At 33.8% G+C, this 57,671-nt stretch carries 48 protein-coding genes, 9 tRNA genes, 2 rRNA genes, 1 pseudogene and 1 riboswitch (1 of these 61 running past the window's edge); of the genes and pseudogenes, 12 read left to right on the top strand and 48 right to left on the bottom strand.

Annotated features, from left to right (window positions below; genetic code table 11):
* The 9 genes from CAB05_RS20880 to msrB form a co-directional block, all read right to left on the bottom strand.
* On the bottom strand, positions 1 to 457 hold the start of the coding sequence (locus CAB05_RS20880; protein ID WP_088003978.1) for a LolA family protein. Its footprint begins 554 nt before the window's first position; 457 of the gene's 1,011 nt are visible here — the first part of the coding sequence; its start codon is at positions 455 to 457; the stop codon falls past the left edge of the window.
* A 254-nt stretch (positions 458 to 711) separates the two neighbouring features.
* On the bottom strand, positions 712 to 1,065 hold the full coding sequence (gene acpS, locus CAB05_RS20875) for a holo-ACP synthase (RefSeq protein WP_088003976.1): 354 nt from the start codon (positions 1,063 to 1,065) through the stop codon (positions 712 to 714).
* 23 nt (positions 1,066 to 1,088) lie between these two features.
* Positions 1,089 to 2,054 carry a UV DNA damage repair endonuclease UvsE gene (gene uvsE / locus CAB05_RS20870; RefSeq protein WP_088003974.1) on the bottom strand — a complete coding sequence of 322 codons (966 nt, stop codon included), beginning with the start codon at positions 2,052 to 2,054 and terminating at the stop codon, positions 1,089 to 1,091.
* Positions 2,055 to 2,167: 113 nt separating this feature from the next.
* On the bottom strand, positions 2,168 to 3,724 hold the full coding sequence (cshA, locus tag CAB05_RS20865; RefSeq protein WP_088003972.1) for a degradosome RNA helicase CshA: 1,557 nt from the start codon (positions 3,722 to 3,724) through the stop codon (positions 2,168 to 2,170).
* Positions 3,725 to 4,083: 359 nt separating this feature from the next.
* Positions 4,084 to 5,469, bottom strand: coding sequence for a UDP-N-acetylmuramoyl-tripeptide--D-alanyl-D-alanine ligase (locus tag CAB05_RS20860; protein ID WP_088003969.1), 1,386 nt, complete (start codon positions 5,467 to 5,469; stop codon positions 4,084 to 4,086).
* 78 nt (positions 5,470 to 5,547) lie between these two features.
* Positions 5,548 to 6,648 (bottom strand): D-alanine--D-alanine ligase, encoded by a 1,101-nt coding sequence (locus CAB05_RS20855; protein WP_142283145.1) that lies wholly within the window; start codon positions 6,646 to 6,648, stop codon positions 5,548 to 5,550.
* 206 nt (positions 6,649 to 6,854) lie between these two features.
* Positions 6,855 to 8,126 (bottom strand): MDR family MFS transporter, encoded by a 1,272-nt coding sequence (locus CAB05_RS20850; RefSeq protein WP_088003965.1) that lies wholly within the window; start codon positions 8,124 to 8,126, stop codon positions 6,855 to 6,857.
* A gap of 127 nt (positions 8,127 to 8,253) precedes the next feature.
* Positions 8,254 to 8,481, bottom strand: coding sequence for a hypothetical protein (locus CAB05_RS20845; protein ID WP_088003963.1), 228 nt, complete (start codon positions 8,479 to 8,481; stop codon positions 8,254 to 8,256).
* 161 nt (positions 8,482 to 8,642) lie between these two features.
* Positions 8,643 to 9,593: a peptide-methionine (R)-S-oxide reductase MsrB gene (gene msrB / locus CAB05_RS20840; protein WP_088003961.1), complete on the bottom strand. Its 951-nt coding sequence runs from the start codon at positions 9,591 to 9,593 to the stop codon at positions 8,643 to 8,645.
* Positions 9,594 to 9,741: 148 nt separating this feature from the next.
* Between msrB and mscL the strand changes: the two genes are divergently transcribed.
* Positions 9,742 to 10,134, top strand: coding sequence for a large conductance mechanosensitive channel protein MscL (gene mscL / locus CAB05_RS20835; RefSeq protein ID WP_088003959.1), 393 nt, complete (start codon positions 9,742 to 9,744; stop codon positions 10,132 to 10,134).
* Between the two features lie 82 nt (positions 10,135 to 10,216).
* Here mscL and CAB05_RS20830 read toward each other — a convergent pair whose 3' ends face one another.
* Both CAB05_RS20830 and lysA read right to left on the bottom strand, forming a co-directional pair.
* Complete coding sequence (locus CAB05_RS20830) at positions 10,217 to 11,347, bottom strand: C40 family peptidase (protein ID WP_088003957.1); 1,131 nt, start codon at positions 11,345 to 11,347, stop codon at positions 10,217 to 10,219.
* A gap of 159 nt (positions 11,348 to 11,506) precedes the next feature.
* Positions 11,507 to 12,829 (bottom strand): diaminopimelate decarboxylase, encoded by a 1,323-nt coding sequence (lysA, locus tag CAB05_RS20825; protein ID WP_088003955.1) that lies wholly within the window; start codon positions 12,827 to 12,829, stop codon positions 11,507 to 11,509.
* Between the two features lie 140 nt (positions 12,830 to 12,969).
* Positions 12,970 to 13,143: riboswitch (Lysine riboswitch) on the bottom strand.
* 314 nt (positions 13,144 to 13,457) lie between these two features.
* On the opposite strand from lysA, the gene CAB05_RS20820 reads away from it, so the two are divergent.
* Positions 13,458 to 14,333 (top strand): cation diffusion facilitator family transporter, encoded by an 876-nt coding sequence (locus CAB05_RS20820; protein WP_088003953.1) that lies wholly within the window; start codon positions 13,458 to 13,460, stop codon positions 14,331 to 14,333.
* Between the two features lie 45 nt (positions 14,334 to 14,378).
* On the opposite strand, the gene CAB05_RS20815 is transcribed toward CAB05_RS20820, so the two are convergent.
* Positions 14,379 to 15,029 (bottom strand): VC0807 family protein, encoded by a 651-nt coding sequence (locus tag CAB05_RS20815; RefSeq protein ID WP_088003951.1) that lies wholly within the window; start codon positions 15,027 to 15,029, stop codon positions 14,379 to 14,381.
* A 224-nt stretch (positions 15,030 to 15,253) separates the two neighbouring features.
* Positions 15,254 to 15,640, bottom strand: a complete 387-nt coding sequence (locus tag CAB05_RS20810; protein WP_088003949.1) for a DoxX family protein — start codon at positions 15,638 to 15,640, stop codon at positions 15,254 to 15,256.
* Between the two features lie 175 nt (positions 15,641 to 15,815).
* Between CAB05_RS20810 and CAB05_RS20805 the strand changes: the two genes are divergently transcribed.
* Positions 15,816 to 16,475, top strand: coding sequence for a TVP38/TMEM64 family protein (locus CAB05_RS20805; RefSeq protein ID WP_088003947.1), 660 nt, complete (start codon positions 15,816 to 15,818; stop codon positions 16,473 to 16,475).
* A gap of 123 nt (positions 16,476 to 16,598) precedes the next feature.
* The gene (locus CAB05_RS20800) at positions 16,599 to 16,907 is read left to right on the top strand and encodes a magnetosome magnetite crystal formation protein family (protein ID WP_088003945.1); all 309 of its coding nucleotides are present in this window, start codon (positions 16,599 to 16,601) and stop codon (positions 16,905 to 16,907) included.
* A gap of 286 nt (positions 16,908 to 17,193) precedes the next feature.
* On the opposite strand, the gene CAB05_RS20795 is transcribed toward CAB05_RS20800, so the two are convergent.
* The gene (locus CAB05_RS20795; RefSeq protein WP_235821576.1) at positions 17,194 to 18,051 is read right to left on the bottom strand and encodes a TVP38/TMEM64 family protein; all 858 of its coding nucleotides are present in this window, start codon (positions 18,049 to 18,051) and stop codon (positions 17,194 to 17,196) included.
* A 250-nt stretch (positions 18,052 to 18,301) separates the two neighbouring features.
* On the opposite strand from CAB05_RS20795, the gene CAB05_RS22315 reads away from it, so the two are divergent.
* Entirely contained in the window at positions 18,302 to 18,457 is a 156-nt protein-coding gene (locus CAB05_RS22315) for a glycine zipper domain-containing protein (protein ID WP_167374482.1), read from the top strand.
* Between the two features lie 234 nt (positions 18,458 to 18,691).
* On the opposite strand, the gene CAB05_RS20790 is transcribed toward CAB05_RS22315, so the two are convergent.
* From CAB05_RS20790 to CAB05_RS20775, 4 genes and pseudogenes are all read right to left on the bottom strand, one after another.
* Positions 18,692 to 19,447, bottom strand: a complete 756-nt coding sequence (locus CAB05_RS20790; protein ID WP_088003943.1) for an SDR family NAD(P)-dependent oxidoreductase — start codon at positions 19,445 to 19,447, stop codon at positions 18,692 to 18,694.
* Positions 19,448 to 19,727: 280 nt separating this feature from the next.
* A complete protein-coding gene (locus CAB05_RS20785) occupies positions 19,728 to 20,567 on the bottom strand; it encodes an aldo/keto reductase (RefSeq protein ID WP_088003940.1) in 840 nt (279 codons plus the stop codon).
* A gap of 15 nt (positions 20,568 to 20,582) precedes the next feature.
* A pseudogene (locus CAB05_RS20780) lies at positions 20,583 to 20,810 on the bottom strand (LLM class flavin-dependent oxidoreductase); the annotation flags it as partial.
* An 83-nt stretch (positions 20,811 to 20,893) separates the two neighbouring features.
* Positions 20,894 to 22,114 (bottom strand): MFS transporter, encoded by a 1,221-nt coding sequence (locus CAB05_RS20775; RefSeq protein ID WP_088003938.1) that lies wholly within the window; start codon positions 22,112 to 22,114, stop codon positions 20,894 to 20,896.
* A 449-nt stretch (positions 22,115 to 22,563) separates the two neighbouring features.
* On the opposite strand from CAB05_RS20775, the gene CAB05_RS20770 reads away from it, so the two are divergent.
* The gene (locus CAB05_RS20770) at positions 22,564 to 22,941 is read left to right on the top strand and encodes a winged helix-turn-helix transcriptional regulator (protein ID WP_088003936.1); all 378 of its coding nucleotides are present in this window, start codon (positions 22,564 to 22,566) and stop codon (positions 22,939 to 22,941) included.
* Positions 22,942 to 23,010: 69 nt separating this feature from the next.
* Here the strand turns inward: CAB05_RS20770 and CAB05_RS20765 are convergent, their stop codons facing one another.
* The 5 genes from CAB05_RS20765 to bcbE form a co-directional block, all read right to left on the bottom strand.
* Positions 23,011 to 23,307, bottom strand: a complete 297-nt coding sequence (locus CAB05_RS20765; RefSeq protein ID WP_088003934.1) for a cupin domain-containing protein — start codon at positions 23,305 to 23,307, stop codon at positions 23,011 to 23,013.
* Between the two features lie 122 nt (positions 23,308 to 23,429).
* Positions 23,430 to 24,113 carry a DUF4352 domain-containing protein gene (locus tag CAB05_RS20760; RefSeq protein WP_158093325.1) on the bottom strand — a complete coding sequence of 228 codons (684 nt, stop codon included), beginning with the start codon at positions 24,111 to 24,113 and terminating at the stop codon, positions 23,430 to 23,432.
* A 90-nt stretch (positions 24,114 to 24,203) separates the two neighbouring features.
* Complete coding sequence (locus CAB05_RS20755) at positions 24,204 to 25,571, bottom strand: alkaline phosphatase (protein WP_088003930.1); 1,368 nt, start codon at positions 25,569 to 25,571, stop codon at positions 24,204 to 24,206.
* A 376-nt stretch (positions 25,572 to 25,947) separates the two neighbouring features.
* A complete protein-coding gene (locus CAB05_RS20750; protein ID WP_088003928.1) occupies positions 25,948 to 27,300 on the bottom strand; it encodes an Nramp family divalent metal transporter in 1,353 nt (450 codons plus the stop codon).
* A gap of 228 nt (positions 27,301 to 27,528) precedes the next feature.
* Positions 27,529 to 28,764 (bottom strand): bacillibactin exporter BcbE, encoded by a 1,236-nt coding sequence (gene bcbE / locus CAB05_RS20745; protein ID WP_088003926.1) that lies wholly within the window; start codon positions 28,762 to 28,764, stop codon positions 27,529 to 27,531.
* 304 nt (positions 28,765 to 29,068) lie between these two features.
* Between bcbE and CAB05_RS20740 the strand changes: the two genes are divergently transcribed.
* The gene (locus CAB05_RS20740; RefSeq protein WP_088003923.1) at positions 29,069 to 29,242 is read left to right on the top strand and encodes an asparagine synthase; all 174 of its coding nucleotides are present in this window, start codon (positions 29,069 to 29,071) and stop codon (positions 29,240 to 29,242) included.
* A 215-nt stretch (positions 29,243 to 29,457) separates the two neighbouring features.
* Here CAB05_RS20740 and CAB05_RS20735 read toward each other — a convergent pair whose 3' ends face one another.
* Complete coding sequence (locus tag CAB05_RS20735) at positions 29,458 to 30,012, bottom strand: helix-turn-helix domain-containing protein (protein WP_088003921.1); 555 nt, start codon at positions 30,010 to 30,012, stop codon at positions 29,458 to 29,460.
* Between the two features lie 115 nt (positions 30,013 to 30,127).
* On the opposite strand from CAB05_RS20735, the gene CAB05_RS20730 reads away from it, so the two are divergent.
* Positions 30,128 to 30,709, top strand: coding sequence for a LysE family transporter (locus CAB05_RS20730; RefSeq protein ID WP_088003919.1), 582 nt, complete (start codon positions 30,128 to 30,130; stop codon positions 30,707 to 30,709).
* Positions 30,710 to 30,763: 54 nt separating this feature from the next.
* Here CAB05_RS20730 and CAB05_RS20725 read toward each other — a convergent pair whose 3' ends face one another.
* The 6 genes from CAB05_RS20725 to CAB05_RS20700 form a co-directional block, all read right to left on the bottom strand.
* Complete coding sequence (locus CAB05_RS20725) at positions 30,764 to 31,525, bottom strand: metallophosphoesterase (RefSeq protein WP_088003917.1); 762 nt, start codon at positions 31,523 to 31,525, stop codon at positions 30,764 to 30,766.
* A gap of 264 nt (positions 31,526 to 31,789) precedes the next feature.
* Entirely contained in the window at positions 31,790 to 35,317 is a 3,528-nt protein-coding gene (locus tag CAB05_RS20720) for a S8 family serine peptidase (RefSeq protein WP_088003915.1), read from the bottom strand.
* A gap of 496 nt (positions 35,318 to 35,813) precedes the next feature.
* Positions 35,814 to 36,932 carry a GerAB/ArcD/ProY family transporter gene (locus CAB05_RS20715; protein ID WP_088003913.1) on the bottom strand — a complete coding sequence of 373 codons (1,119 nt, stop codon included), beginning with the start codon at positions 36,930 to 36,932 and terminating at the stop codon, positions 35,814 to 35,816.
* Positions 36,933 to 37,048: 116 nt separating this feature from the next.
* Positions 37,049 to 38,101: a Ger(x)C family spore germination protein gene (locus tag CAB05_RS20710; RefSeq protein ID WP_088003911.1), complete on the bottom strand. Its 1,053-nt coding sequence runs from the start codon at positions 38,099 to 38,101 to the stop codon at positions 37,049 to 37,051.
* The gene (locus CAB05_RS20705; protein WP_158093324.1) at positions 38,091 to 39,170 is read right to left on the bottom strand and encodes a GerAB/ArcD/ProY family transporter; all 1,080 of its coding nucleotides are present in this window, start codon (positions 39,168 to 39,170) and stop codon (positions 38,091 to 38,093) included. The genes CAB05_RS20710 and CAB05_RS20705 overlap by 11 nt, the downstream gene beginning before the upstream one ends.
* Complete coding sequence (locus CAB05_RS20700; protein WP_088003907.1) at positions 39,167 to 40,483, bottom strand: spore germination protein; 1,317 nt, start codon at positions 40,481 to 40,483, stop codon at positions 39,167 to 39,169. Before CAB05_RS20700 ends, CAB05_RS20705 begins: the two co-directional genes overlap by 4 nt.
* Before the next feature lie 480 nt (positions 40,484 to 40,963).
* Between CAB05_RS20700 and CAB05_RS20695 the strand changes: the two genes are divergently transcribed.
* The 3 genes from CAB05_RS20695 to CAB05_RS20685 are packed head-to-tail and all read left to right on the top strand — an operon-like array spanning position 40,964 to position 44,627.
* A complete protein-coding gene (locus CAB05_RS20695) occupies positions 40,964 to 42,394 on the top strand; it encodes a spore germination protein (RefSeq protein WP_088003905.1) in 1,431 nt (476 codons plus the stop codon).
* A gap of 5 nt (positions 42,395 to 42,399) precedes the next feature.
* Positions 42,400 to 43,497 carry a GerAB/ArcD/ProY family transporter gene (locus CAB05_RS20690; RefSeq protein ID WP_088003903.1) on the top strand — a complete coding sequence of 366 codons (1,098 nt, stop codon included), beginning with the start codon at positions 42,400 to 42,402 and terminating at the stop codon, positions 43,495 to 43,497.
* On the top strand, positions 43,494 to 44,627 hold the full coding sequence (locus tag CAB05_RS20685) for a Ger(x)C family spore germination protein (RefSeq protein ID WP_088003901.1): 1,134 nt from the start codon (positions 43,494 to 43,496) through the stop codon (positions 44,625 to 44,627). Before CAB05_RS20690 ends, CAB05_RS20685 begins: the two co-directional genes overlap by 4 nt.
* Before the next feature lie 210 nt (positions 44,628 to 44,837).
* Here the strand turns inward: CAB05_RS20685 and CAB05_RS20680 are convergent, their stop codons facing one another.
* The gene (locus tag CAB05_RS20680) at positions 44,838 to 45,455 is read right to left on the bottom strand and encodes a TetR/AcrR family transcriptional regulator (RefSeq protein WP_088003899.1); all 618 of its coding nucleotides are present in this window, start codon (positions 45,453 to 45,455) and stop codon (positions 44,838 to 44,840) included.
* 124 nt (positions 45,456 to 45,579) lie between these two features.
* On the opposite strand from CAB05_RS20680, the gene CAB05_RS20675 reads away from it, so the two are divergent.
* Positions 45,580 to 47,808, top strand: coding sequence for an MMPL family transporter (locus tag CAB05_RS20675; RefSeq protein ID WP_088003896.1), 2,229 nt, complete (start codon positions 45,580 to 45,582; stop codon positions 47,806 to 47,808).
* 83 nt (positions 47,809 to 47,891) lie between these two features.
* On the opposite strand, the gene CAB05_RS20670 is transcribed toward CAB05_RS20675, so the two are convergent.
* The 17 genes from CAB05_RS20670 to CAB05_RS20590 form a co-directional block, all read right to left on the bottom strand.
* Positions 47,892 to 48,998 carry a beta-propeller fold lactonase family protein gene (locus CAB05_RS20670; protein ID WP_088003894.1) on the bottom strand — a complete coding sequence of 369 codons (1,107 nt, stop codon included), beginning with the start codon at positions 48,996 to 48,998 and terminating at the stop codon, positions 47,892 to 47,894.
* A gap of 385 nt (positions 48,999 to 49,383) precedes the next feature.
* On the bottom strand, positions 49,384 to 51,186 hold the full coding sequence (gene glmS / locus CAB05_RS20665) for a glutamine--fructose-6-phosphate transaminase (isomerizing) (protein WP_088003892.1): 1,803 nt from the start codon (positions 51,184 to 51,186) through the stop codon (positions 49,384 to 49,386).
* Between the two features lie 542 nt (positions 51,187 to 51,728).
* Positions 51,729 to 53,072 (bottom strand): phosphoglucosamine mutase, encoded by a 1,344-nt coding sequence (glmM, locus tag CAB05_RS20660; protein ID WP_088003890.1) that lies wholly within the window; start codon positions 53,070 to 53,072, stop codon positions 51,729 to 51,731.
* 13 nt (positions 53,073 to 53,085) lie between these two features.
* The gene (locus tag CAB05_RS20655) at positions 53,086 to 54,369 is read right to left on the bottom strand and encodes a CdaR family protein (protein ID WP_088003887.1); all 1,284 of its coding nucleotides are present in this window, start codon (positions 54,367 to 54,369) and stop codon (positions 53,086 to 53,088) included.
* A complete protein-coding gene (gene cdaA, locus CAB05_RS20650) occupies positions 54,362 to 55,180 on the bottom strand; it encodes a diadenylate cyclase CdaA (protein WP_088003885.1) in 819 nt (272 codons plus the stop codon). The genes CAB05_RS20655 and cdaA overlap by 8 nt, the downstream gene beginning before the upstream one ends.
* 193 nt (positions 55,181 to 55,373) lie before the next feature.
* Positions 55,374 to 56,273, bottom strand: coding sequence for an arginase (gene rocF / locus CAB05_RS20645; protein ID WP_088003883.1), 900 nt, complete (start codon positions 56,271 to 56,273; stop codon positions 55,374 to 55,376).
* Between the two features lie 232 nt (positions 56,274 to 56,505).
* Positions 56,506 to 56,581, bottom strand: a tRNA-Ala gene (locus CAB05_RS20640).
* A 20-nt stretch (positions 56,582 to 56,601) separates the two neighbouring features.
* Positions 56,602 to 56,676 (bottom strand) — tRNA-Gly (locus CAB05_RS20635).
* Positions 56,677 to 56,690: 14 nt separating this feature from the next.
* Positions 56,691 to 56,763 (bottom strand) — tRNA-Lys (locus CAB05_RS20630).
* A gap of 47 nt (positions 56,764 to 56,810) precedes the next feature.
* Positions 56,811 to 56,885 (bottom strand) — tRNA-Gln (locus CAB05_RS20625).
* Between the two features lie 8 nt (positions 56,886 to 56,893).
* A tRNA-Tyr gene (locus tag CAB05_RS20620) sits at positions 56,894 to 56,978 on the bottom strand.
* A gap of 17 nt (positions 56,979 to 56,995) precedes the next feature.
* A tRNA-Val gene (locus tag CAB05_RS20615) sits at positions 56,996 to 57,071 on the bottom strand.
* 10 nt (positions 57,072 to 57,081) lie between these two features.
* Positions 57,082 to 57,156 (bottom strand) — tRNA-Glu (locus CAB05_RS20610).
* A gap of 20 nt (positions 57,157 to 57,176) precedes the next feature.
* A tRNA-Thr gene (locus CAB05_RS20605) sits at positions 57,177 to 57,249 on the bottom strand.
* 8 nt (positions 57,250 to 57,257) lie between these two features.
* Positions 57,258 to 57,332 (bottom strand) — tRNA-Asn (locus CAB05_RS20600).
* 10 nt (positions 57,333 to 57,342) lie between these two features.
* Positions 57,343 to 57,458: ribosomal RNA gene (gene rrf / locus CAB05_RS20595) — 5S ribosomal RNA — on the bottom strand.
* A 125-nt stretch (positions 57,459 to 57,583) separates the two neighbouring features.
* Positions 57,584 to 57,671, bottom strand: a 23S ribosomal RNA gene (locus CAB05_RS20590); the annotation flags it as partial.

Genomic DNA, 57,671 nt, shown 5'->3' with positions numbered 1-57,671 from the left:
TTGTATAGTTCGTTTTCGTTTCAAATACATAACCTTTTTTAGTTGATTTGAAAGTAGCATCTTTATCTTGTACTAGATCATTTACTAATGATTCCGGTAAATATGGTTGGCTGCTGTTTGATGGCCAATCACTTTGGAAACGGTAACTTTTATTTAGTGCTGGTGTTAAAACAAATACGCCCTCTTTGTTTCGTAAAATGATTTGATTTTGGTCGCTTTTAGCATTTTTTAATTGTACTCGGTAATATGAAGGTTTTTTGTGCCAAATAACTACTTCATATTTTTGCGGATCATTTCCATTATTAATTGTTAACGTAGCGTCCGCCTGATAACCACTCATTTTTTCCATCTTATTACTTAATGAACCTACAACATCTTCCCTCGATTTCTTACCACATGCAGCCATTGATAAAACCAACGTAAAGGCCAAAAGCATCGCTACAAGCTTTTTCTTCATCTCCCCAGCTCCTTTGTTCCTCTTATATTGTAAAAAGAGAATCTCATGCAAAGGCAATAGAATAAATGTGCGCGAGTAGCTAAGAAGTTTAACCTAGATTTATTCATGCACGTTGCAACCTTGCTTCTCCTATCCTCATAGAACTATATGAGGTCAAGCTCTAAAATATGCAGACTAGCATGACAAGCTAAACTAAAAAAAATTACAAAATAAAAAACAGTCACTAAACTCGTAACTGTTCAATACTAAATTATCTATAATTGCTGTAAAACAACTTGCGCAGCGGCATAATGCTCAGTGTGAGTAATAGATAAGAAAGGAATAAAAGGTAAATCAACTGATAGTACCGGTTTCCCTTTTTCATCATTTAGTATTTCTATATCATGAAAGCCAAGTTCTTTTCCAATCCCTGTACCGAATGCCTTCGAACAAGCTTCCTTAGCCGCGAATCTCCCTGATAAAAACTCTAATTTTCTACGCTCAGAGAGATTTTTATAAATTTCATATTCAGCTTCAGTTAAAATCCTGTTTGCAAAACGTGGTTGCGATCCAATAATCTCTTTCATCCTTTCAATCTCTACTAAGTCCAATCCTATACCTACAATCATTTCCTCACCCTTACTTTCACTTACTACGGTTTAAAATTAAAACTAGAATCATTTACAACTTCAACAGAAGGATGACTTTTTAGATCCTCCATCAGTTTAAAAAGCGCATTATCTTTTTGTTTCGCTTCAATCATACAATCAATTTGCTTAACAGAGCCATATATTTCATTTAAAAAAGTAAGAAACATAGAAGGGTCTACATAATCTGCGTGTGCTCTTATGTCTTTATCGTCCCTTGGACTTGATATATGCATTTTCATTGGTAGCTCAGAAACTGTCCACGTATTTACTGCTCGCTCCCAATTTTCAGTCCACTGTTCGTTTACGTGATTCACCAAGTGATGGTGATAATCAAAAACAATCGGAACGCCTAGTTTTTCACATGCAAATAATGTTTCATCAAACGTAAACGTTGTATCATCATTTTCGAACATTAGCATCTTTTGGATTGGCGAAGGCACTGAACCAAAATTTTCCACCAACTGTTCTAACGACTTCTCTTTGTCATCATACCCACCACCAACATGTAATACACAACGATGCTCAGTATTTATTTTCATCGCCTTTAAAAGTTGGTAATGCATTTTTAATGTTTTAATTGATGACTTTAACAGTTCTTCATCAACCGAATTTAAAATAACGAAATGGTCAGGATGAAAATCTATTCTCATATTGTTTCTTAATGTAAATTCCCCAAGCTGATTTAGCTCCTCTTTTAAAGGCTTCATAAAATTCCAATCTTTCAACTCTTCATGATTAGCTAGAGGGATCAGCTTACTACTTAATCGAAAAAAAGATATATTATGTGCTTTATTGTGTTTAAGCAGTCGTAAACAATTATTGATGTTTGTTTTTGAAATAAGTTCTAATTTCCTAATCGCAGCTTCTTTGTCTTTTTGTTTTAAAAACTGTGCAAATGTCATCGTCTTTGATGGAGATGCATTTTGTAAATTCATACTCATTGCAACATAACCAAGTCTTACAAGCATATAAATCCAACTTTCTTACTTTTTCCTTAGTTTATGGAAAATACGTAAAATCACACTGTTTATTTTCAAAACAAAAAGGTACATGGAATAAACCATGTACCTTCATTTTAATATTATTTACTGCTATCTTGATGTCTACGTTGTCCGCCACGATTATTATCGCGAGAACCTGAAGCTGAACCTTCACTACGTTTGTTACGGAAGTTTCCACCACGGTTTCCGTCTCTATCGCCACGGCGACCATCTCCACGGCGGTCTCCACCACCACGACGATTATCTCCGCCACTACGTTTGTTTTCGCCACGACGGTATCCACCGCCACTGCCACCACGTCCACCGCGGTCACGTTTTACCATTGGTGGCTCATCAGTTAATCTGATTGGTGTCTCATTTGGTTCTTTAGTTAACATTTTTAACGCTGCTGCTACAACACTTACAGAATCATGCTCTTCAAGTAATTCTTCAGCAATACGTTTGTAGAATGCTAAGTTATCACTTTCCATTGTTGAAGTTAATTTTTCAGCAATAATACGTTGTTGACTTTCAATTGCTTCATCCAATGTAGGTGCGGTCATACGTTCCATACGACGTTTAGTAGTACGTTCAATATTTTTTAATTGGTTAAACTCACGAGGCGTAATAAATAGCATCGCAATACCTGATTTTCCAGCACGACCTGTACGTCCAATACGGTGAACATAGCTTTCAGGATCTTGAGGAATATCAAAGTTATAAACGTGTGTTACACCAGAAATGTCTAATCCACGAGCTGCTACATCAGTTGCAACTAATACATCAATTGAACCAGCTTTAAATTTACGAAGTACTTGCTCACGTTTTGCTTGTGATAAATCACCGTGAATACCTTCAGCTGCATAACCACGTAGGTTTAATGCTTCTGATAATTCATCAACACGACGTTTTGTACGACCAAAAATAATTGCTAATTCTGGTGTTTGAATATCTAATAAACGTGTAAGCACGTCAAATTTTTTCTTTTCTTGAACTTCAATAAAATGTTGTTCAATGTTTGGCATTGTAACTTCTTTAGCTTGAACTTTTACGATTTGAGGATTTGTCATAAAAGTTTCTGCAATGCGACGAATTGGGTCAGGCATTGTAGCTGAGAATAGAAGCGTTTGTTTATTTTCAGGAACTTCTTTTAAGATCGCTTCAATATCTTCAATGAATCCCATGTTTAGCATTTCATCTGCTTCATCTAAAACAACAGTATTTACGTTGTTAAGACGAATCGTACGACGGTTAATATGGTCTTGAATACGACCTGGAGTTCCTACAATGATATGTGGGAATTTCTTTAATGAACGCATTTGACGGTTAATATCTTGTCCACCGTATATCGGTAAGATTTTAACGCCTTTGTTCAGACCAATTTTGTGTAATTCTTCGCCAACTTGGATCGCTAACTCACGTGTAGGTGCAATAACAAGTCCTTGAACATGGTTATTATCTACATCAATTTTTTCTAGTAAAGGAATACCGAAAGCGGCTGTTTTACCAGTACCAGTTTGCGCTTGACCAATTACATCGTGGCCTTGTTTTGCTAATGGAATAGTCTGCGCTTGAATTGGAGTAGCTTCCTCGAAGCCTAATTTTTCAATCGCAAACAGGATTTTACTACTTAATCCTAATTCTTGAAATGTTGTCAATTTGGTTAATCTCCTTTGTATCTCAATTATATCTATAAAAATTATATGTTTCGTGACTGTTCACATTTGGAAGGTTCGTTTTTAGTGGAAAACAATGTCCGAAGTATCATGAAAAGGAAACAATATCTACTCATTATACGGACATTCCATCTAAAAAGCAAATGAAGTTATATTTTTTCAGTATGATTTTCATTCCTTCTTGTGTGGAAAACAATAGTCCAACTTCCTTAATTTTCCCATGTTTCCTCACTTTTAACATAGTAATCCAGCACATATATATTTTGCGCCTGAGCAATTCTTCCAATTAATTGTCACGTTAAAAATATAATTAGTAGCAATACTTTTGTTACGACTTCTCCCTACTCGTTTGTTTCTAATAATGCATTAACGACTTCTTCTAATTTCATTCCTCTTGAGGCTTTCACTAAAACAAGATCACCCGGTTTAACTTCTTGTTTTAATATATCAATTAAATTATTTTTGTCATCAAAACTTTTTACGTTCGAAGAGTCCATTTGTTCAAATGCAGAAACTGCTGCAAACTTACTTAATGAACCATAAGTGTATAAATAATTAAATTGAAGCCTTACAACCTCTTCACCAATTTCTTCGTGAAAAGCAATTTCTTGATCACCTAACTCTAACATATCTCCAAAGATTACAAACTTTCTTTTATAGCCAGTTAATTCCGCAGCAAATAAAAGAGCCGCTTTCATTGAAGTAACACTAGCGTTATAAGCATCATTTATAATTGTTAGCCCATTTTTAGTTTTTAATAACTCCATTCGCATTTTCGTCATTTCTAGATTTTGCATACCTAATAGTATTTCTTCCCAAGTTAAAGAGAATTTTCTAGCTACTGCTATTGCTGCCAAAGTATTACTAATATTATGTTTTCCTAGTACACTCAATTTGAAACGAACATTATTTGTTTTATTTATATCAAATTCACTACCTGATTCATTCATTTCAATAAAAGTTGGATAAAAATCATTCTGTTCATTAAAACCAAACGTTTCAATTGTATAAGAAGGCTGTTTATCTTTTGTACCATCTAATAATAATGGTTCATCTCCATTAATAACTAATAAGCCCTCTTTTGAAAGTCCACTTGCGATTTCTAGTTTAGCTTTTGCAATACCTGCTCTAGATCCTAATTCTTGCATATGGGACTCACCAATATTAGTGATAATTGCAGCATCTGGCTCCGCTAATTTTGATAAAAACTCAATTTCACCGAAATCACTCATACCCATTTCTAAAACAGCAACTTCTGTATCTTCATCCATTGAAAGAACTGTTAGTGGTAAACCGATATGATTGTTAAAATTCCCTTGTGTTTTATGTACTTTATATTTTGCTGAAAGGATGCTAGTCAAAATGTCTTTAGTAGAAGTTTTTCCATTACTGCCTGTAATACCAACTATTTTACCATTCCATTCTTTTAAATACGATTTTGCTAATGCTTGGAGCGCTTCTAACGTGTCATCAACTAAAATAACAGAAGTATTAGTTGGCGCTATTGTATATTTTTTTGAACATAAAATTGCACTTGCACCATTTTCTATAGCTTGAGGAAGAAATTCATGAGCATCAAATCTTTCCCCTATAATTGGTATAAATAATTTTCCATTTAAATCTCCACGTGAATCTGTTGAAACGCCATTAATTGATAGATCATTACCTACTAACTGACTTCCAGGTATCATCTTTACAATTTGTGATAAAGTACGCACGATTGCCATTGTCACCGACTCCTATCCGAAGTATTTCTATCTATTCATATGAAAACACTATTCAATCATGAATAGTGTTTTCAATTGTTAAATATTATATTTAATTTGTTGTTTTTGTTCGTGTCTTTCAATTCCTAAGTTAATTAATTTCTCAATTAAACTTGAATATGATAAACCTGAAGCTTGCCATAATTGTGGATACATACTAAATGGCGTGAAACCAGGCATAGTATTTACTTCATTCATTAATACTCCACCATCTTCAGTTACGAAGAAATCCGCACGAGTTAAACCAGAACCATCAATCGCTTTAAAAGCTACTTCTGCATAATGTTTAATCTTCTCATATGTTTCTTGTTCGATCGGTGCAGGAATGATTAATCCTGTTTCGCCACTTTCGTATTTAGCACTATAGTCATAAAACTCTACTGAAGGTTTAATTTCTCCTACAACAGAACATTCAACTTTATCATTTCCTAAAACTGCAATTTCAATTTCACGACCAACGATATTTTCTTCAATAATGACTTTACGGTCAAATTGGAAAGCTTCTTCAAATGCGGCAACTAAAGATTCACGATTTTTCGCTTTACTGATACCAACACTTGAACCTAGATTAGCTGGTTTAACAAAAACAGGATAACCTAATTCTTGTTCAACTTTTTCATAACAAGATTCAGCTGTTTCCTTCCATTCTGTTTTTAAGAAGTGAACATACTTCGCTTGTGGAATGCCAGCTTGAGCAAATAAATTTTTCATGATGACTTTATCCATACCTGCTGCAGATGCTAATACACCATTTCCAGCATAAGGGATATTTAATAATTCAAGTAATCCTTGAACTGTTCCGTCTTCACCATTTGGTCCATGTAATAATGGGAATATTACATCAACTGGTCCAGTAGATTCTTGATTTGATGCTGCAGGAATAATTGATGAAGTTAATGCAACAGGAGCAATTTCACTTACATGTTGATCTTCGTTTGAGAATTTTAAAGCAGCTACACTTTCTACTTTACCTTCTATTTGTTTACCTTGTAACCATTCGCCTTGTTCTGTTATATAAATTGGATACACATCAAATTTTGAGTGATCTAAAGCTGAAATAACGGCAAAAGCTGTTTGTAATGATACTTTATGTTCAGCAGACTTACCGCCATATAATAAACCTAACTTAATCTTCATGATGTTCCCCCTACTATTTTTTGCTCTTCCTATTGTACCACTTTCTCCCAAACTGTATAAGCTTTTATGGGTAGAAACCTATATTTCTTTACAACATATGCAAATAAATTGGAGTTGTGATAGAAATACGATCTGCTACAAATGCAGATAACCCAAAGAATCATTTCTATTGTTTTTCTCTGTTTAATCAATTAAAAAAAGGCTGCGCTTTATTGCGCTAGCCCTTGATTTTTTTCTCTAAATGCTACTTTCTCATCAAGTGAACGATACATTACACCTGAAACGACTACACCAGTACCTAATATGACAAATAGCCATAATCCAAGTTTCAGATCAAATAAGAATCCGCCTAACAATGGACCAAGGAAACCACCAATAGTCCATTTCATACTTCCAACTGCCATATATGTTGCTCTAAGTTCTTCTGGAGCAATGTTTGCAACGAAAGTCATTTGAACAGGTGACATAACCATCTCACCAAATGTGTAGTAAGCAAAAATGATTCCTAGAATGAATAAAATCACCCATTTCCCAAATCCAATTGAAAGTAAAATTGGTGGTGCAAATCCAATTGATAATATGCCTAAACCAAATAATAACGTTCCGTAAAACATCGTTTTTCCAATTGAACGATTCGCTAAATAACTTGAAATCGGAAACTGTAATAATACCACTAATAAACCATTAAGTGACATTAGAAATGGATACGGTGTCCACTCCCCAAAGTGAGATTGGAAACTTTGTTTAAAATAAAGTGGTAACATACCTTCGATTTGTGAGAACCCCATAGAAATAATAATACCTGTAGCAACATAAAAAAGAAGTAATTTATCAGTAAGAATAATATTTACAACCTGTTTAAATGGTATCTTTGCGCTTTCCTTTTCATTACTCTTCACATTTCCAGCTGGCAATGTTTCTTTTAATAAAATGAATTGAGCAATACTATAGATTCCCAATGCAGTTGCAGCGATATAAAACAAACTGTCTTTCGAAAAAAATACGATAGAACTTCCAAGTAAAGGCCCTATTACAGTACCAAAATTACTACCAACTCGAAGTAGTCCATACGCTTCCGTTCTTTCTTCTGGTGCAGTCACATCAGCAACCATGGCAGAAGCAGCAGGATCAAAGAATGAATTACTGATTCCCAATAAAATTGAAAGAATCAAAAAAGCCGTGTATCCTTCGACAAAAGAAAAAGAAATAAGAATGATTGAAGAGGCAAGCGTTGAAAATACCATCATACGTTTACGACCATATATATCAGCCAATCTCCCACCAAGCATTGAACCAAATAAAGATGCTATCGGTGAAATTGACATAATGAAACCAACTTTCAACATAGAATCAACTTTACCTTCTAGATATAATGCAAAAAACGGCATCAGCATCATCATTGCACTACTTGTAATGGTTTCTCCAATTACTCGAATCCACACGTTCCGATCCATTCCTTTTAACTTCTTAAAAAATTCCATATAAACGACACCTCCTAGTACGTCTAAATCTTCATTATTAAATGTATATGTTATAAATTTTAATAATTCAACAAAATAAAAAGGGTGTTCAAATTGACTTTTTAGTCATTGAACACCCACTCTTTTTTTAAGCTTGTTCTCTAGTTGAGACCGAAAACATCAATCCCAAAAATGTTCCTAGTAAAAATAATGTTGAACAAGAGCCCATTAATACAATGCTCACTGTTAAGACAACGTCAGTATGTACGTAACCGCTTCCAGTGAAATATAGTAAAAAAAGAATAAGACCAATTAAAAAGACAATACCTGAATATCGAGTATACGTTTCAACGATTTCATTATCAGTTCGCTTCATATAAATAACCTCCTGTAGTATTTTTGTTAAATGCAATACCTTAAATGTGACAACTTTGTGACACTTTTATATTAACACATATTTTTTATTATTGTAACTATATTCTGAAAATATTTTAAAGAAAAGAAAAAGCCGAGATTTTTCTTCTCGACTCATTCAATCTATTTATTGATAAAAATACTTTTATAATTCCCATAACCTTCTTCGTCCATTTTGTCATAAGGAATAAATTTCAAAGCTGCAGAATTAATACAATATCTCAGCCCTTCTGGTCCTGGACCATCATCGAACACATGTCCTAAATGCGAATCGGCTTCTGAACTACGTACTTCAATTCGCATCATGCCATGACTATAATCTTTCTTTTCTTCAATCTCACCTTTTAAAATTGGTCTTGTAAAACTCGGCCATCCACAACCAGAATCAAATTTATCTAGTGAACTAAATAAAGGAATACCAGATACTATATCAACATAAATTCCTTTTTCTTTATGATCCCAAAACTCATTACGGAATGGAGGTTCAGTTGCATCTTCTTGTGTAACGGCATATTGAATTGGTGTAAGCTTTTGTTTCAGTTCTTCTTGACCTGTTTTCCAATGTTCTTTTATAAATTTTTGACGTCCAGATCCTTTATAATAAAGCTGGTAACGAATCGGATGTTTTTTATAATAATCTTGATGATGTTCTTCTGCTTCATAAAATGGTTTAGCAGGTAAAACCTCTGTAACAATCGGCTTTTTGAAAACACCACTCTTTTCAATTTCTTCTTTTGATGCTAGCGCTAGTTGTCTTTGCTCTTCATTATGATAAAAAATCGCTGTTTTATAGGAACTACCTCGATCATGGAATTGTCCACCTACATCAGTTGGATCAATTTGACGCCAAAATGTTTCCAATAATTTTTCATAAGAATAAAATTCCGGATCAAAAGTAATTTGAACAGCTTCATAGTGGCCAGTTAAATGTGTACAAACCTCTTCATAAGTTGGATTCTCTTTTTCCCCACCTGTATAACCGGAAACTACTTTAATAATTCCAGGCTCCTTATCAAATGGTTTGATCATACACCAAAAACATCCACCTGCAAATGTAGCCAATTCATTCCCCATCTCGAATCCCTCCCAAATAATTGTCTTACTTAGTATTTACCATATTGAAGTGCTGATATAAATATTTTTGCTTAAGAATCTCCCCCCACGCTTGAAACAATTAAGATTTCTATGTAAACTAATACGATATTATATAGGGGGAATTACTATGTTTGAAGAGTTTAAGAAATTCGCATTAAAAGGTAATATACTCGATTTAGCTGTCGGGGTCATTATTGGTGCAGCATTCGGTAAAATTGTATCTTCTCTAGTTGCTGATATTATGACGCCGCTTCTAGGATTAATCGTTGGGAAACGAGATTTTACCGGATTAGTTTACCACGGAATAAAATATGGTTCATTTATACAATCTGTTTTCGACTTTCTAATCATTTCAATCTCGGTGTTCTTCTTCATTAGATTACTAAGTAAAATCTCTTTTAAGAAGAAAGAAATTGAAGAGGCTAAACCTCCAGTACCTACAAAAGAAGAACAACTTTTAATTGAAATTCGTGACTTGTTACAAGAACAAGTAAAAAATCAAAAAGGCATGGACTCATGAAATATCTGAGTCATGCCTTTTATTCTTATTCATAATAAAAAACCTCGTACCATATTTAATATAATACGAGGTTAATAATTTATTAGAATCGGCCATATCCTAAGAAGTGTGAACGTACCCAGCTGCTACTTAAGCTGATTGTACCAATACCTTTACTTCCAGCATGAACCATTTTGTTACCACCAATATAAATACCCATATGAGAAGGGCCATTAATATAAGTGTTTTCTAAGAATACTAGATCTCCTGGTTGTGGAGAACTAATCTTTGTAGCCATATTCCAGTATGATTTTACGTTAGCACGTGAGAAACCATAACCATTATGTGAATATACATACCAAATAAATCCACTGCAATCGAATCCACTTGGAGACGTTCCACCAAATACATAAGGAACACCTTGGTATTGCATTGCAAAGTCTACAATTGCATTACCTGAAGCAATTGGTCCTTCATTTTCTGATGGGCCAGCATTGCCTGAAGCACTAGAGCTAGAGTCATCGCTATCATTCGATAGTTCAGCTAATTCAAGTGATTGTTGTTCTAACTGTCTCACTCTTACATCTTCTTTTGCATCTTGCAGTTCTTTAACCGCAAGTTTTAATCTATATTCTGCAGATCTTAAAGATTTTTCTTTTGCTGCTTGTGATTTAGATAAATCGCTTTCTTGTGCTACAAGGTCTTCTTTTGCTTTAACAAGTGATTCTTTTTTCTCGTTCACAAGTTGTTTTTCTTTTTCAACTTCTGCTTGTTCTGATTCTTGCTCTTTAATGATATCTTGGTCTGCCTCAAAAAGCGTTGTAATCGAATTTAAACGATTAAAGAAATCAACAATACCATCAGAGTTGAAAAGAACATCAGTTACTAAATTAACTTTTGGTTGCTTTTGCATAGCAACAAGACGATCTTCTAGCATTTCGTTACGCTTCTCGATACGGTCTTGTAAATATGTAATTCTAGCATTTTTATCTTGAATGATTTTTTGAGTCTCAGAGATTTCTTCTTTTTTAGATTGTATTTTTGCTTTAGTGTCTTTAATCTTTTGATCTATCTTTTTAACATCATTACTTAATTTTTTGAATTGTGATTGGAATTTATCTACTTCAGCTTGCTTTTTTTCTACTTTCGTTTCGGCATTTACCGAAGCATTCGGCGCTAAAGATACTAAAAATGTACCTGCAATAGCCAGCACTGTAAGTTTTCTTTTAAACATTTCAGCGTGTCTCCTCTCGCTTATCTACTAGGTATTTATATCATAGATTTGCGAAGGGAGTCGCTTTTGTTACAATATTGTAATATAAATGATAAATATGTCTTAATCTGTCGATAAACAAACATATAATAGTTAGGAAACCGTAATAAAACTCTTCTATTATCTAATAGAAGAGTTTTCAATGTAAATCATATCATTTTTAATTAAGTCTTTATACGTTTCACGTTGTACGACTACTCTAGATACACCGTCTTTTACAAATACAACTGCCGGACGACGAATACGATTATAATTATTTGCCATTGAATATCCGTATGCACCTGTACATGATACTGCTAATAAGTCATTACTCTCAACAACTGGTAATTCACAATCCCAAATTAACATATCTCCACTTTCACAACATTTACCTGCAATTGATACGACCTCTTTATTCTCGTCATTCGCACGATTAGCAAGCATTGCTTCATACTTTGATCCATAAAGTGCTGGGCGGATATTATCAGTCATTCCCCCATCAACAGAAACATATTTTCTTACTGAAGGTAGGTTTTTTGTTGCTCCAATCGTATAAAGAGTTGTTCCTGCTTCACCAACGATGCTACGGCCAGGCTCTAACCATAATTCAGGAACTGGATACGATAATTCTTCACATTGTTGTTTAATAATAGAAGTAATTTGATCAATATGCTTAACGATTGATAACGGTTCGTCTTCAGAAGTGTAACGAATCCCAAATCCGCCACCTACGTTTAATATTTCAGCCGTATAGTCTAATTCATTTTTTAGTGCATTTAAAAAGTTCATTAATATTTTAATTGCGTGAACAAACCCATCTGGTTCAAAAATTTGCGAGCCGATATGAGAATGTATACCTAACAGTTTTAAATTTGGTGAATCTAACGAAATGGCAACTGCTTCGTTTGCTTGACCTGACGTGATATCAAAACCAAACTTTGAATCTTCTTGTCCTGTCATTACATATTCATGAGTGTGTGCTTCTACTCCAGGTGTTACACGTAATAAGATTGATACATATACTCCGCGATCTTCGGCGATTGCTTGTAATACTTCTAACTCAAAGAAATTATCGACTACGAAACAACCAATTTTCGCATCTAAAGCTTCTTCAATTTCTTCTATTGATTTATTATTCCCATGAAAGTGAATTTTCTCAGGTGGAAATCCTGCTTGTAACGCTGTATATAGTTCGCCACTTGAGACTACATCTAAACATAACCCTTCTCTTTCAATTAAGCGGGCTTGTTCAATACAAAGGAAAGCTTTACTTGCATAAGCAACTTGATATTTTAATCCTGTCTCTTTTAATGCTTCATGAAATTCTCTACATTTAGACTCAATCAATACTTCGTCGTATATATATAAAGGTGTCCCATACTGTTCAGCTAGTTGAACTGTACTGCAACCTCCGATTTCTAGATGTCCATTATGATCAACTCGACTATTACCATGTAAATACATTAATATTCTCCCTTCATAACTAAACACAAGTTCATTCACCAGAAGCCTTCTTCAATGTATTAGTGTATTAAAAAAGGCACATGAAGGATATGTTCATGTGCCTATCACTTTTAAAATAAAAAGGATATTGCCAATCACATCTCTTCAATAGCTCTTCACAAATACAAGTGACAGTACTACATTTATTAAATGCAGTCCCAGCATTTTAGCGTGTGGCGCTCTAATGCTTCGGCATCGGATCCTTTTTCGTTTAGTCATCAAACCCACAGTTCTCTTAAACGATACTCATATACAATGCAACCTCTACGAATAGATTGTTTTTTTATATTAGTCTATGTATAACACAGTCTAAAAATAGATGTCAAACCTTTTTAAAAAATAATCTGTAGTTTCAAGTTTTTACTAATCATTTAGTCTACACAAGTTTTTCTTTTCAAAATATTATCTTTACTATAAAATATTAATTACGCGCTAAAAAAAGGTGATTAATATGAAATATCCAATGAATTTTAAAAAACATCATATAAAAAAAACAAGCCACTAACTTCATGTTAGTGGTTTTTCTTTTTTGTTGCCTTAGGACAACACTCTTAGCTTTAGTAGAAAAATTTGGTCAGAGGTGAATAGATTGCATTCAACCAAAATTGCATTACTTTCAATTTGTAGTAACTCTTTTATTGTTTTATTAAAATTAGCAGTTGGAATCATTACTGGTTCTGTTGCAATTATATCGGAGGCAATCCATTCTTTATTAGATTTAGTCGCTTCCGTTATCGCATTCTTCTCAGTAAAAATATCGAATCGGCCGCCTGACAAGGAACATCCTTATGGTCACGGTAAATTTGAAAATATTTCGGGTACTGTTGAAACACTGCTCATTTTTATTGCTGGAATATGGATTATCGTTGAATCTGTTGAAAAACTAATCCACCCTTCTCCTATAAAACTTCCTTTTGTAGGTGTAATCGTCATGCTGCTCGGAGCATTCATTAATTGGCGAGTTGGAAAAAAAGTTCAAAAAGTAGGAGACGAAACGCATTCTGTCGCAATGCAATCAAATGCATTACATTTATTAACGGACGTCTATTCATCGTTAGGCGTTGCGGCTAGTTTAATATTAGTATCTCTTACAGGTTGGGTCGTACTAGATGCATTAATCGGGATTGGTATTGCTGTATATATAATGAAAGAATCTATCGAGCTTGGGAAAAAATCATTTACGCCATTATTAGATACGGGGCTCTCCTCAGACGAAATTATACAAATTGAACAAGTTTTATTAAATTTCAAATCACAATTTATTGAATACCATGATTTACGAACAAGGAGATCTGGCGCTGAGGAACACATCGACTTTCATCTTGTTTTACCCTCTAGCATGAGCATTGAAGAAGCTCATCTACTTTGCGATAAAATAGAAGATGAGATCAAAAAAGTTCTAATTAATCCCCAAATTTTAATTCATGTCGAACCAGAAAATGAAATGATTAGAAATGTAAGATAAGAAATAACAAAAAAAGCACATCTTTTTATAGATGTGCTTTTTCTATTAAATGATAATTTCATCTTTAGGCTGCTGCTCATTTTCTTTAATTTTTTGTGCTCTCATCGTAATCATTGCATAACCGATTGCCATGATAATTCCAAAGATATAGCCTCCTACTGTGAAAATGATAGTCCTAGAGTAGTAAGCCTTCGCACCATAGGTTTCAAGCATCCACCATTGTGCTCCAGTAAATATGATATCTTTAACAATCCAAGCTATAAACAAATATTGGAACAACTTGAACAGTGAAGGATGTTTATACAGCTTCTTACTTTCTTCTCTTTCTTGTCCCTGAATAGCGGCAATATCAATCATAAAGTAATATGGCAATGGCTTCTTTATCGCTAAAAGAATGAAGAATACCCCTATTAGGCCAATGTGGTAATACACATTATAGAGAAGTAAATTATCTTTTGTACCTGCTATAAGATCCAATGCAGTACTAACACTCATTGTAGAAATAATAAAAATTCCAGTTACATTAAATTGTTTTGTATACCAAAAACGAAATAAAGTATATAAAATCCCAGGAATGGTTGGGACAATCATCGCCCAATAATCTCCAATATATGGCTTTAATAGTTTGTAACCTACTAGTGGGAGTACTAAATACAAAATTAGATCGTAAATAATCAAATTACTTTCTTTTTTCATTTTTATAACCTCATTTTTCCATATTCTACTTTTGTAGTATTAGCGTTTTATTTATTTAAATTTGATTATAACAAAAAATTCATATGCAAACACGCTAACTATAATCTTCATAAATGATAAGTTCTTTAAAGGTTATGATAATCCTTTTTTAATAGTTATTTGTGGTAGTCAACTTAAAACAAAAAAGAGAACATCCAAATATCATGAATGTTCTCTCCTATTTATCAAAATAAAGTTAATGAGCCAGGTCCTGTTAAAAGTAAACCAACTGATGTAGCAATTATGAGTAGATTATATTCAATACCATTGGAAGTAATCCAAAAACCATTTTTTAAGTGTACTTTTAAAATAGCAACTAACATAACCAGTATAATTAACCAAGCACCAACTGTCGTGTACAAGCCTGCTGCAACAAGTAATCCTCCTATTAGTTCCGCTGCTCCTGATAAAAATGCAAAAAATCCACCAGGTTTCACACCAATCGACTCTAACCATTGACCGGTTCCTTTAATTCCGTAACCACCAAACCATCCGAATAATTTCTGAACGCCATGGCCTGCCAATATAATTCCTAAAAAAAGCCGAATAACCAATAAGCCCTCATCTAGCATAGCTACACCTCAATCCCTTTAATTTGAGATATCTATTACTCATTAAATAAATATTCTAAATTCGAGATAATTATGTTATTTATTGATAATTTCAAAAAACAATCAGTTTTCGCACTTTTTAAGAATAGAATACATTAACACTTCGTTTTCACATAAACCAAAGGAGAGCTTAATCATGAAAAAAGTCGTTCCAATCATTGTAATTAGTTCTTGGTTTATTTTGTTAATACTAGCTGTTCATTTTAATTTGTTCCAATTATCATTAAATGATATTAAACATTTTATTGAAGACTCCACAATTAACCCAATGATTTTATTTGTAGGTATTTTTTGCGCTCGAATTTTTTTATTCATCCCAAGTACAATGCTCATTGTCACAGGGAGTTTATTTTTTAATCCTATTGAAACAATCATCCTTTCAATGATTGGTATGTTCATAACTGAAACCATTATTTATGGTATCAGTAGAAGTGTATTAAGTAATCATATTCAACACTATATGGTAACAAAATATCCAAAACTCAATAACGAGATTATTTCAAACGGTAAAAAATACTTATTTATTACTGTTGCAACACCTTTAGCTCCCACAGATGGAGCTTGCTTTATTGCTGCATCAACCAAAATGCCATATTTTTCATATATCACAACCGTGTTAGCTGGAACGATCCCAATCGTAACGCTATATACACTTTACGGTAACTTCCTAATAGCTGCACCATGGGTAACATTATGTATCTCAGCTCCAATCGTAATCATTTTAATTGTTTATATCTCCATTCGGAAAAAACAGAAAAACGAGCTTCACTATACTTCCGAAAACGAAAATGTATAAATTCAACTTTGTGTATCTCATATTATTAATTCATTTTAATTTTTTATTAATAAATCAATCATTCTCCAATCATATTTGTTCTATAATAAGAAAGTAGCATTCATTTTAATTTGGAGGTTTCTGATGGAAACAAATAAAATATTATCTTCACTATGTTATTTCAGTGTTTTTTTCGCACCATTCTTACTCCCAATCATTGTTTATTTCGTATCTAAAGATGCATTTGTTAAAACACATGCGAAACGATCATTATTTTCGCACTTTCTTCCATTTATCACGTTTGTAATCTTTTTTGTGCTATCATTCTTATCTTTTAATTCAATTGAAACTACGTACGGATGGGTCATTTTTGCATTTGTGATTGTATTCATTATTAACTTTGTCGTATTTATTTGGAATATCATCCAAGGTATTAAAGTATTAGTTCATTAATTTTGAAATGGATGTGTAATGAAAAAGATACACCATATTATTGGTGTATCTTTTTCATTTAGATTTTTATCAGGGTCTCCTGTAAACCAACACTCTCTGAAAAAGACTGCTTGTTTTGCAGAAATTTCTCTACGTTAAGAAGGATTTATTTTGTTATTTGCTCTAATCTTAAGTTTTTAAAATCGAAAAAAAAGATGGGCCAGAATGTTAATTCCAATCTATCTTTTTTCTACATTATTTCTCAGGAAATTTCCTAATTCGACATGGAAACATACAATATTATGCATTAGTCTCCTTGTGAAGTCATATATACTTCTTCTGAGTTGGACTTCTTCAACAATTTTTTTATGAAAATGGAAAGTAAGAAAATAATGGTTACAATGATTGAACTAGCTATTACTAATTGCGTTGTTGATAATGAAAACAATTTAGCTAAATATACAGAGTATGCAAGGAGCGATGAAGTTACTAATTTTGCTAACAATGCAATAAAGATAAATCTTTTAAAAGATACTTTACTAATGCCTGCCCCTACACAAATAATTTCATCTGGTAAGATCGGTATAATAAACATTAGTGTCAGTATAATCGTTTCATTTTTTGAAACATATTCCTGATAGCTTTTTAAGTGCTTCTCTTTTATTAGTTTTGAGACTAATTTTAATCCACCAATTCTTGCTATGAAATACATGACAATAATACCTAAAACTGAACCTAAAAATCCAAATAAAGCTCCCTCGAACGAACCTAATACTGCACTTCCAGCAGGTAATGTTACTGCTTCAGGTAATGGTAATATAATTGGTTGTAAGAAGCATATACTGAAAAATAATAATTTCGCAATTGATTTATGATCTATTAGTATTTGCTCAATTCCATACATATCTGCAAATACTAAAAACTTGGTTATATAGTAAATTAAAATAACAATTACAATACATAAAAGTACGATTGATAAAGCAATTTTTGTTAATTTTAATAGCTTAGTATTGTTTGATAAGACTAGATACGCATCTAGGAAACAGATTCCAATAATTGTTAGCGTAAAGATTACTTTATATACGGTTACTATTGTAGGTAAAAAATTAAATAATAAGTAAATAGCTAGTGAAGCTATTACGATGTGTATGAATAGTTCTTTCATTATATTTATATTTTTGTTCCGCAAATTTATTCAATCCCTCCGCAACTGTATTCATTCTTTTGTATGATGCTATTAATGTTGTCAGTATAGTTGTTATAATATATTATAGAGTGTATTTAACAGGTTGAAATGAACCTTAGCATGAATTTTTGTAAGACTTAAGTCTTACGAATATGTATTTTCACATCTATTATAGATAATTGACTACTTGTTGAGCAATTATCTAATGATGTAGGATTGGAGTGATTTAGTGTCTAGACAAAACTGGCAGTCTAGTAGCAAATACATTGCACTAGGTATCGCACTAGGAGCCACATTTGGAATTGCTTTTGACAATCTATCACTGGGTATTGGATTTGGCGTTGTCTTGGGTGCTGCATTTAGCTATATTTATAAAAAGAAATAATTACCTAAAAAATAGAAACGGGAGTAAAGATAGGTTCAAACCTACTTCTACTCCCGTTTTTTACAGTTAGTGCTGTTAAAGAAGTTTTTAGTTATACTGTAGATTCATTACAATTATTCTACATTTATCTTAAAAATGCCTTTTTTCTTCAAAAAGCACTGTATAAAAACTTTTTAACAATTTTATCGAAATCTTAATTGGTTTACTTTTTGTCAGATTGCTCCATTGAAATCTTTATATAAGGTCTTTAATTGAATAAATATTACCATTCATTAATTCTTCATTTAATAGTAAGTCAATCAATGCTTTGCTTACTACTTCAGGTGATCGTAGTTCTCCGTTCTTTTTATAATCCAAAAATTTATTAATCTCAGCAAATGCGTCCTCTTTTGCTCCACGTATTACACATTGCATATCAGTATCCATTATTCCAGGATTAAACCCAATAATCTTGTGAGATTTATCATCCTTTTCTTGCTCAAGTCCTGCAACATTTGTGTGCATATTAATAGCCGCTTTTGTACTGTTATAAACACTCCATCCGTGAATTGAACGTTCAGCAGCACCTGAGGTTACATTTACAATTACGATTTCAAGGTTATAGGGTCTTAATTCCTTTAATAATAAATTATTAATAATCATTGGTGCTATGTAGTTTAGCTGTACTGCTTTTTCAATCAAGTTAGCATCTAAGAATCCTAATCGCTCAATTGGTTCAACCATCCCGGCATTATTGATTACATAAACTTTTTTAGGCTGCTTCATAATCAATTTCTGAATGATTCCTTTAAAGATTGTTTCGATTTCCTCCTTATTACAAAGATCTATTTGAAGGTGAGTATAAATATTATTTTTCATTTTTTCATAGTAATCTACATGATCATTCGTACTACGGGATAAGCCAATTACCTCTATGTTAGAATGTACGAGTGTTTTCGATATTTCAAACCCTAGTCCCTTTGATGCGCCAGTCACAATTGCAATATCCATTTCATAACCCTCCGCTTTTTCTTATATCATTAAACATAAAAGGCTGATATCATTCGTTAGATACCAACCTTAAAAAAATGTAAGTAAATGTTTCGATTTCAATAAGAACTCACTTTACTAACTGCAATTCTTTCATTACCAAAAAATAATTGTTACTTATATTTTAAAATACGATCACCTATAAAACAAATTAGAATACAATTATAATTTGACTTCAAATAAGAAATTTGAAAAAAGTGGAGTCAGACAAATGGTCACTCCACTTTTTATTCCATTCATATTAGAAATCAAAATTATCAGGGTCTGGACCTACTCGGTGATTTTGATTTAAAGTATCGATTGTTTTCATTTCTTCAGTCGTTAATTCAAAATCAAAAATGTTAGCATTCTCTTGAATTCTGTGCTCTTTAACTGACTTTGGAATGATCACAATTTCGTTTTGTAAATGCCAACGTAAAACGATTTGTGCAATTGATTTATCATGTGCTTTTGCTATTTTTAAAAGTGTTTCATTTTCAAATAACTGTCCTTGCATTAGAGGAGCCCATGCTTCCACTTGAATTGAGTTTTCTTTTAAGAAGTTTCTTAATTCTACCTGACTTAATAATGGATGTAATTCAACTTGGTTAACCATTGGTTTGATTTCTGCAATTTCCAGTACATCTTGTAAATGATGAATTTGGAAGTTACTCATACCAATCGCCTTAACTTTTCCTGTTTTATAAAGTGTTTCTAGAGCTTTCCAAGATTCTATATATTTGCCTTCAACTGGCCAGTGAATTAAATAAAGATCTAAGTAATCAAGACCTAGTTTCTTTAAGCTTAGTTCAAAAGCATCTAATGTTGATTGGTAGCCTAAGTCAGCATTCCATACTTTTGATGTAATGAATAAATCTTCACGGCTTATTCCATTTTCTTCGATTGCTTCTTTAATTCCTTGTCCTACTCCTTCTTCATTTCCGTAAATCGCTGCAGTATCAATACTGCGATATCCATTTTTAATAGCTGCTTTCACAGAATCGATGACAATTTGGCCATCTTCAACTTGGAATACTCCTAAACCAACTACTGGCATTTCAATTCCATTATTTAATTTCACTCGACTATTTAGATTATTCATTTTTATATTTCTCCTTTATAATTTGGTTTTTAAAGTAGGAAAATGAGGAAGAACTTCTTCACCTAATTCTTGAATGACTTCTTCAGCTGGTCTTTGACTATCAAACAATGCAAAGAATAGATGATTGACTCCAATTTCTTTATAGATATTTAATAAATTAATTAATGCATTTCTACCAATACGATATCCTAATCTGATAGGTGTTGGGCCTTCGTTTGGATTTTCCGATAAATCTAAGTGCATCATTCTCTTGATACATACGTTGGTAAGCATGATGATCATGAAAGTTATTCATCAGTTTCACATCCTAACGTTAATTTCAAATATCATGAAATTGATTTTTGACTATTTCTTTTTTCTAAAGATGCACTCCATAAACTTAGCAGTACTGCTCCAAATACCATTACGCCACCAATCCAAGGTGTATGAATTAACCCAATTGAATCAACAATCAACCCACCTACAAATGCGCCAATTGCAATCCCAATATTAAAAGCTGCAATATTCAAAGCAGATGCGATATCAACAGCTGATGGAACATATTTTTCAGCTAATTGAACGACATATATTTGAAGTCCTGGAACGTTCATAAATGCTAATAAACCTAAGAAGAAAATTGTCACAATTCCTACGATTTTAAACGGTGCTGTAAACGTTAAAATCACTAACACGATTGCTTGAATGACAAACATCCAAGTTAATGCTTTTAACGGATTACGATTTGCCGCTTTTCCACCTATGGTATTACCAATAGCAACTGCTATTCCATAAACTAATAAAATGACACTCACCGAACTTGGAGCAAAACCTGTAACCTTTTCTAATATTGGTGCTAAATATGTGAAAGCAACGAATGTACCGCCATAACCTAATGCTGTAATTGAAAAAGCTAATAATAACGGACCATTTGTTAAAATTTTAAAGTTATCACTTAATTTTGATGGTGGAGCTTGTTTTAACGATTTAGGCACAAGAATCGAGATTGCAATAATCGCAATAAGACCTAATATCGCGACAGCCCAAAAAGTAGATCTCCAACCAAAATTTTGTCCAATAAATGTACCTAAAGGAACACCTGTAACAGTAGCAACTGTTAATCCTGTGAACATAAATGCAATTGCACTTGCTCGTTTATTCTCTGGTACCAAATCCGCAGCTATTGTAGAACCAATAGAAAAGAATACTCCATGAGAAAACGATGTAATAATTCTAGCAACAAGTAGTAAGCCAAAGCTTGTTGACATTGCTGCAACACTATTACCGACAATGAAAATTACCATCAACAACATTAAAAGCGTTTTTCTACTCATTTTGTTTGTAAGAGCAGTAATAATTGGTGCACCAAATGCAACCCCCATTGCATATCCAGATATTAATAATCCAGCCAATGTAATAGATATATTTAAATCATCAGCTAAAGTAGATAACAGACCTACAGGAACAAATTCAGTGGTACCAATTCCAAATGCACTAATAGCTAAAGCCATTAAAGCCGGAGTTCCACCTTTATTCTCTTGAATATTTATCGTAGAAGTAGTTGAACTCATAAAAGAATCCTCCTTATAAAATTTTATTTTGAAATAAATGACCTAAAGAACACGGCGCCAGATATTATGTGTTCTCGGACGATATACGCAATTATGAGTCATATGAATCATAATGAGAAGTACGTACTTAAAAGTATGGTAGGTACTAAAAAGTAACCATTGTATAAATACAGCTAAAATGATGATTTAGAAACATCTTGTGTTCAAATTGATGAGCACATTTGCCATTATGCGTGATAGTCATAGAAAAAAGAAGTATGCACTTTCAAGTGATATAGTTACTTTTTAGTAACATTTAAGTATTTAAAGTGTTTTCCTTGAAGAAATTTTCACAAAGAAAAAGAATACTACACACGTCGGACATACAATGTTATGATATGTAAATCAATTTGACGAAGGAAAATTAGCAAATTAAAGAAAGAAAAATAGATCATTTTGGAGGAAACAGTATGAAAAAATATAGCATTCCTGTTGAAGCTTCATTGGATGTCATAGGAGGCAAATGGAAAGTTGTAATACTTTGTCATTTAATAAAAGGCAAAAAAAGAACGAGTGAATTAAAGAGATTAATGCCACATATAACTCAAAAGATGCTAACTCAACAATTAAAAGAGTTACAAGAAGACAATATCGTAAATCGTGAAGTATTTAATCAAGTACCCCCAAAGGTTGAGTACTCATTAACCGAATATGGTTGGTCATTAAAAAAAGTATTGGACTTACTTTGTTGTTGGGGAGAACTTCATATTGAAAAGATGTATCCAAATAAATGTGATGTTTTGCTTTCACCAGTTGAAGAAGAAAAAGAAAATGCCCCTACATTTTAGTAGGGGCATTTCAGACTGAATCTCTTAGTTTTAATACTTTGTCTACAATCAGCAAACATGGTGTTTTAATTATCCGAATGCAACTAATATTAAACCCTCGCTTTCTTTCCCAAATCGGTGCTTAACACCTTTTGGAACAGTAATCATTGATCCTTCAGGGATATTGATTTCCTCTGACTCGGTCTCTAAGATAAAACTACCTTTAAAAGCAATAATCATTTCATCTACATTGTCATGCTGCTCGTATTCATATTCTTGAGGCTTAAGATTAATTAATAATAAACTTCCTTTTTGAAACTCTTTTAATACATGATCCTTATCCACTTCTAAAGCTGAACCCAACTCAAAGATATTAGTTATTTTCATTCTTTTTATCCCCTAATTTAGTATTTTTCACTTATGTATTGCGATTAAAACACTTAGTCCAAACATAAAAAAAGAGAAAGCCTATGTCAAGTTTATGAAACAATGACAAGGCTCTCTCTTTTTTATTTTTCTAAATTAATTTTAATTCTTTGTGCTTTACCAACTACTTTTTTGTTTGAATCTAATACATCACTTGTCGTCAGTTCCACCCAGTCAAGACTTGGTGTCGTTTTTTCTACAATAAACCCTAAAGCACCTTGCTTCGAAGCATTTGGTCCAATTTCTCCACCTAAATATTCAATAAAGAAGTCATCATGAAATGCTTTTACTTCATTATTGCTAGTTTTCAGATGAGATACTGGTCCAAAATTTACTTTTTCATCCGATTTGTTCACTAGTTCTACCTCTACCTTTACAAATTGGAATTTCTCATAGCTCTCGGTGTAGTAATGAAAATAATCCATTAATGAATAGGTAGGCGAATTTTGTATAAGCTTAACATTTTTGATTTTCATCTCAACAGATCCAATTGTAAATGTCTTATTCAAAGAAGCTTTCCCTTTTAAGGTTATTTCTCCTTTTTCATCTTTTATCTTTTGTCCTACCTTTAACAAATTTGTATCATCTGAAACTTGTGGATTAGGTACATAAATATCACTTAAAGATTTCGCTCTATTTTTTTCTATATTTGATGCAATTTTTGTCTGTTGGCTTTCGGTTTTTACATCTCCATTATTAGCTTTTTGCATATCGCTACATGCAGTTAACAACATAATACCCAGTAAAAGTGGAATATACTTTTTCACTGAAAGTCCCCCTTCATCCATTTCAACTATTTAAAGTAAAAGAGTTCCCATCAAACACATCATTCAATGGGAACAACTATTCAAATTTTCCTATTTACCATTCTTTAAGATAGAAAAGATATTTTTTGCTTGGTCTGTATTATCGATTTTCCCTGCAAAGTACTGACTACCAGGTCCATATGCATATACGTTTACGTCCTCACCAGTGTGCCCACCAGTTGTCCAACCGGTTACAGAGCGCGTATCAAAAATTGTTTCAATTGCATTATCGATCGTTACTAAGTCCTTCTTTTGGGCAGCCGCTTTAACTGACTGAATCTCCTCTGGCTTTAATGGAAGATCAATATATGATTTAAGCGTTTGTTCTACATCCGCACCTTTTACAATTTGTTCTGCCATAAAATCAGGCGTACGTTTTGCTGCAGAAATTGGTGCGCCAAACCAGTTATAGTCCCCTTTTGCACCAACTGAATAACCACCTGTAGAATGGTCAGCAGTTGCAACAACTAATGTATGCTTGTCCTTTTTGGCAAATGCAATCGCAGTTTTAAAAGCTTCTTCAAAGTCTTGCATCTCACTCATTGCTGCTACGATATCATTGTCATGACCAGCCCAGTCAATTTGGCTACCCTCTACCATTAAGAAGAAACCGTCTTTATCTTTTGCTAGTTTATTAATTGCAGTATTTGTCATGTCTCTTAATGATGGCATTGTTGCATCGCGATCCATCATCTTAGGCATTCCACCAGGTGCAAATAATCCTAACATCTTCGGATTTTTATCTTTTAACATATCTTGTTTATTCGTAACATAAGAAAAACCATCTTTTTGGAATTCCTTCGTTAAGTCACGATCAGCTCGTACAAAGTTAGTCAAACCACCGCCTAGCATAACATCAATTTTATGACCACCTTTAATCATTTCATCATAGTAATCATCAGCAATGGCATTCATGTTTTTACGGCTTACATCATGTGCGCCATAAGAAGCAGGAGTAGCATGAGTTATTTCAGAAGTAGCTACTAGACCTGTTGATTTTCCTTTTTCTTTAGCAGCTTCAAGTACTGTCTTTACAGTAGATCCATCATTATCCACACCAATTGCAGCATTATATGTCTTAATCCCAGCTGACATTGCAGTTGCTGCTGCTGCAGAATCTGTTACGTTTTGTGCAGGATCTTCTGGATAAGTCATTTGTTGCCCAACAAGATAATGGTCAAATTCAGTTTGCTCTACTACCTTTGTAGCAGGATTGTCTTTTAAATAACGATAAGCAGAAGTATATGAAACGCCCATTCCATCGCCAATTAAAAAGATTACATTTCTAATTTCGTTTTTCTTTGTTACCTCTTTTGCTTGCACTTCATTATTTGAAAATGACCCAATCAAAGCACCAGCTGTAATTGTAGAAAGTACAGCAACCGGTATTAATTTCTTTTTAAGTGTATTTTTTAACAAAAGAAAAACCTCCCACACATTTTTAATTTATTTACTATTTAACAGTAACTAAGATTTATTAATCTGTTGTTTAACTGATGTAAACAGTAAATAAAAGAATATGTAGAAGAGGTAAAAAAAATAAAAGATTTTAATATTAGAAACTTCTTGGATGAAGTGAAAATATGAAGTATACCATAGGTTTCTAAGTCTCTTTCCCTTTAAGGAACTATTTAATAAACATTAAAAATCGAAAAGATAATTAACAATTTATTAACATTCTAAATACTTTTCACTAAGGTCTCATCTTTTCTTGATAAATAAAAAAAGATTGAACTCACGCATAAAACTACATGTGTTCAATCTTTATTGATATTTACCTAAAAGTTTGTGTTTTTTAGTTAAAAAATGTTGCCCAAAGCAAGTAAGCATTTAATAGTGCTATTACAGCTGCGATGATCCATGCAACTACTTTTAGCCAACCCCTATTAACAAACGGACCCATTTTCTTTGCATCACTAGTAAACATGACCAATGGTATAACTGCAAATGATAATTGTAATGAAAGAATAACCTGGCTCAATATTAATAAATCGGTTGTTCCTTTCGCACCATAGAGATACGTTACAATTAAGGCTGGTGTTATGGCAATTAGACGCGTAATTAATCGTCTTAACCAAGGGGATAATTTAATATTCAAGAATCCTTCCATTACGATTTGACCAGCTATTGTTCCTGTTAGTGTTGAGTTTTGACCAGAAGCTAATAGTGCTAAGCCAAAAAATGTACTCGCTAGAGTGGTTCCTAATAATGGTGTAAGTAATTGAAATGCATCTTCAATTGATGCTACTGCAGTATGTCCTGTCTTATAAAATGTCGAGGCAGCTAATATTAAAATTGCTGCATTTACGAACAACGCGATCATTAAAGCAACTGTAGAATCAATTGTTGCAAACTTAATCGCTTCTTTTTTACCTTCATTAGAAACTTCAAATTTTCTTGTTTGAACAATAGAAGAGTGAAGGTATAAATTATGTGGCATAACGGTTGCTCCTAAAATACCTAAAGAAATGTATAACATTTTTGGATCGGTAATAATTTGTGAGCTAGGAATGAACCCGTTAAATACTGCTTTTATATCTGGCTGTGACATCGTTAGTTCAAATATAAAACAACCAGTAATTAAAATAATTAATGAAATAACAAGTGCTTCAATATAACGGAAACCTTTATTTTGCAATAGCAATACAAGTAAAACATCAAATGCTGTTATACAAATACCATAAAACAAAGGTATATCAAATAATAAGTTTAATGCGATAGCCGATCCTATTAGTTCTGCTAAGTCACAAGCCGCAATGGCAGCCTCACATAGTAACCATAAAACAAAAGAAACAGGTTTACTAAAGTGATCTCGACAGGCCTGAGCTAAATCTCTTCCAGTTGCAATACCTAATTTAGCAGATAGTGATTGTAAAATGATTGCCATTAAATTTGAAATAAGAATAACTGATAAAAGTGTATAGTTAAACGCTGATCCGCCTGCCAAAGATGTAGCCCAATTCCCCGGGTCCATATATCCTACAGCCACTAAATAACCTGGGCCAGCAAAAGCCATAAACTTTCTTAAAGAACTCGCTTTTTTTGGAATCGGTAGCGAGCGATGCACTTCTTGTAAACTTGGTTGTGTTTTTTCCCTTCTCCAACCTGAATCGTCATAATTAGATTTTTCCTGTGCTTTTTCTGACAAGTTTCCCACCACCTATTTTATTGAATACATCAAATAGTTTTTCCCTAGGGAAAGATTTTAAATTATATGCTGATTTTAACATAATAGTTCTTATTTGAAATAGAAAAATGAATTATTATAGTTTTTTAATATTTAAAGGGATTTATTAGTTTTTAGGTGTTATTTATACAGAAAAAAAAGCTATATTAAAACACCACTTTTAAGAAGTGGTGTTTTTCGATTGCCTATCTATGTCTTTACGTGTTTTTGAGGTAAAAGATCTTGGTCCTCTTCCTTAGGATTAATATATTTAATTGCGATAAATGCGCCTACAATGCCAAGTATCAACGATAAAATCATCATATAATTATCCGGACCTTTCATTAAGTACGCAAAAGTAGGCGGTCCCGCTGCAACACCAACAAAACGCAAAGAACTATATAAAGAAGTAATTGTTCCTCTTTCTTCCTTTTCAATTCCTTCTGTTACTAGTGAATCTAAGCTTGGTAAAGATAATCCAATTCCAATTCCGCATAAAATAAGATTTAAAATCAGCAAAAAGATGTTTTTTGAAAATAGCGGTATGAGAAAAGACAGACTGACTATAATAAATCCAATATAAATACATCTTTTCATGATCGTTTTTTGATCACCAATTTTTTTTCCTGTCACATAAGATGTAAATGATAAGGCTGCCAAAGGAATGGCTAATACTAATCCCTTCATAACGCCGTGTATTTGGTAACGGTTTTCTAATATAGATGAAAGATAAAAAAGCATGCCAAATAAAATAAACATTATGATGGCGCCTAAAATGAAAATTGTGTAAAGCCAGCGTCCATTTCGTTTTAAAATCTTCCTTATTGATCGAAGAAACTTTTTTACCGATTTTACCTTTTGTTTCTTTTTTTGTTTAGGTTGTTTTACAAAAATTGATATGAAAATGATGGCGATTGCACATAGAATTGGAATTGCAAAAAATGGTAAAAACCAAACAATGGACGCAAGTACAGAACCTAGTATAGGACTCAGTACTTTTCCAAAGGTATTTGAGGTTTCTACTAGCCCTAAGCCACAGCTTACCTCTTTTTCATCTTTAAACATATCTCCAACACAAGGAATAACAACTGGCATAGCACCAGCAGAACCGATACCCTGTATGATCCTTCCAATTATGATCCAAAGGAATGGATTTTCCATTTTCCAAGACGCCCACCCTGTTAGTACGCCACCTAACCCTGCAATCAGTAAACTAGGTATAATTACTTTTTTTCTTCCCCACTTATCGGACAGGTAGCCAGCAATTGGTATGAGAAGAATCGCAAAAATTGAATAAACAGTTATAATCATGGATACTTTAAAGCCCGTTATCCCTAGTTGTTTTTCAATTTTTGGTAGTACAGGAATTAGCATTGAATTTCCTAAGGTCATTACTAAAGGTACACTGGAGAGTGCCCACAAACTCATTTTTTGTTTTTTTTCCATAATTCCTCCACCGAATTCTAAACAAATACACATTACCTGCAATACAATTACTTTACCCTAATCCTTTCTTCTTACAGTTAAAATATATTTCCAACAAAGCTCATGACGGTGTAAAACATAAGAAATGGATATACAATCCAAACTTATTCATAATTTGTATGGTTTTTAGAAGTAGTAAGAGATACTTACTTAACAAAAATTGTTATATCCCCGTTTTACCTAATACATATAACCGTTCGCGATAGATAATATTAATGATAAGGTGATGAATCACCTACTAATTTCGATGTGGAGGGATTTTATCTTGAACATTCGTGAAGGACTCATCCCAACTGTACTTGGATCAGCTGTTACAGCTACTGGTTACGCACTAAAGCAAAAACGTGGGTCTAACAAAATGATTGCAAACACCGTTTTTGGTTTCGGTTTAGCCCACATTGTCTTAGGTGCAATTGACCTTGTAGAACATCGAAGCTAGAAAAAAAGGAGAACATTTTATGTTCTCCCCAGACTGTTGACAAACGCTCGCTTTCTTCGTTGCTTCGCCTGCTTGCGGTGCTCATTACCGTCTAAGGTAACTCCGCTCCTCATCCGGCTTAGCGCCTCGAAAGACAAGCGTTTTCAATCAGTCTGAATCTCTTAGTTTTTAACTTTGTCTACAAACTGAGGAGAACACTTTGTTCTCTCGTATGTTTAAACCGGATAGTATATAACCATATTTACGCGTGTTAATGTTTCTCCTGAATTAAAATAAGTGTGTTCACGATCTGCTTTAAACTGGATTGAATTACCGGCCTCAACAATATGAGAAGTGCCATTAACCGTCAAAGTTAATTCTCCTTCAAAAACTGTAATGAATTCCTCCGTACCAACTCCATGTGGACTAGCGTTTAACATTCCACCTTTATCTAACTCAACAGAATACACTTCAAATCTTCTTTTTTCATCAAAAGGGAAAAATGGATAAACTCTGTATTTTCCATTATCCTCCGTTAAGGCATGTACTTCATTTTTACGGATCACCCTTGCTTCTGGTGGTGGATTTTCAATTAATGAAGTAAACGATATTTTTAAACCATTTGCGATTTTCCAAAGTGTAGTGATTGTTGGGCTAGATTCCCCTCTTTCTATTTGTCCGACCATTGTCTTACTTACACCAGTTAATTCTGCAACTTTTTCTAGACTCAACTTTTTTTTCTCTCTATGACTTTTCAAATTTTTTGCAATGATTAAATTTAGCTCTTCCATTTGAAAAACTCCTAACTTTTTGTTGTGCGTTATAACGTCCATGTTGTATACTTTAAAATACAATACGTTATATAGACCATTTTGAACATTATAACATAATAAGGGAGAGAACTTTATGCCAGTGCTTTCATTTTTACTTTTTGTTTTTGTCGCTTCATTTACCCCTGGGCCGAATAATATTATGGCTATGATCTTTGCGAATCAGAATGGCTTCAAAAGTTCCATTAGATTTTGCTTTGGTGTTGGAGTTGGATTCTTTATCATTATGTTAATGTGTAGCTATTTTAATTTGGTGCTACATTCTTTTATCCCAAAAATCGAACTATTCCTGACCATTTTTGGCTTTGTTTATATGTTGTATTTAGCTTATAAGATTTTGAAAAGCAGCGCTAATCAATCGAACAGTGAAAATAGTAAGAACAATACTTTTTTTACAGGGATCTTATTGCAATTTATTAACCCAAAAGGACTGATTTATGGCTTAACAGCAGTCTCATCATTTATTATTCCATATTACAAAACGAACTTCAGTTTAATTCTTGCCTCGTTTTTTCTAGCATTTGTCGGTTTCACTAGCACTGTTTGCTGGAGTGCTTTTGGGTCGGTCTTTCAAAAATTTTTATCAACATATAGGAAACAGTTCAATATTGTTATGGCATTATTGTTAGTTTATACTGCTGTTTCGATTATTCATTGATTATCATTTTGCAAAAAAAAGCAGGTATTTTGAATACCTGCCTTTTTCTTTCATTTATAAGCTTTTTATGACTATATAATGTGTCTCAGGCTTTGCACCTAACCTTAGTGGGATACCAGTTGTACCATATCCATTGCTAACGATTTGTGTGATGCCATTTTGCATGTGTACTTTGCCTTTTTCATATGGACCAAAACCTAAAATACGAATCTGCCCACCATGTGTGTGCCCACTTAGCACTAAAGATATCTTATGCTCATCCTGTATCAGTTCCATTACTCTTGGATTATGACTAACTAATAACTTAAATCCTGTTTCCTTTTTACCATGAAGCGCGCGATTGATATCAATATGTCCAGTATTCAGATCATCTACTCCAATTAATGTCCACTCAGTAAGTTGATGCATCATAAGCGTTGCTTCATTTTTTAGAATACGTACGTCAAATTTCTCGAAAATAGCCATTAATCCATTCAGTCCATTTTCTTGATCATTATTTCCCCATACAAAGTAAAGTGGTCCAAGACTTTTTAATGTTTCGATATTGCTTTCAACCCTATGGAAAGGTACGCCCTTTTCAAGTAAATCCCCACCTATAATCACTAAGTCAACTTTATTCTTCATTTTTTTTATTAGAGTTGGATGAATGAATCTCCTATGTATGTCTGAAATAAAGAAAATTCTTAACGGTTTATCAAGCATTGTAGTTGAAAATGAAAATTCATGCTTCCTAATGATATTTAAATGCGCTTCTTTATACATGTAGAATAAAAGAATCATGCAGAATGATGATAGTACTAGTATTAAGTAAATCATCCATTGACCTCCTAAAAAGTTTAATGACTACAATTACTGTGAAAACAGGCAAATTAAAAAAGACTCTTTTGTAAAGAGTCAGACTATAAAAGGGAATTTTTAACGTACAAATATAGATATTAAACATCTGTACCTCTTTGGTTTCTTGATGTCTCGTTTCGTTTTTGATAATTTGAATTTTGTTTATTTTACCATATTTATTATGAATACCGACAAAGAAAAATGCATCCTACTTATCGTAAGATGCATTTTAAAAACAAGATCCTATTTCACTACAGTTACCGTTGTGGACTTCGTTGTTACTTTAAATCCTTGCTTATTTTCAACTTCGGCTGATACTGTGTAAGTACCTTCTGGAACATCTTCTTCTGGAGTCCATTTCACATGGATTTCAGTTTCATTTTCAACATTTAGTGAATCAATCAACTTTCCGCTCTCGTCTTTAATTAAAACCTTCCAATTTACACGATTGCTCGCAAATCCATTAATACCCGCTGGGGTGCTAGAGCTTACATTTTCATTTGGATAAACACTGAAATAACTAACTAGCATTTCATCATTAATATAAGATGGATCACCCCAAACTGTATAACCATGATTTAAGGCATAGTCAGCACCCAATACTACCACACTCTTAGGCTCTTCATTTACAATAGTACTTGTTTGTCCTTGTTGTAGTGGCTTATACTTCCCGTTATACCAAACGATAGCGCCATTATATCCACTGCCATTTTCATTATCTGTAGCTTTGAAGGATATTTCATATTTGCCATCTTTAGGCTGTACTTGAATATCTGATACAACAGGAGCGATGGAATCCACGTTCACAGGAATTTTCACAATTTGTGGTTTTGCATCCTTATAATCAAGTGTCGTTTTTATCACATAGTTGTATATTCCATCTTTAACGACTTGACCATTTTTATCTGTAACATCCCATAAGTAACCACCAATCATATAATCACGGAATGCCATAATATTTTTTCGGAATTTCCATGGTTTTCCTGTGTACTCGCTAAAATTTCCAAGGTATTGAATCTTCTCACCGTTAAAATCCTCTACATACATTTCTGTTTCCTTTAAATTACGGAGTGCTGTAAATGTTGGGAATACACCTGGTAAAGCAGCATTAGGAGAAATAACGATTCGATTCAAATCAAACTTTCCTGTCCTTGGATCATAACCAAGTGGGAATGTTCCTTCAGAACCAGGCTCATCATTCCAAAGTACTGTATATCCTAAGAATGCATCTTTATCCCAAGCAACAGGATCAATGTTTTGTGGTTGATCCCATTCTCCATAGTACCCCATATAAGGTACTGTCAATGGTACTGCAGAATCACTATTTTTCCCAGTAGGTACTAAACGTACAAAGCCTTCTACGAATGTTCCTTTATTTAAATTACTAGGCAGTTTAATTTGTACATCTAGGTTTTTTTCTTGTCCTGGTTTAATTTTTAATGTTTTACCATTTGAAATCGTGACTGTTTCTCCATTTACACTTGCAGAAGCTCCAACTAATCTTTCGCTTTTTAATGTTAAATATTCTTTAGAATCGATTGTTCCATCATTGTCTAGGTCAAATTCTTTTGTCTCTTTGCCATCTGTTAGTACGTCAACATAGACTGAGTATTCTAGATCTTTGACATCAATGTTATTTAACGCTTCTACGTTTAATTTGAAGTGGGCAGTACCTTCATTGATTTCTTTTAATGCAACTGCACCCGCTTGCTCTAGTGACGCATTTTTATTTGACACAATTACAGGTGTTTTGATAGCATTTTTAATTTGCATTAAGCCTGATCCCTGCAAACGTGGTGAATATGGTACTTCATTATTCGTACGCGGATCTTGTACAACTTTTGCAGTATTCATTAAGGCAATTTTCGCTTTTAAAGCAGTTGATTTTGAGTGAGTTAAACCTTTATCATATAATGCTTCCAATAATAATGCTGAACCACCTGCCACATGAGGTGTTGCCATTGATGTTCCACTCATAATCTCATATTCATTCCCAGGTACCGTTGAATATATATTTCCACCTGGTGCAGATAACTCTGGTTTAAAATCTAAAGTATGTGGTGTTCCATAGGATGAAAAATCTGATATTGTATTTTTATCTGGATTTTCAACCAATGTCCCTTTCGACAATTGCATCTTAACAGCATGTCCACTTGTTAGTTTAGAAATTAGAGCATTCCCAATCTCTTTACTTGTAGTTACGGCCGGTGTTAAAATCGGGCTAAAATAGACAAATGGATAATCAACTTCATCATTAGGTGGAACTAATACGACAGCCTTTGCACCTTTCTTTTTTGCTTCCGATTGAATATAGGAATAAGTTCCATATCTTTGATTTGGCTTTGCAACTACAATTTTCCCTGTCACATCTTTGCCCGTAAAGTCTGCAGTTCGTCCCTCTCCTACAAAAACCATTCCATACTGCTCAGATGGAGTTAATACTTTAGAAAGCTTAAAGTTATATTGAGTTTGATCTTGATAAGGTAGCTGCACACCATTTTCATCAACTAATGTACTCATATGTATTTTCGTATTTTCATAGGAAGCTACTGATAGCGCAAATGGGCTTACTCCAGGTTCTCCGACTGTACCGATGTCTGGATTTTCCGCATATGGTTGTAATGAAGATTGGATTAAATTATTTTTTGTACTGTAAGAAGAGTTTCCACCAGCTACAACAACAAGTGTTCCCTGTTCTGTTGCTTTTCTGATTGATTTTTGGATTGGATCATTTTCCTCACCAACAAAACCTGCATCTGAACCTAAACTCATATTAATGACATCTGCTCCCATCGTTACTGCGTGCTCAATTCCAGCAATAATATCATCTTCATATGCCCCTCCACCATTATCGGAGAATACTTTTTCGGCTAATAACTGTACTCCAGGCGCAATCCCTTTTACACCGTCGGACGTTTCATCACCATTTGCACCAACAGTACCTGCAACATGCATACCATGAGGACTTCCATTTTGACCACGTGGAATTACATCTGTATCCCCGTCAGCCCAATCATATCCAGTTGGAACCTTGTCGCTATACCATGTCTCATTAACTTCGGTATCAGCTAATTTGTCTTGAATTCCTTTTTCAGTCCACTTTTCTTTCGCCTTCCCTTTTTCTGTTAACGTCATATCTTTATGTGTGTAATCTAATCCTGAATCAACGATCGCCACAAGCATTCCTTCACCCTCGTAGCCGTACTCTTCCCAAACTTTTTGTGCTTGTACCAATTCCTTACTTGCTCCCATTGAAGGTTGGAATGTTCTTGCAATATGAACATTCGTAACACCTGTTGTAGATTGAATATCTTTTACATTCTGAAACTCAGTTTCAAGACTAAATCCATTGAATCCCTCATAGAAACGCTGCTTTATTTTATGCTTAGAATTCTTAGAACCATTTGAAATCTCAGAGATTACTTGATCCTGCTTTTCCTTATATTTCACCTTTTTACTTTTTTCAGTTTTCTCTAATACTTCTGGCTGCTCTACTTCTACAATGACACGCACCTTTTCATTTGGCTTATAAGGTGCCGTTTGTCCTTTTTCTTTCAACTCTGAATAACGTAATGTATCTACCAATGCATCAGCACTTTGATTTTGCTCATCAATAAAAATCTTCTGACCTTGTTTTACTATTTCTTCAATACTTGGAGCTTGGTCTTGATTAACTTCCTTTTCTTCTGCAAAAATAGTTGTCGTTAATAGCATTGTTACTAAAGTGGTAGTTGCAATTACCCTATAAGGAAAACGTTTACTTTTTTTCATTTCTTCTCTCCTCATCCGTTTCTATTAAGACATATCATTCTATTAATCTATTAAGATTAAATAGAAAAACCATCAATACTTAAAAATGTCTCAGACTTTCACATTTTTAATTACAGAATTTAATGAAATTATAATCGTCTTCTAACCATAATCATATTGGGTTATTCTAAAGGACTATTATCATATGAGTTGAGATAGAAATCTTTATAAATGAAGATTTTTCATAAGAAAACTACTGTAATTTAGTAGAAAAGAACTGAAATATTAAAATTAAAATTGGGTTATTTATGGCAAAGTGACATGTAAATACTGTTTATTAGAATGTATATCACAATTTCAGTTTGTAAAATAAGTGGATTTTCCTATTCATGGTTATGATTTGGAAGGGAGATTATTATTTGATGGTTAACGATAAAAAACACAAAAAAGAAAGAGGCTTGAATAAAAAATTCATTTACACATAGCCTCTTTTTAGTATTTTAATGATAAGAATAGTTTATTTTTTTGCTTGGATTTGATCTTCATTTAAACGCCTTTGTATCAGTGAAATTACTAATAAACAAATTGGTATAATAATTTGAAGTGGTATATGTAGATAGTAAGGTAAAATTTCAAACCTTTCTATGTCATTTTCAACAATATTCGGTGAAAGCCAAAGTGAGCTTAGTAGAATGATTACACCAATTGGGTATATTAATTGTTCACTTTTTTTTATATTAAATATGTCTGCAGATCCTGAAACAGCACAATAGAAAAAAACGGTTATTTTTGCGAAACCTCCACAAACCATAAAGATTACAATAAATGAATCTAATCTTTGTACAAAATTAACTATATTGATATAACTGATAGAAGTTAGAAGAGGAAAAAGGGTTCTTTCTAATACAGGAACTCCTAATATCGCTATATTTTTTATTGTGAAAATCAGTAAGATTAAACCGGAAAATATTAAAGCAGGCAGGCCCACTTTTAATGCTTTTTCTTTTTTATTTAATAATGGCATCAACATAATAAATGTAATAACTTCACCAAATGGTAAGGTTAGTCCTTGTGGAATAGCTGCCTTAATAATCGGTGTCCATCCATTTTCTAAAACCGGTCTTAAATTATCTAAATGATACACTTTAGAAATAAATTCCAAAGTTATTATTAATACAAAAATCAATATGATTAATACAAAAATAACTTCATTTGTACGAACGATTGTTTCAATCCCCTTGAAAAGCCCATACATGATTAAAAACAACATTAAAATTCCAATCAAAATTAAGGATGATGAATTAAATAAAGTCATGACCAATAGTTCTTCGAATTTCCGTAAAATGAGTGAAGCCATGTAGATAAAATAGATAATATATGTGAGTACTACAATTTTCCCTGCATACTCACCTAATATAATTTGAACATACTGGGTAAATGGAATATCTGGATATGTTTCAAATATTTTAGTATACACGTAATATAATAAACATCCTAAAATCAGAGAAAGTAATAAACCAATCCATGCATCTTGTTTAGCTCTCGGTGCAAGAGAAACAAGAGAGGCAGTACCAACCTCAAACAAAAACATCGTACAAAAAAACTGATAACCACTTATTACTATCTTCCTATTCATTTTATTTACCTTCTTTTAGGAGAGTTATAACATAACGTTTCAGATATTATTACCTAACATTACCAGTATTATGAAAACAAGGGTATCTTTAAGAATGAAAGGATGAAAAGTGTCCATTACTCCATATTGGCATGAACTTTAAAATTCACTTTTAGATTGGGATAATATACATTCCGCCAATCTTTTAATTCATTGTAGGAAAGCATATGTTGAAATTGTTGGCCAAATCCAAATATATCTGCATTCCTTTCCTGTGTTTTCTTAAGTATATTGTAAAATCTCTTTTCAATAAGCATTTCAAGTTCTCTTCTAATTCTATTATCTGTAATTCCCTCCTCTCTTTCTAAAATATACATTTTTAATTTGAGGTCGCTAGACAAAACCGGTTTATTATTCTTCATTGAAGTTTTATTTTGAATTGAACTGTTGGTTACCATAATACTGGCAAATCCTAAACTTTCTATTTTTCCTTTTTCATTTTTGTTTTGGAACACGTTGATCAGTTGAGTTTCATGCGGGCTGATTCTTTCAATAATATTTCCTTTCTTCAAAATATCAGAACCCTCAAAGACCAATACTGTATCTTTTCCCGAACGAACAACTGGAATAGCTATATCTTTAGTAAATAAAAATGCACTTCGATAGACTTCCCAAATAGGGATACTAAACATCTCCGGTGCCCAACCTCCACCTTTATTAAAAAAATCATATATCGAAGTAGCTTGAACACCTAATTTATCGTTTATGTTTGCCAATACCTTCTCTATACTCTCGTCTGTAATAGCTACTAACGCTCTTGACGGAATTTCTTTTGAAACCATTAAGAACTTTATCAGTTCCTTAAATTCCTTTTCACTATGTGCTAAGTTACTTTGTATAACGATCAATCTTATTTGTGTGTAATCAACGGCATCTTCAGAGTTCGTACGAATTTGTCCAAGTATACTTGCAACGGTATTGCCTTTTCCTGTTACGACTTTTGATATTTGATTCTCATTTTCTAGTATAGGAATTTGTAATGTTAATTTATATTCTTCTTCAGCTTCCTTAGAAATCCCCATAACCAAAGGAAGGGAGCGCTTATTTATATCTTTTATATCCCAGCATCCACAAAGAAAGATAGTTGACATGATTATAATCAATAAAGTAAATGTTTTATTATTTTTCATAACCGAACACGCCTCTTTTCGCTAAGAAACCATATATAAATATAGTAAATGGAATAACTAACATAAAAAAAGCTTGAACACCTATACTCCACAGAAAGTATTTTTCAATCAAAGATTTGTTTGGTATAAGTATTGATAAAATGACTGCGATCATCGAAATCGCTATCAGCCAATAAGATAATTCCTCTTTTTGACGTTTAATCATTTTCTGTATGATTTGTCCAATCATCCAAAGCAACACGGCATTAGTCAATATCACTAAACCCACTAAAGAAACCCCAAAGAATATCGCTTGTCGGTTGAATGAAAACCAACTTATGTCTATTGAATCCATTGCCTCCAAAAAAGGATTGGTTAACGTAACAACCGCTTCTTGTCCAAATATAAATAATGGTATATACGCTACAGTTAAAAAGAATAGTGTAACGCTAACCCATGGAACAATAAGATGCCTAAACTTCAATTTTGTGTTAAGAGAAATAAATCCTAAAAATAAGAACGACGAAAAGCCTATAAGGTAGAGAAATTTAATATTAAACAAAAACTTGTGAGGTAAACTCCAGCTTGGCGTAACATTATGCACATCAAAATTGACAACAGAAGTAAAAATGTTAAGTACTACTAAGAGAATAACAATCAAGAAAATAATGACTGAGGATCGTAAAATTGTGCCTAAACCTTTTACCGCTGTATATATCGAAATAACAAATAACAAGATCATAATTGACCAATAAGGGGTCCGAGGCAAAAATATAGAAATAATGACTTCCGTGTGCAGTCGAATATTTAGTGCAAATAACGTAACTAGATTGATGATCAATGGGGTCAAAAATATAAAAGAAAACCATCTCCCCATTTTCAAATAAATATCAATGACATCTTTTTCAGGGAAAAAGCTTAATCCTTTAAAATAGATCCAAATTAATAGCAATTGCAGAAAAGCCTGACATAATACTACTTCCCAATGAGCCGTTTTCGCTAAAGTATAGACTAGATTAGGGTAGAGCAAATACCCAAAACTTAGATTTATAATAATGAAAATTACGCCAATTTGAATCCGGTTTGTCACTTTACGTCTCCTTTTTGTCCAATCTGAAACGTGATATAAGGAATATCGTTTGAAGTTAAACTTGCCAAATAGATTACGGTGAAAATGAAACCAATACATACACCTAAAATTCCAAAAATGGATGCCAATATTAAAATAGGGTATTTTAGCAAACGTATGTACAAGGAGTTTTGCATTCCAATAACAGCCGAACTTGCAATTACAACAGCAGTAATCACAATAACCAACAAATTACTGACTAATTTTGCTTCAACCATCGCCTGTCCTAATATGACTCCGCCTACCATAGTAATAGCCGGTCCAACACTCTTAGGGAGTCTCACTATCGCTTCAAGTATTAAATCAACTAAAACAACCATTGCTATGGTTTCAAGAAAAGCCGATAAAGGTATACCTTCCCTACTTTTTGCGACAAATAAGGCAAGATCTGTTTTAAATACTTCGGGGTTTACTGACACCAAAGCAACATATAAAGCTGGGAGTATTAACGTCGCAAAAGCTCCTATTACTCTAAAAATTCTAAGTAAAAATGAAAGTATAAAGGGGAAATTACGATCGTTTACACTACTTAACATATCCCCAAGTAAATGAGGGAAAACAAGTGCGAAGGGACAATTATCTAAAAAAAATACGATTCTGTTCTTTTTTAAGGAGTGGATGGCTTGAATTGGAAGTTCAGTTGCGAATAGGTGACTGACAGGACTCAATCTGCGTTGACCAAATTGTTTATTAAGATCATCGATTGTTTCAATATCACTTTTAATTTGTTTTAATTGATGATCAACTTTTTCTATAAGGGCATTTGGCGTTCTTCCTTTAATATAAAGCATCGATAGTTTTCGCTTTTCTAACTCCCCAACCTGATAGGAACAATGGCACAGATTTTCACTGCCCAGTCTTTTTCTAATCATTCCAAGGTTTGTATTAATATCTTCTCCAAAGGCATCCAAAGAAGAGTAAATTGGACTCTCATTTTTAGGCTCTGCAATACTACTGCGCAGATTTTGAACGATAGGGTCAACAACGGCATTCTCTTCGCCATTATGTGAAAAAACCACTAAATTGCCTTCTAGCACAGCTTTAATTACTTGTTCTGCCTCAACATTAATCTGACCACTAAGGTTTGTGAATAGTTCTTTTACTGAATTAGTCGAAGCAGCCATTTGATGAACATATAATTTTGATTTAGTTAAATCTACAAGTGTTTTATATCCAATAAGATAGATTGCTGAACTATCTACTAGCTCTTCTTCTATAAAAAAATCATCGTGATTGGAAAACTTGGATTCTATTTCCTTTACTATATTCCTCATTCATTTACCCCTTACGAAATATAAATCTAAAGGAAATTATTTACAACACGCTCCAATTTTATGCAAATGGTTAATCTGACGGGGTATAAATAAAACTCACTATTATGAAGTTATTTCAAACAGTTAGACAAATAGTTTTATGTAACTAAGAGGATGGACTCTGTATTAGATGAAAAGTTTGAACAGTATAAAAAAGAGGCTATGGTAAACAAAGTGTTTACTTGATAGCCTCTTTTTTTATTTTAGTAGTAAGCCTACATTCGTCACTACTCGATTATAAAACAGTTTTTGTTTTATAATTTCCCACTACATAATCTATATTGACCTCCCTTTCCATTTACTCTTTTACGTAAGGACCTTAACAATTTTGTGGATTATTTAAGTAAATATCAGCAGTAAATTCGGTAACTTTAAGACAGAATACAAAATAAGATTGAGGGTAAAATAGGATAAACTTTCCTGTTTTGGAGGAACTATTTAATGAAAGCTGACCTATTACTTGAAAAAAACGAGAAATCACTTAGAGAATTGTTATTCAATAGTTCAGACTTCAAGTTTAGTGATTTCGAAGCCGGTGAACGGCGTTATCGACTATTTTATTTGGAAACAATGATTGAGTCCGCTAAAGTACAAGACCATATTATCCGCCCATTGCTGACGAATTTGAATGGAAGCGTACGGGAAGCAGTCTCAATACTGGATTACAGCGAAACTGATCTTCTTTTAGATGCTTCTAAAGCATTAGTGGAAGGAAAAACGGTAGTTCAAATAAATGGTGAAGCGACGCTCTATTTACTAGGAACAGAGTTAGTTAAAGAACGTTCAATCAATATTCCTATGAATGAACGTGTGTTACGCGGATCCCACGAAGCATTGAATGAAAACATCAATACGAACCTTAATATGATGCGTAAGTTGATTGAGACACCAGATCTTGTCATAAAATTTTATCAAGTTGGACGTAGGTCTAATACTAAGGTTGCCATACTCTATTTAAATTCTCTCGTCAATGAAGTTGTATTAGCTGAGTTTGAACGTAGAGTTGCGAACATTGATATCGATTACATTGAAGCACCGAATTTTCTCCAAGAATTAATCGAAAAGAAGAATTTCACGTTGTTCCCAAAAGTACTCGTAACCGAAAGACCGGACCGTATAAATTCTTACCTAATGGATGGGAAAATCGCAATACTGACTGATGGTTCACCTGATTGCCTAATCCTCCCTGTTTCGTTTTGGGCTTTTTTCCAAAGTCCTGATGATTACCAAATCGGCTGGCTAATAGGTAGTGCAATTAGATTCCTTCGAATTCTTGCTTTTATTCTTGCTTTTAGTTTACCGGGAATATACGTTGCTCTTGTTACTTTTGATCCACGTATTGTTCCCTTTGAAATCGCGCTGACGCTACAAAGCTCAATGCAATTTATCGCATTACCACCTGTTCTCGAAGCAGTATTAATGCTTTTAATACTTGAAATTTTGCGAGAGGCAACTGTGCGGCTTCCAAGTCCTATTGCACAAACAATCGGAGTCGTTGGCGGTATTGTGATTGGTACCGTTGTCGTTCAGGCCAATTTAATTTCTAATATGATGGTAATTGTTGTGGCACTTACAGGTATTGCATCATTTAATATTCCTTCTTATGAAATGAGTAGTGTAGCCCGTTTGTTAACATACCCGTTCATCATCATGGCCTCAATTTTCGGGTTAATTGGACTAGAAATTTCATTTCTTTTGTTGCTGACACATTTATCACGACTAGACACCATGGGTATTCCATATTTTTATTCTTGGTTCTCTATAGATGCGATTAAGGATACTCTTTTCAGATTTCCAATTAGAAGTTTAAAAAAACGCCCATTTGAAAGCATGGCAAAGGAAGCTACTAGAATAAAAGATCCAAGGGGGTAGACTGAATGATTCATTTAAAAAAGATTTCAATAAATCAACTAATCTGTCTTGTTATTCTTACCCAAGTCGGTGTTAGTGTTTTATCGATTCCTTATGCAGAATCCCGTCGAGCAGGCTACGACTCTTGGATGTCTATATTGGTTGGTGGTATATTTGCACAAATAGCTATCATTGTTATTTATCAACTAGGAAAACGATATCCTGATCAATCATTGCAACAATACATTTTCTCCATACTTGGAAAGCCGCTAGGTTCGTTAATGAATCTGTTATTCGCATTATATTGCGCTCAATCTAGTATAATGGTCGTCACATCTTATTCTGATGTACTTAATCGTTGGGTGTTATTTCAGACACCATTTTTCGTTATTGTTGGTATATCACTAATTGTTTCGGCATATGTCGCTTCTTCAACGCTACGTTCGATTGCTACAATTACACAGTCAATATTGAATATGTTTTTGATTTGTTTTGTGATTATACTTGTAAGTGGAATGGGGAAAGGTGATTGGCGACATTTTATGCCTATTGGTTCACATGGTATTGGATCAATTATAAAGGATTCAGTTCCTGCTTTTTGGGCATACGCTGGTTATGAGCTTCTTTTGTATGTTTTTCCTTTTGTAAAATGCAATAAAAAGAAAGATATTTTCATTGCCATGTCAATTGCCAATGGAGTAACAACTTTATTTTACCTACTAATAACAACTTTAGTAATGTACAATTTTAGTGAAAGTCAGTTAAATACTATAACAGAACCAATGGTTTATATTCTTCGTAAATTCAGGTGGCCAGTTGTTCAAAGCTTAGATATATTATTTATGACAATTTGGTTATCTGTCACTACAGTAACCGCTTACGTTTATTTGTTTTTGTCCGCACGTTATTTTGCTTTTGTAAGAATTAAAGAAATCCGTAAACACTCATTTTTGGTATGGATCGTAGCACTTATATGTTTTACTGTTGGAATTTGGTTCTCAGACCGTCAGTCGCTCTTCAAATTCTCGGAATATCATAATAAAGCTACTATGATTATGATTGCTCTTGTTCCAACAATTTTTCTATTAATTTCCTATGTAAGAGAAAAGGTGGCGAGAGAATGAGAAAAGCTATGATTCTTCTGTTGCTTTTGCCACTTTTATCAGGGTGTTGGGATCGATTGGAATTGCGTAAACTGAATTTAGTGGACATAGCTGGTTTTGACTTAAACGAAGAAAACGGTGAAAATGAAATCTATTATATTGTTTCCAAGCTCAAGAGTACTGGTCAAGGCTCTGGAGATGTAATTTCACAGGTAACAAAACTGAAAGAGGCGAGTTTAGTCGAATCGGTCGGTCAAGGGCAGTACACTGACCAAGCTCCTTTTTTAGGGGTTACTACAGGAACCTATTTATTAAGCGAGAGTTTCGCATCACATGATCCTGTTTCAGCACTTGACTTTTTACTCAAAACGCCCTATTCGTCAATTAATGTCCCCGTAGTCATTTTCGAAGGGGACATGGCAAAGTTTTTGGATACTGTGCCGAAAGCAAATAGTGAATTTACTACAAATCTGTACGATTTTAATAAGGCTTTAGAAAGGAATCATATTTTATCAAACATTTCAATGATGAACTTGATTCTATCCAAAGAAGAACCATTGACAGATCTTGCTATTCCATTAATGAAACAATCCGATTTGGGAGTAGAGTTAAGTGGCGTACTTTTATTTCGTCAAGGTTTGAATACAGAAACTAAACTTAACAAAGAACAAGTTCAAATGATGGTATTAATGCAAGGGACAGGCGCAGGAAATCAAAGATATACCGGAAACATACCGGAAAAAGGTAAGGAACAACCTGCTACTGATAAAAATAAGCAAAACAATTACGCATTTTCTGTCAAAAATGAACATTCAAGATTCACATTTACATCCAAATCAAACAAATTACAGAAAGTAAAAGTAAATGTCCAATTAAAAATAAATGTATTTGATCTTGGAAAATCATTTCACCAGAACAAGCCTGACTACATAAACCACATGGAAAAAGAACTAAGTAAGCATCTAAAAGATTTAGCTACTACAACAATTGAAACAATTCAAAAAGCCAATTGTGACGTTCTCGGTATCGGCATGGAATTAAAGGCACACCACCCTGATATTTGGAAATCTTTGGATTGGCGGAAAGACTATCCTCGCATGAAGATTGAACCGACTTTTGACGTTCAGATTATTAATTCGGATGTTGAATAATATTGATATCTCTCCATCCTGTTATAGAAACTTCATTTTTCAATCATTGTTGAAGTGTACAAAGAAAGAATTAATAAAAGAGGCTATGGTAAACTATGTGTTTACTTCATAGCCTCTTTATTTTTAATTTAACAAGAAAGTTTCTACCGGTATTGATTAGGTAAGGTAAGTGGTAAGATTAGCATATAATCTTTTTTTCTTTCATTAAAACTACACTTTCATACCTCTCCAAAAAAAGTTCACGATTTCATTCGCCATTTCATCTATAGAATTGATTATAGATTGATTGTTCATATCTCTAAAATTTCCTACTTTTAAAATAGCAAGGAACGCATGAGTTGCAAATTTTGAATTTCCCTGTGGAATTTCGCCTTTATTCATTGCATTTTCAATTGCATTTTCAATTACTTCATACATCTTTTCCTCAGCATAATTCATTTGAATCATTTGCTCATCTGTTAATGAAATTTTTGCATCTTTTATAAAAGTTTTAAGGTCAATATCAAAAGTGGCTCGTAGATGTATTTTGACAATTTCTAATAAATTATCTTTTAATGGTCTATCTATGGATAAGATTTTTTTAATTCGATCACTTATTCTGATCATCATTTGCACCATCGCATCGGTGAAAAGTTCAGCCTTTGTTGAGTAATAATAATAAACCGTTGCTTTAGTCACGTCACATTCTTTTGCAACATCATCCATTGAGACGAGTTGGTATCCTCTTTTTAGAAAAAGCTTTACTGCATTCTCTAATATAATTTCTTTAGTAGGCTTTTTTCGATCGCTCATATGAGGTCGCCCTAATGGTCGATTAGTTTGTCGCAAGGTACTTCTCTCCTAACTAATTAATTAGCTTAATTATAGCATATTAAAGTTCTTGATTAATTAACTTACTAGTATATATAATTAAAAAGAATGATACATACCAATTAGAAAGGTGGATCCACTAATGAAAAGACACCCATTCAATTCATGGGGAAAAATGGTTGGAGGACAAAAAACCAGATGGCTAACTATTATTCTATGGGTTTTATTAACGCTGTTTTTATCTATCTCGTTTCCATCCGTAAATGAAGTAGAAGATAATAAAGCAGACAACTTACCTAAATCCTCTATGTCACAAAAAGCTGATGAAATAATAAAAAAAGAATTTCCGAACGACTCTGGCAACCCATTATTAATTGTTTGGCATAGAGATAATGGATTAAACGATCATGATTACCAAACAGTTCAATCACTTTATAAAGAATTAAGGGCAAATACGTTAGATAAACAGAAATCTCTTCCTCCTTTTGATACATTGCCAAAACCTGCGCTGACCCAAAGTGTATCAAAAGATGGTACTACTCTCATTACACCTATTTTCTTTGATGAAAAAGCAGAAGATGAGACATTACAAAATAATTTAAAGAAGCTCAAATCAATAGTAAATCGTACTAGTGGAGAAGATCCATTTGTTTACAAACTTGATGATCCTGGGTTACATGTTCGCTTTTCAGGGCCTGTTGGTATTCAGACAGATGCTGTTAGCCTTTTCTCACAGGCTGATATTAAATTACTAATATCAACAGTATTACTTGTATTGGTATTTTTAATTCTTCTATATCGCTCACCGATCATGGCTATTGTTCCATTAATAGTTGTTGGTTTTTCTTATGGAGTCATCAGCCCATTATTAGGAATTTTAGGAGAAAAAGGAATTATTACAGTTGATTCACAGGCAGTATCAATCATGACCGTTCTTTTATTCGGTGCTGGAACAGATTATTGCTTATTCTTAATTTCTCGATACCGTGAATATCTACTTATTGAAGAAAGTAAATTTAAATCATTACAACTCGCAATAAAAGATTCAAGTGGTGCAATATCAATGAGTGCACTAACGGTTGTATTAGGTTTAGCAACATTACTACTAGCTGATTACGGTGCATTTCATCGTTTCGCTATTCCATTTAGTTTGGCAGTTTTTATCATGGGCATTGCATCCATTACTCTTCTTCCTGCTATCCTTGTTATTTTAGGAAGAATCTCATTTTTTCCATTTATACCAAGAACTACAGAAATGGAAATTAAACGTGCAAATAAAAAAGGCCAACCTCTGAAAACTAAAAAATCGAAAGTAACCCTTAACCAAAAGATTGGGACATTAGTTACACGTAAACCATGGAAAGTCATACTTGTTTCAGTCGTTCTTTTAGGTGGGTTAACTTTCTTTGTACCAAAAATTCAGTATACCTATGATTTGTTAGCATCTTTCCCTAAAGACATGCCATCACGTGAAGGTTTTGAACTAATTTCCGATCACTATTCATCTGGTTTATTAGCACCTGTGAAAATTGTAGTTGATACAGAAAATAAAAGTATTCCTTTGAAAAAAGAGCTCGAAAAACTTTCCTTTATTAAGAATGTATCTGATCCTCAAGTAGGTAAAAATAAGCAAAACCTACAACTATATGAGGTTTCTTTAACAGATAATCCTTATTCAAATAAGGGCATGGAGCGCATACCTCAACTTGAAATACAATTAAAAAGCATGCTAACTAAATACAATATTTCTAGTCAAAATTATTGGCTAGGTGGAGAAACCATCACAAATTTAGATACAAAAAATACAACTGAAAGAGATCAAAAAGTGATTATCCCAGTAATGATTGGACTCATTTCATTACTATTGCTATTCTATTTACGTTCTATAACGGCGATGGTTTATCTAGTCCTAACGGTAATTTTATCGTATTTCTCTGCATTAGGTGCAGGTTGGCTTATCCTACATTACGGCTTAAATGTACCAGCAATCCAAGGATCAATTCCTTTATATTCATTTGTATTTTTAGTTGCCTTAGGCGAAGATTATAATATATTTATGGTATCTGAAATATGGAAAAATAAAAAAGAACAAAACCATATCGACGCGATTGCTAACGGGGTTTCCAAGACTGGTTCTGTCATATCATCTGCTGGACTAATATTAGCTGGAACGTTCTTGGTACTTGCTACATTGCCAATACAGGTTTTAGTACAGTTTGGAATCGTTACTTGCGTGGGTGTATTAATAGATACATTTATTGTGCGTCCGCTACTAGTACCTGCAATTACGACAGTATTAGGAAGATTTGCTTTTTGGCCTGGGGAACTTTGGAAGAAAAAAGAGGATAGTCAGGTTGTTGAAAAAATCTAATTTCGTTTAATCGTAAACAATAAAGAAAAGAGGCTATAGTAAACATTAATTTACTAATAACCTCTTTTCTTTATTGATGTCTTTTAAGGATTCACTCCTACACCAACTGGAGCAGTCCCAACTGCAACTGTAGCAATTACGGTATTCAATAATCCTTCTATCACAGAAACATTATTGCTGACAAGATTTGCTACATAAATTCGATTGGTTAATGGATTGACCCCTACACCAACTGGATTAGTCCCGACAGGAATAGTAGCAATAACTGTATTGTCTGCACCATTAATCACGGAAACGTCGGCACTGCCCTCATTAGCTACATAAATAAGGTTGGTAGATGTATTAACTCCCACTTCCCGTGAACCAGCTCCAACAGGAACGGTAGCAATCACGACATTCGTGAAACCATCTATCACGGAAACAGTATTGTCGCCAGCATTTGCTACATAAATTCGATTGGTTAATGGATTAACATCTATTCCACGTGGACTAAGCCCGACAGGAATGGTAGTAATCACGGTATTCGTTAATCCATCTATCACAGAAACATCATTGCTGAGAAAATTTACTACATAAATTCGATTGGTTAATGGATTAATCCCTACTGCTTCAGGAGTATTACCAACAAGTATGGTAGTAATCACGGTATTCGTTGCTCCACTAATTACGGAAACGTCGTTGCTGCCAGAATTTGCTACATAAATAAGGTTGGTAGATGTATTAACTCCAACTCCGAATGGAGCAATCCCAACCGCAACCGTAGTAATCACGGTATTCGTTAATCCATCTATCACAGAAACATCATTACTACTAAAATTTGCTACATAAATTCGATCGGTTAATGGATTGACCCCTACTCCACGTGGACTAGTCCCGACAGGAATGGTAGTAATCACGGTATTTGTGAAACCATCTATCACGGAAACAGTATTGTCGCCAGCATTCGATACATAAATTTGATTGATAGCTGTAGTTCCTGTTGCTCCTGTTGCTCCTGTTGCTCCTGTTGCTCCTGTTGCTCCTGTTGCTCCTGTTGCTCCTGTTACTCCTGTTGCTCCAGCTGTTCCAGTTGCTCCGGCTGCTCCAGTTTTCCCTCTCTTTCCTCTTTCTCCTTCTTCTCCTTCTTTACCTCTTTGCCCTCTTGGTCCCGTTGGCCCTGTAGGCCCTGTAGGTCCTATATATCTAGACATTCAAAAATGCACCTCAATTTGTTGTTAATTAAAATATATTCCAATATATGAAAGGTATTAGAATCAGCTTGTGTTTGTCCCCAAAACTTAATAGGTGTATTTTAATATGTTGATGATCAGAGAAGAGATTACTTAAAAATTCAATTATCCTGCCAAATAGTTGAATAAGGAATTTCCATTAATATAAGAAAAAAGGCTAGTGCAATTAATAATTTACACATAGCCTCTTTTATATAATTAAGCTTTAATTGGTTTTCTAATTACTACACGCTCATCAATTTCACTTACATGAAAATCTTCTTTAGTGGGAATATTTTCATTATCGAAATTCATCATTGAATCCAACTCCCATATTGGTTTTTTATTGAACATTTATCAAAATATATTATTCAACTGTTACAGATTTCGCTAAGTTACGTGGTTTATCAACGTCACAACCACGGTGTAATGCTGCATAGTAAGAAATTAATTGTAATGGTAGTACAGATAAGATTGGTGATAATTCTTCTTGTACTTTTGGTAGTACGAAGCGATCACCTTCCATTTCTAAACCTTCCATTGAGATGATACATGGGTTTGCTCCACGAGCTACAACCTCTTTTACGTTTCCACGGATGTTTAGGTTTACTGACTCTTGAGTCGCTAATGCTACTACTGGCGTACCTTCTTCAATTAAAGCAATTGTTCCGTGTTTTAGTTCTCCACCAGCAAATCCTTCTGCTTGGATGTAAGAAATTTCTTTTAATTTTAGAGCACCTTCTAAACATACGAAGTAGTCAACGTTACGGCCGATGAAGAATGCATTACGAGTAGTTGCTAAGAATTCCGAAGCAATTTTCTCCATTTCTTCTTTTTGACCACAAATAGATTCCATCGCATTTGCTACGATACCTAATTCTTTTACTAGGTTAAAGTTAACAACTTTACCTTTAGCTTTTGCTAAGTCATTTGCTACGATTGCTAACACTGCTAATTGTGCTGTGTAAGCTTTTGTTGATGCTACAGCGATTTCTGGACCTGCATGTAATGGAAGAGTATAGTTAGCTTCACGAGATAATGTAGATCCTGGAACATTTGTAATCGTAATTGCTTTATAGCCTAATTTGTTTGTTTGTACTAATACCGCTCTGCTATCTGCTGTTTCACCACTTTGTGAAATGTAGATAAATAATGGTTTTTCTGATAGTAATGGCATGTTGTAAGAGAACTCACTAGCAACGTGAACTTCTACAGGAACACCAGCCATTTTTTCAATGAATTGTTTACCTACTAAACCAGCATGGTAACTAGTTCCACAAGCTACGATATATAATCTATCAGCTTCTGCTAAAGCTGCTTTAATTTCGCTATCAATTTCAAGCTCGCCATTTTCGTTTTGATACTTTTGAATGATGTTACGGATTACTAATGGTTGCTCATCAGTTTCTTTTAACATGAAATGAGGATATGTTCCTTTTTCAATGTCACTAGCATCAATTTCAGCTGTATATGGAGCACGCTCAATTTTATTTCCGTTTAAGTCCATTAATTGAACTTCATCTTTTGATACTAAAATTACCTCTTTATCATGTAACTCGATAAATTGATCAGTAATTTGTAACATTGCCATTGCATCTGAAGCAATAACATTAAATTCTTCACCAACACCTACAAGAAGTGGGCTTTTATTTTTTGCAACATAAATTACATCTTCATTTTGTTTATCTAATAGTGCAATTGCATAAGAACCTTTTAAAAGTTTTAGTGTTGCCGTAAATGCTTCTAAAACTGTTAAACCTTTTTTAATATGAAGCTCTACTAACTGTACGATAACCTCTGTATCAGTATCGCTAGTAAAGTTAAAGTCATTTAAATAATCGTTTTTTAACTGTACATCGTTTTCAATAACACCATTATGAACAAGTGTAAAACGTTCAGTAGAACTTTGGTGAGGATGCGCATTACGTTTACTTGGAGCTCCGTGTGTAGCCCATCTAGTATGTCCGATTCCAACATGCCCGTCTGCCTTTGCTGGAATAGCTTCACGTAAAATTGCAATTCTACCTTTTTCTTTAAAAACTTCTACACCATTATCTGTTAAAAGAGAAATCCCAGCAGAATCGTATCCACGATACTCTAATTTCTCTAAACCTTTTAACAAAATTTCCTTAGCATTATCATTTCCAATATATCCAACGATTCCACACATAATATCTATTGCTTAGTAAGTCCTCAACAAGACGTACAAAAAGTTGTCTAGGAATGGAATGCTGTTTCCCTAACCGTTTATTATTTAATTTTTCGATTCCCTCGTCATGTTTAATAGCGGTAGAGGACTTACAAGCAATATCCACCTACCTTTCGTATTATCGCAATTAGCGAGTTCATTTTTTATTATTTTTAAACGGTGTATCAGATTATTTACTTTTGTCCACTCGGTCACCCGAATGTTTTACATAAATAATTGCGGTTGTGATACATCAACCGGGAGTCATCCGCCGAAACTTCGATAAAACTCCACCTCGTCAACTACACATTTTCGTCCTGTATAGTTCTGGCGCTTTGTTTAAACCTTTATTAATTCATATCCTCCTCTCATGTTAGGAAAACAATAAAACAACTATACTATAATTCAAAAGTCATGGTCAACAAAAATCTTTTTGGAAGTTTTGAAAGTATAGTCGCTTATATAACAAAAATATGCATAGACGGACACATTAGTGCTCATCTATGCATATAAAATTTAATTTATTATTCGCCTACTTCTTCTTGTACAACAGCTACAATTCTTTCAACAAATAACTTACATTCTTCTGCTGAAGGAGCTTCTGCCATTACACGAATTAATGGCTCTGTACCTGAAGGACGCACTAAAATACGACCATTACCATTCATTTCAGCTTCAACTTCTTCAATTGTTGCTTTAATTCGTTCATTGTTTAAAGCTTCGTTTTTATCTGTAACACGCACATTGATCAATAATTGTGGATATTTTTTCATTTCTCCAGCTAATTGTGATAATGTTTTTCCAGTTTCCTTCATGATGTTTACAAGCTGAATAGCACTTAACATGCCATCACCAGTCGTAATATAGTCTAAGAAAATGATATGACCTGATTGTTCTCCACCTAGGTTAAATCCATTCTTTCTCATTTCTTCCATCACATAACGGTCACCTACACCAGTTACAGCACTTTTCATTCCATTCGTTTCTACAGCTTTATAAAAACCTAAGTTACTCATTACTGTCGATACAACAGTATTTTGCTTTAAGCGTCCTTTTTCATTTAAATGCTTAGCACAAATATACATGATTTGGTCACCATCAACGATATCACCATTCTCATCAATTGCAATTAAACGATCTCCATCGCCATCGAATGATAAACCTACATCGGCACCTTTTTCTTTTACTAATGCTGCAAGCGCTTCTGGATGAGTCGAACCTACACCATCATTTATATTAAATCCATTTGGATTTGTTCCCATTGTTACGATATCTGCTTCTAAGTCCGCAAAGATATAAGGTGCTAATGAAGACGTAGCTCCGTGAGCACAATCAAGAGCAACTAATAAACCAGAGAAATCCTCATCAATTGAATTTTTAAGGAATTGTAAGTACTTTTGACCACCTTCAAAGTAATCGCTAACTTGGCTAAGGTCACTGCCTGTTGGTCTCGGTAACTGATCTACTTCAGCATCCATCAGTTCTTCAATTTCATCTTCTTGCTCATCTAATAATTTAAATCCATCAGGACCGAAAAACTTAATTCCATTATCCTCTACTGGATTGTGGGAAGCTGAAATCATAACTCCAGCTTGTGCACCTAATGCTTTTGTTAAATATGCAACACCAGGAGTCGAAATAACACCTAAACGCATTACTTCTGCACCGATTGATAGCAAACCTGCAACCAATGCTCCTTCTAACATATGTCCTGATACACGTGTATCACGACCTACTAAAATTTTTGGTTTCACATTATTTTTTGTTAATACATATCCACCGCAACGTCCAATTTTATATGCTAATTCTGGAGTTAGCTCCTTATTTGCTACCCCTCTTACACCATCAGTTCCAAAATATTTACCCATTATGATTCTCCTTCTAATTCGATGATTGTCCTACTATTTCTGTATCCTTATCAGATTCGGCCGTATTCTTATCCGTCATTTCAACGGTCACAGTATCGTAATTTAATCGATAAATAACACCTTTTGGCGCACTAATCGATAGTGTTACTTCATGTGTACCCGCTTCTAAACCACTTACTTTTGCAGTGATAATAATATCTTTCGGATCTATTGCATTCAAATCTTCTTCAAATCCCCTTGCAGAGACTGTTACCTTACCTGAAGATGGTTTCAAAATTTTATATGTAAAATTGTCATTTTCTCCAGTAAATTGAATTGGTATATCACTAAATTTTTGTTCTGTTTCTTCTGCTAATTCAACTACAACCTCTACTGTACTTGGATCAACTTTAAAAGCACCATCTGGTGTCGGAACGGTAATTTCGTATGTACCACTTTTATCAAATGATGATAAATCAACAGGCACCTGAATCGGTCCACTAAAATTATTTAACCAATCTTCAGATGCATAAACCTTAACTTCATCAGTATTAGTTATCATACTTTTTAATTTTAAACCATCCTGTAAAGTACCATTTTCGATAATCTCAATTGGAAAATAAGCACTTTGTGAAACAATTGGGACAGTTACTTCAACATTCTTTGGGACACTACTGATTGTTAATTGTGTACCCTTTTTATTATATAGTTTCACAGGAAGTACCTGACTAAACGTTTGATTTGCGTCTGATACGTCTATATCTACTCTTGCGTATGAAACTTGGGCTACTTCCTCAGCAGATCCCACTATCTTTATTTCATTTGGTTTAATAATGGCGTCCTCTGCTTTATAGCCATGCTTAATTTTGTTTTCGTTTAAATAAACAGCTTTTATTGAGACTACTTTTTCTACTTTTTCTTTGATCGTAACTGTAACAGTCCTTGGTTTAATGGTTGCTTTAATCTTTTCTGATAAATTGCGCACTTTTAAAGGTACTTCATATGTTCCTAATGCATAAGAAGTGAGATCAATGTAGACTTCAAAATCTCTTTTCATTTCAGCTGTTTTAACAATACTATTTGGACCATCTAACTGTACTGAAACAGTTTTTGGAATTCCATTTACGATTAGATTTTCCTGATCATAGATCGGTGTTACAGGAATATCTCTAAGTAGCTCTTTTTTATTCATCATTGGTAGATCAATAATATTGGAACTACTCGATTGTGGAACTAAATTAACAGACATAAAAAGTAATAAAGTAACTAATAATGCGATTCCTCTTAAAATCCAACGGTTATCCATAAAATTATCCATTACGTTTTACCTTCCAATTCCATTTTGATGTAGTGGACTCTTCTGGTGATTTTAGTTCCGTATTCAATAAATTAACTAGTTCATCTTTTGATAATTCTCTATATAAGTTCCCATTTCTAGCAACCGAAACAGCCCCTGTCTCTTCGGAAACGACAATGGTAATACTGTCTGTTACTTCACTAATACCAACTGCTGCTCTATGTCTTGTACCTAGCTCTTTAGAAATGAATGCACTTTCTGAAAGGGGTAGGTAACATGCTGCTGCAGTAATTTTTTCACCTTGAATAATAACTGCGCCATCATGTAATGGTGTATTTGGAATAAAAATATTTATGAGTAGTTCCGATGATAGATTAGCATTCAGTGGGATACCCGATTCAATATAATCCCCCATACCCGTTTGTCTTTCAAACGATATAAGAGCACCTATTCTTCGTTTTGCCATGTATTCTGTAGCTTTTGCAATGCTTTCCACTATGTCGGTTCTATCATTCGCACCACCAGGAGATGTTCTTGAGAAAAAGCGACCTCTACCAAGTTGTTCTAATGCTCTTCTCAGCTCTGGTTGGAAAATAATGATCACAGCTAAGAATCCCCATGTTAGTGCTTGATCCATTAAAAATTGCAATGTATGTAAGCCAAATAAGCTACTTAATACTTTTACAACGATTATGATTGTAACACCTTTTAATAATTGAACAGCCTTTGTTCCTTGTATAATGATAATTAGTCGATAAATAACAAACCAAACTAATAATATATCTAATCCATTTTGTAAGTATTGTAAGAAATTTATATGTAAAGAAGGCACCTTTTACCCTCCTAATTATTAATATTAAAACCCGTATCTTCAGTATTATACCATATTTTCGTTATACACAAAATTTGAGAATTATTAACTATCTTAACAATTATTTGAATATATGATATTTCTATGAAATATAAATGAAAAAAAGCTAGCACATCATACTAGCTTTTACAGTTATAACATATAATTCTTTGTTTTATAATAATTTTTCTCCAAGTAATGATCCAATTAAAGCCACAGCCACGATTGCTGTTTTATTTTTTTCATCTAAGATTGGATTAACTTCTACAAATTCAATTGATGTAATGATATCTGCTTCAGATAACATTTCCATTGCTAAATGACCTTCTCTGTAAGTGATACCACCAGAAACAGGCGTACCAACACCAGGTACATGGATCGGATCTAAACCATCAAGGTCTAATGATAAATGTACACCGTCACAGTCTTTTAAGTGATCAATTGTTTCTTCCATCACTTTTGTCATACCTAATTTATCAACTTCATGCATTGTATAAACTTTAATGCCTAATTCTTTAATTATTGCTCTTTCACCTTCGTCAAGATCACGAGCTCCTATTATGATTACATTCTCTGGTTTTACTTTAGGGAAGTAACCACCAATCTTCGTTAATAAATCATGTCCATGACCTAATGACACAGCTAGTGACATACCATGGATATTTCCAGATGGTGAAGTTTCTGCTGTATTTAAATCTCCATGAGCATCAAACCAAATTAAACCTAGATTATTATAGTGCTTTGAAACACCTGCTAATGTACCAATAGCTATACTGTGGTCTCCACCAAGCACTAGAGGCATTCTGTTACTTTTAATGACTTCATCAACTTCAACTGCAAGCTTCTCACAAGTATCTTTTACTGATTTTAAGTTTTTTAAATTATGTTCAGTGTGATCTTCTTTTACTAATGTACGATCTACTAAAATATCCCCTAAATCTTCAACACTATATGAAAGATTTTCAATGCGTTCATGAAGCTGTGCATATCTAATTGCACTTGGTCCCATATCTACTCCACGTCTTGTTTGCCCTAAATCTAATGGTACTCCAATGATCGAAATTTCTTTTTTCATGTTATTTCCCCCTATGTCAATTACGTAAGAAAACGCTTACTTTTTTTTTAAAATAAAGAACCCTTAATTAGATTCTTAAAGTTATTAATTATATTAATAGTTTAAATCTTTTGAAACGAATGGGTCAACTCAACATTTTTTTGTATACATATGCATTTATCATCTCTATATTTTATGTTTTTAGACAACAAAAAACCTTAGTCAAAAGACTAAGGTTACACTTTATGTATATTGGTGGAGCCTAGCGGGATCGAACCGCTGACCTCCTGCGTGCAAGGCAGGCGCTCTCCCAGCTGAGCTAAGGCCCCGATATATATTTATACAGAAATGGAGCGGAAGACGGGGCTCGAACCCGCGACCCCAACCTTGGCAAGGTTGTATTCTACCACTGAACTACTTCCGCATATAAAAAAAAAGTGAGCCATGAAGGATTCGAACCTTCGACCCTCTGATTAAAAGTCAGATGCTCTACCTACTGAGCTAATGGCTCGTAATAAATATTACGATCAATTTGAATGAAATTGTGTAATTAAAAAATGGCTGGGCTACCTGGATTCGAACCAGGGCATGACGGAATCAAAATCCGTTGCCTTACCGCTTGGCTATAGCCCAACAATAAATGGTGGAGGGGGACGGATTCGAACCGCCGAACCCACAGGGAGCGGATTTACAGTCCGCCGCGTTTAGCCACTTCGCTACCCCTCCGGTATTATTAAATTAAATGGTGGAGGATGACGGGCTCGAACCGCCGACCCCCTGCTTGTAAGGCAGGTGCTCTCCCAGCTGAGCTAATCCTCCATAATATAAATGGTGACCCGTACGGGATTCGAACCCGTGTTACCGCCGTGAAAGGGCGGTGTCTTAACCGCTTGACCAACGGGCCATATTTGTAAGTGTTTTCCAAGCTTCCAACCGGGCTCGAACCGGTGACCTCTTCCTTACCATGGAAGTACTCTGCCTGCTGAGCTATGGAAGCATAAAAAATGGCTCCGCAGGTAGGGTTCGAACCTACGACCACTCGGTTAACAGCCGAGTGCTCTACCACTGAGCTACTGCGGAATGGTATTGAACCAAGCGACGTTCTACTCTCACAGGGGGAAACCCCCAACTACCATCGACGCTGAAGAGCTTAACTGCCGTGTTCGGTATGGGAACGGGTGTGACCTCTTCGCTATCATCACTTGATTCAGTTAATTGTGACATTGATTATTATAACAAAATATCAATCAAAGTCAACATTTTTTGAAGATTTTTTTGGAAGTTCTTCCATTTTATACCTTCAAAACTAGATAATGTCATTATCAAACTTGTTAGTTAAGTCCTCGACCGATTAGTATCAGTCAGCTCCACGTGTCACCACGCTTCCACCTCTGACCTATCAACCTGATCATCTCTCAG

Origin of the sequence: Gottfriedia solisilvae (assembly GCF_002128405.1) — a bacterium.
Lineage (GTDB): Bacteria > Bacillota > Bacilli > Bacillales > Bacillaceae_G > Gottfriedia > Gottfriedia solisilvae.
This window is presented reverse-complemented; position numbering and strand designations above follow the sequence as displayed.

What these genes read in the sequence shown, in the direction of transcription:
- uvsE (WP_088003974.1), bottom strand. Translation starts at nt 2,054, where the DNA reads ATGCTTGTAAGACTTGGTTATGTTGCAATGAGTATGAATTTACAAAAT.
- msrB (WP_088003961.1), bottom strand. Translation starts at nt 9,593, where the DNA reads ATGGGGAATGAATTGGCTACATTTGCAGGTGGATGTTTTTGGTGTATG.
- glmS (WP_088003892.1), bottom strand. Translation starts at nt 51,186, where the DNA reads ATGTGTGGAATCGTTGGATATATTGGAAATGATAATGCTAAGGAAATT.
- CAB05_RS20655 (WP_088003887.1), bottom strand. Translation starts at nt 54,369, where the DNA reads ATGGATAATTTTATGGATAACCGTTGGATTTTAAGAGGAATCGCATTA.
- CAB05_RS20800 (WP_088003945.1), top strand. Translation starts at nt 16,599, where the DNA reads ATGGAAACAAATAAAATATTATCTTCACTATGTTATTTCAGTGTTTTT.
- CAB05_RS20725 (WP_088003917.1), bottom strand. Translation starts at nt 31,525, where the DNA reads ATGATTTACTTAATACTAGTACTATCATCATTCTGCATGATTCTTTTA.
- CAB05_RS20795 (WP_235821576.1), bottom strand. Translation starts at nt 18,051, where the DNA reads ATGAAAGAACTATTCATACACATCGTAATAGCTTCACTAGCTATTTAC.
- CAB05_RS20730 (WP_088003919.1), top strand. Translation starts at nt 30,128, where the DNA reads ATGCCAGTGCTTTCATTTTTACTTTTTGTTTTTGTCGCTTCATTTACC.
- CAB05_RS20685 (WP_088003901.1), top strand. Translation starts at nt 43,494, where the DNA reads ATGAGAAAAGCTATGATTCTTCTGTTGCTTTTGCCACTTTTATCAGGG.
- CAB05_RS20815 (WP_088003951.1), bottom strand. Translation starts at nt 15,029, where the DNA reads ATGAAAAAAGAAAGTAATTTGATTATTTACGATCTAATTTTGTATTTA.
- CAB05_RS20830 (WP_088003957.1), bottom strand. Translation starts at nt 11,347, where the DNA reads ATGTTTAAAAGAAAACTTACAGTGCTGGCTATTGCAGGTACATTTTTA.
- CAB05_RS20850 (WP_088003965.1), bottom strand. Translation starts at nt 8,126, where the DNA reads ATGGAATTTTTTAAGAAGTTAAAAGGAATGGATCGGAACGTGTGGATT.
- CAB05_RS20765 (WP_088003934.1), bottom strand. Translation starts at nt 23,307, where the DNA reads ATGAAAATAACTAATATCTTTGAGTTGGGTTCAGCTTTAGAAGTGGAT.
- CAB05_RS20700 (WP_088003907.1), bottom strand. Translation starts at nt 40,483, where the DNA reads ATGAGGAATATAGTAAAGGAAATAGAATCCAAGTTTTCCAATCACGAT.
- CAB05_RS20775 (WP_088003938.1), bottom strand. Translation starts at nt 22,114, where the DNA reads ATGAGTTCAACTACTTCTACGATAAATATTCAAGAGAATAAAGGTGGA.
- glmM (WP_088003890.1), bottom strand. Translation starts at nt 53,072, where the DNA reads ATGGGTAAATATTTTGGAACTGATGGTGTAAGAGGGGTAGCAAATAAG.
- CAB05_RS20710 (WP_088003911.1), bottom strand. Translation starts at nt 38,101, where the DNA reads ATGAAAAATAATAAAACATTTACTTTATTGATTATAATCATGTCAACT.
- CAB05_RS20715 (WP_088003913.1), bottom strand. Translation starts at nt 36,932, where the DNA reads ATGAATAGGAAGATAGTAATAAGTGGTTATCAGTTTTTTTGTACGATG.
- CAB05_RS20690 (WP_088003903.1), top strand. Translation starts at nt 42,400, where the DNA reads ATGATTCATTTAAAAAAGATTTCAATAAATCAACTAATCTGTCTTGTT.
- CAB05_RS20805 (WP_088003947.1), top strand. Translation starts at nt 15,816, where the DNA reads ATGAAAAAAGTCGTTCCAATCATTGTAATTAGTTCTTGGTTTATTTTG.
- CAB05_RS20790 (WP_088003943.1), bottom strand. Translation starts at nt 19,447, where the DNA reads ATGGATATTGCAATTGTGACTGGCGCATCAAAGGGACTAGGGTTTGAA.
- CAB05_RS20845 (WP_088003963.1), bottom strand. Translation starts at nt 8,481, where the DNA reads ATGAAGCGAACTGATAATGAAATCGTTGAAACGTATACTCGATATTCA.
- CAB05_RS20695 (WP_088003905.1), top strand. Translation starts at nt 40,964, where the DNA reads ATGAAAGCTGACCTATTACTTGAAAAAAACGAGAAATCACTTAGAGAA.
- CAB05_RS20670 (WP_088003894.1), bottom strand. Translation starts at nt 48,998, where the DNA reads ATGTCTAGATATATAGGACCTACAGGGCCTACAGGGCCAACGGGACCA.
- CAB05_RS20860 (WP_088003969.1), bottom strand. Translation starts at nt 5,469, where the DNA reads ATGGCAATCGTGCGTACTTTATCACAAATTGTAAAGATGATACCTGGA.
- CAB05_RS20675 (WP_088003896.1), top strand. Translation starts at nt 45,580, where the DNA reads ATGAAAAGACACCCATTCAATTCATGGGGAAAAATGGTTGGAGGACAA.
- lysA (WP_088003955.1), bottom strand. Translation starts at nt 12,829, where the DNA reads ATGTATTTACATGGTAATAGTCGAGTTGATCATAATGGACATCTAGAA.
- CAB05_RS20720 (WP_088003915.1), bottom strand. Translation starts at nt 35,317, where the DNA reads ATGAAAAAAAGTAAACGTTTTCCTTATAGGGTAATTGCAACTACCACT.
- CAB05_RS20770 (WP_088003936.1), top strand. Translation starts at nt 22,564, where the DNA reads ATGAAAAAATATAGCATTCCTGTTGAAGCTTCATTGGATGTCATAGGA.
- mscL (WP_088003959.1), top strand. Translation starts at nt 9,742, where the DNA reads ATGTTTGAAGAGTTTAAGAAATTCGCATTAAAAGGTAATATACTCGAT.
- CAB05_RS20735 (WP_088003921.1), bottom strand. Translation starts at nt 30,012, where the DNA reads ATGGAAGAGCTAAATTTAATCATTGCAAAAAATTTGAAAAGTCATAGA.
- rocF (WP_088003883.1), bottom strand. Translation starts at nt 56,273, where the DNA reads ATGAAAAAAGAAATTTCGATCATTGGAGTACCATTAGATTTAGGGCAA.
- acpS (WP_088003976.1), bottom strand. Translation starts at nt 1,065, where the DNA reads ATGATTGTAGGTATAGGATTGGACTTAGTAGAGATTGAAAGGATGAAA.
- CAB05_RS20810 (WP_088003949.1), bottom strand. Translation starts at nt 15,640, where the DNA reads ATGCTAGATGAGGGCTTATTGGTTATTCGGCTTTTTTTAGGAATTATA.
- CAB05_RS20785 (WP_088003940.1), bottom strand. Translation starts at nt 20,567, where the DNA reads ATGAATAATCTAAATAGTCGAGTGAAATTAAATAATGGAATTGAAATG.
- bcbE (WP_088003926.1), bottom strand. Translation starts at nt 28,764, where the DNA reads ATGGAAAAAAAACAAAAAATGAGTTTGTGGGCACTCTCCAGTGTACCT.